The sequence below is a fragment of the Pseudomonas sp. genome (genome assembly GCF_030683065.1).
In the GTDB taxonomy this organism is placed as follows: Bacteria; Pseudomonadota; Gammaproteobacteria; order Pseudomonadales; family Pseudomonadaceae; genus Aquipseudomonas.
This window is the reverse complement of the sequence record NZ_JAUXMX010000063.1, coordinates 1-57,671: the sequence shown is the minus strand read 5'-3', so window position 1 is coordinate 57,671 and position 57,671 is coordinate 1. Positions and strand designations below refer to the sequence as shown.

Sequence of the window (57,671 nt, the reverse complement as noted above, 5' to 3'; positions counted from 1 at the left end):
GTAAACGTCAGCTGCTCCATCATCAGGTAGGTATCAAGGTGCGGATCGAGGATCAAACCGCTGTCGGTAGCCACCTGTTCGCGCAGCGCCATCAGTTGCAACAGGGTCCTTTGGTAACGCTCAAGGGCATCCGGTAGCGCCATCTTGCCCAGTACCGCCACACTCAACTCGGCACGTAGACCTTGCAGCACGGCCAATTGCTCACGCGCCTGAGCGCTTGAGCGCGCACTTGCCAACTGCGTGGCCGCCTGCTCCAGCGCTTGATCGAGACCGCTGGCGCGCTGCTCCAACAACGCTTGAGCTGATTTGTCGGTGCCCTTCCAGCGCGCCAGCAAGGTGCGCTGCTCGACCACCTCCCGCTGAACCGCACCCAGGGCCTGCACCCCGTGCATGCCTTCCAGCTCGTGATCTATCAGCGTCAGGCGGGCCAGATGATCCGTCGTGATTACCCACAGCGCATAGCCCAGCGGTAAGGCGAACAATACAAATAGCAGCTGAAATTTACGTGCGAAGCTGAAACGCTCCAAAACACGCACACCCGGCTTGAGTACTCCAGTCATAACGACACCTCAACGAGTTCAGCCACACCTGGCGACAGGTGTGGCAAAGAACATCATCTAGCAAGAATTACGCCGGGCTCTTCGAGTCAGGGCTTGTGCAAAATACTGCGCCGTAGCGGAGGGCGTCGCCAAGCACTTGGGGACGGCCGCAGCAGGCGCGTATCTTTCACCAGACCTCAGATTCAACAAGCAGCGCGGACGGCTGCTTGCAGCATAGGTCATTTACGTTTCAGCACTGCGGCTGGCTGGCGATGTAGCGCTGCGCCGGATTGATCGCCACATCAAACTCACGCAAGGCACTGGTGCCAATCAGCAACGGGTAATTGAAGCGACTGCGGTCGGTGAGATTGACCTCAACGGTGCGCAGTTGCTTACCCAGACAGAGCTGCATATCCACCACAGGACGCTTGGCAACCGCAGGACTGCTGGCTGAGCCCTGCTCTTCGGCGCGACTTTTGATTTCGCTGATGCGCACCAGGGGCTTTTCGAACAGCGTATCGTCAGCACTTGCGGTGGCCAGACGGAAACGCACCCAGTCCTGGCCATCACGCTGAAACTGCTCGATGTCCCTGGCCGACAACGAGGCCGTCACCGCGCCGGTGTCCATTTTGGCCTTGAGGGTTTGGCCGACTTGCGGCAGCTCAATGTATTCGTAGCGCCCGTAGAGCGTCGGTGTGCTGGCCATCGCTGGCAAAGCGATAAAGGCCAGTAGTGCGGCGGCAAGTCTCATATTCAGTCAGTACTCCGTAAAAACGTCACAGACTCCGACTGGTAATGCCACAGATGGTTCGAGCGGATTTAGTCAACGGCGTGGCGTTTGGGGAAATACAGCGCCGCCTCGGGCGCGCACAGCAAGCGAGTTTTCACACACGCTCTGCTATCTGGAGGGCAAGCCCGTCCATAACTCATCCAGGTTACGGAACCCCCAGTCAGCGGCGGATTCGCGGCTGACAATCTTGTCGCGATCGATCAGTTTGGCCAGGTCGATTATTTCCTGGGCAATGGGCGTTTTCGACTTGGCCGAGAAAAACACCTTGACCTTGGGCATGAGCAACGAGGTTGCGTGTTGGTCCAGCACCACACCGATGCGCCCGCTTTGCAGGCGCACCAAAGAGCCCGTCGGGTAAATGCCGACGGTTTTGACAAAGGCCTTGAACACGGCTTGATCGAAGTGCCCCGTCCACTCGGCCATCTTGCGGATTGACTCGGCCGGCTCCCAGCCAGCCTTGTAGGGCCGGTTGGATGTAACAGCGTCATACACGTCGCAGATCGCGCCCATTTTCGCCGGCAAACTGATTTGTTCGCCGGACAGTCGGTGAGGATAGCCGCTGCCATCGACCTTCTCGTGATGGTGCAAGCAAACATCCAGCACCACAGCACTAACCTGCTTGCCCGCCAGAAGAATTTTGCCGCCTGCCTGGGGGTGCTCACGCACCGTGACAAACTCGCTATCCGTCAACTTGCCAGGCTTATTGAGTATCTCGGCGGGCACCGCCATCTTGCCCACATCGTGCAGCATGCCCGCCAGACCGACTTCACGCACCTGAACAGGGTTCATCCCCAGTTGACGCGCAAGCGCAATCATCAGGGCGCAGACCGCCACCGAATGCATATAGGTGTACTCATCGGCACGCTTGAGTCGCGCCAGGCTGATCAGGGCATTGGGATGACGCATGACCGATTCGGAAATCTCCGCAACCAAGTCTTCGGCCTGCTCGAAATCCAGCGCCTTGCCCATGCGCGCATCGCCAAACATGTCCATAACCGCCTGCTTCGAGCGGTTACAGAGCTTGGCCGCGCGGTTCAACTCATCCTCTAGTGAACAGACCGGGCCAGTCGGCAGCGCCGCTGCCATCAGCAGCTCCTGCACCTCGACCTCAACCTCTGCCGGGGTAACGCTTACCCGGCCCGACTCGACATCCAGCCCCTTGCTGGCATCAATCCATAGCTCGCTGATACCGCAGGTCTGGATGCGCTGTAAATCCTTGTCTGTTTCTAGCAAGAACTTGGCCTTCCAGAACGGATGATCCATCCACGAGCCACAGAATTCCTGAATGTACATGCCGATACGTAAGTCGGACATGGCTATGCGTTTCAACATCGGCAGTACTCAGGTGAGGATAGGGATACGCAGCAGCCGTACTCGGCAAGATATGACGCCGATATAATAGTCGAATGATGTTCATCCGAGTCATGGATATAATTAATGATAGCGATACGCCTGCAGTTGCGCAGCCCCTGGGTTTGACCACCGGCCAGGCAAGCACACTTCACCCCGCGCGCCTGGCTGCAAGGCCTCAAGGTCAGGTGCAGCAGGAGCGCCCCCGGTCGCACCAGCAGTAGCGCCAGCGTCGCCGCCTGCTACACTGCGCGTCATTTCGATTTGCAGGCCTGAACCGTGACCAACACCGCTTTTTCCTCACTGCCGCTTTCCGCCGCCATGCTGGCGAACCTCGAGTCACTCGGTTACACCACGATGACCCCGATTCAAGCGCAGAGCCTGCCGGTGATGCTCAAGGGCATGGACCTGATCGCCCAGGCCAAGACCGGCAGCGGCAAGACCGCCGCCTTTGGTATCGGCCTGCTCAACCCGCTCAATCCGCGCTACTTCGGCTGTCAGGCGCTGGTCATGTGCCCGACCCGTGAGCTGGCTGACCAGGTGGCCAAGGAAATCCGCCGCCTGGCCCGTGGTGCCGACAACATCAAGGTGCTGACCCTGTGTGGCGGTGTGCCCTTCGGCCCGCAGATCGGCTCGCTTGAGCACGGCGCGCAGATCATCGTCGGCACCCCGGGGCGCATCCAGCAGCACCTGGCCAAGGGCACTCTAAAGCTCGACGGCCTCAACACCCTGGTACTCGACGAAGCCGACCGCATGCTCGACATGGGTTTCTACGACAGCATTGCCGACATCATTGGCCAGACCCCGAGCAAACGGCAGACCCTGCTGTTCTCCGCCACCTACCCGTCCGGCATCAAGCAATTGTCCGCAGCCTTCATGCGCAACCCGCAGCAGGTCAAGGCCGAGGCCATGCACGACGACGCGCAGATCGAACAGCGCTTCTACGAGATCGCTCCCGAGGAGCGCATGGACGCGGTGGTCAAGCTGCTCGCCAGCTTCCGTCCCGAATCCTGCGTGGCTTTCTGCTTCACCAAGCAGCAGTGCCAGGAAGTGGTCGACCACCTGAGCGCCAACGGCATTTCCGCCGCGGCGCTGAATGGCGACCTGGAGCAACGCGACCGTGACCAGGTGCTGGCGATGTTCGCCAACCGCAGCCTCTCGGTGCTGGTGGCCACCGATGTCGCGGCCCGCGGCCTGGACATCGACGCCCTGGACATGGTGATTAACGTCGAACTGGCGCGCGATTCGGAAATCCATATCCACCGCGTCGGCCGCACCGGCCGCGCCGGTGAGAAAGGTATGGCAATGAGCCTGGTCGCACCAGCCGAAGGCCATCGTGCCCAGGCCATCGAAACCCTGCAGAAAAGCCCGCTCAACTGGCACCCGCTGAACAGCCTCAAGGCCAAGGCCGGCGAACCTCTGCAACCACCAATGATCACCCTGTGCATCAGCGGCGGCCGCAAGGACAAGGTCCGCCCTGGCGATATCCTCGGCGCCCTCACCGGCGATGCCGGCATCCCCGGCAGCCAGGTCGGCAAGATCGCCATCTTCGACTTTCAGGCTTATGTCGCGGTCGAACGCAGCATGGCCAGCCAGGCCCTTAAACGCCTGAGCGAAGGCAAGATCAAAGGCCGCACACTGCGCGTCCGCTCACTGTAATTACTGAGTGGCATGAGCCAAACAGAAGAAGACCGCAATAATCCGCCCAGTGACAGTGGAGTGTCTCCTTGCGCAATATTCTGGTGATCGAAGACAGCCCGCTGGTGCTGAAGATCCTTGAGCATATGTTTCGCAAGGAGACCGGCTTCCAACCGATCTTCTGCGCCACCATGGACGAAGCTCAGGTGATGCTGGAAACCTCGGCGCAGCTGTTCTTCGCGGCGATCGTCGACCTCAACTTGCCAGATGCCCCCGACGGTGAAATCGTCGATGTGGTGATGAGCTATCACCTGCCCTGCATCGTCCTCAGCGGCACTTACAATGAACAGCGGCGCGACCAGATGCTGCTCAAGGGCGTGGTCGATTACGTGCTCAAGGAAAGCCAGCACTCCTACGAGTACGTCTTCCGCCTGCTGCACCGCCTGGAAAGCAACAGCACGGTGAAGATCCTGATCGCCGAGGACTCCGACGCCACCCGCCATTACATCCGCCACGTACTAACGCCGCAGCGCTTCCAGATTCTCGAAGCCTGTGACGGCGACGAAGCACTGCGCATTCTCAACGAACAGCCGGATATCGATCTGCTGCTGGTAGATCACAGCATGCCGGGCATCTGTGGCTTCGATTTGGTCAAGCTGTTGCGGCAGAAGCTGAAGCGCCACGAGCTGATCATTCTCGGCCTGTCCGCCGACACCAAGGGCTCACTCAGCGCCAAGTTTATCAAGCACGGCGCCGACGACTTTCTGCGCAAGCCCTTTTGCCCGGAGGAGCTCAACTGCCGGGTGATGTCGACTCTCGAACGCCGTGACCTGTTGCGCGCACTCAAAAAGGCCGCACAGTACGATGTCCTCACAGGCCTGAATAACCGCCGCTCATTCTATGAGCACAGCCAGCAACTCCTCCAGCAGGCGCGCTCAGACGGCAGAGCACTAAGCGTGGCGATGCTCGATCTGGACTTTTTCAAGCGGATCAACGATGAACACGGCCACGCCAGCGGCGACGCAGCACTGGCCGGGTTCTCCCGTGCGCTGTCCAGCGCCTTCCCGAGCGCCCTGCTCGGCCGCCTGGGCGGTGAAGAGTTCGCCATGCTCAGCCAGCAGGATGCCGCAACCCTGAGTGACACGCTCGACCAACTGCGCACGCACTGCGCCGGCCTTAAATACGCCATCGGCGCACCACCACTGTCATTCAGCGCGGGCATCTACCATGGCCCACCGGATGACCTGGAAAGTCTGTTGCACCACGCCGATCGGCGCCTGTATCAGGCTAAGTCCCAGGGCCGCGGGCGTAACTGCTGGCAGTAACTACAGCCCATGCCGTTTGAGAATCGCCGTATAGCTGCCGTCGGCGTGCATGGCAGCAATAGCCTGATTGAACGCCTCGGCAATTTTCTGGTGATCTGGATGGCTGCGACGGATCAAGATATGCAAACCGTTCTCGCTCAACGGGCGCGGCAAAAACTCCAGTTCATGGCTGATATCGCTAAGCTCGCGGGCCAGGTGATAGCGGGCTACGAACTCGTCCTCCAGAGTCAACTCGACCCGCCCGGCATGCAGCATGCGCGCGGCGCTGACGAAACTGCCGACTGCAACTTTGCGCAGCAGCGGGTCGCTAGTGAACTCGGAGGAATAGGCATAACCGCGCACCACCGCGATGCGCTGGGGATACAGATCGGCCAGCTGCTCAAACTCGATGGTGCTGCCCTTGCGCCGCAGAAAATGGATGCGATTGAGCAGAAAAGGCGCGGAGAAGTAACCGTAGCTGGCACGCTCATCGGCGTACCAGGCATTAATCAGCACATCGTAATCGCTGCGTTTTAAGCCCCGAACCGCTCGCTCCCAGGGTACCTGCGCATATGTCGTGGCATAGCCTGCACGATCCAACGCGCTACTCACCAGATCGGAAGCCACACCGTTATTGGGCAGCGCCTGGTCATTGAACGGCGGCCAGGGGTCAGCCACCAGACGCAAGGTCTGCGCCACGACGCCCAACGGCAGCAGCAACAGTGACAAACACAACACTCGTAATCCATTCATTACGGGCTGTCCATAAGGCAAAAATCTCAGACCGGTCAGCCACCACCCGAAAGTGCAGCCTTAGTGTTTATAGCAGCACTGAGCACCTGCTGTGGGTTGAGGAGCCATCAGGCTTGTACACCGCCACCAAAAGGTGCTTGGCATGCTCTTTCAAAGTAGCTGCGACTATATCTTGATACCGCGAGCCAATAGCGGGCCCGTGCAGCTAACGCACTATAAAAAATCGCCCTATAACAGCCTAGCCGTCTTATGACTAACCTGTTCCGAGCGCTAAACGCCTGGGTGAACGCAAGGGCGCAGACAGGTCATGAGCCGAGGATGGTAACGGCCCAGAGCGACGAGCCGAACAGATCAAACAGGCCACTTGTGCCTTCGGGTAAGATGCGCGCTGTTTGGCGCCGCGCTCGCGGCGCCTGTCGGGTTGCGGGGAAGTGGCTGTGCAAGTGAGTGACGTGGTGATTATCGGCGCCGGTGCCGCTGGCTTGATGTGTGCGTTGACTGCCGCCGGGCGCGGACGCAAGGTGCTGCTGCTCGACCATGCGAACAAGGCCGGCAAGAAGATCCTGATGTCCGGCGGCGGGCGCTGCAATTTCACCAACCTGTATTGCGAGCCGGACAACTTTCTCTCGCAGAACCCACACTTCTGCAAATCGGCCCTGGCGCGCTATACCCAGTGGGATTTCATCGGCCTGGTCGCCAAACATGGCGTGGCCTACCACGAGAAAAAACTCGGCCAGCTGTTCTGCGACCACAAGGCCAGCGACATCCTCGGCATGCTCCTCGACGAGTGCGCGCAGGCCGGTGTCGAGCTGCGTTTGGAGACCTCAGTCAGTGATATCGCCAAGCGGGAGGCTGGCTACCAGTTGCAGACCAGCGCCGGCCTGGTGCGCTGCGAGTCGCTGGTGATCGCCACCGGAGGCCTGTCGATTCCGACCCTCGGCGCCACGGGCTTCGGCTACCAAGTGGCCAGGCAGTTCGGTCATACCCTGCTGCCGACCCGCGCCGGGCTGGTGCCATTCACGATTACCGATCCGCAGCTGAAGACGCTGTGCACGGAGTTGTCCGGCACCTCGGTAGAGGATTGCCTGGTCAGCTGCAACGGCCATAGTTTCCGCGAGAACATCCTGTTTACTCACCGCGGCCTTTCCGGGCCGGCGATTTTGCAAATCTCCTCATTCTGGCAACCGGGCGACACCGTGCATATCGACCTGCTGCCGCACATCGACCTGCCCGAGTGGCTGACCGAGCAGCAGCGCGAACGGCCGAACAGCGAGCTGAAGACCCTGCTTGCCGAACTGTTCACCAAGAAGATGGCCGGGCTGCTGGTCGACAACTGGTTCGTTAACAAACCGCTGAAGCAGTACACCCCGGGCGAACTCAAGGCGATAGCCGAGCACCTGGGCGACTGGCAACTGGTGCCCGCCGGCACCGAGGGCTACCGCACCGCCGAGGTGACCCTGGGCGGCGTGGATACCTGCGAGGTGTCGTCGAAGACCATGGAATCGCTGAAAAGCCCGGGGCTTTACTTCATTGGCGAGGTGCTGGATGTCAGTGGCCATCTGGGCGGTTTCAACTTCCAGTGGGCCTGGGCTTCGGGCTACGCGGCGGCGCAATACGCCTGAGGCGCGCCCTTGTGGGAGGGGACGTGTCCGCGAGCGTGTGAACCACAGGCAATTGAACTGACGCGGCGGTCCGCGCTCTGCTACAAAGCTAGCAGGGACTAAACACGGCCATGCCCCAGGGGGTGCGCCGACCTTTCGCCCAAGGACCACTCGCCCGCATGACCCAAGACCAAGGCTTGATCTTCGCCATCCTCGTCGCCACCATCGGGCTGTTTATCTGGGGCCGCTGGCGCCACGACGTGGTCGCACTCGGCGCCTTGCTCGCCTGCGTGCTGGTCGGTTTGGTACCGGACGAGCAGGCCTTCGCCGGCTTCGGCCACCCTGCGGTGATCACTGTCGCCTGCGTGCTGGTGTTGAGCCACGGCCTGCAGATTACCGGCGTGGTCGATGCCCTGGCCCAGCGCGTGCTGCCCAGCAGTGCAGGACCGATGCTCTCGATTGCCGCACTGACCGGCCTTGGCGCGCTGCTCTCGGCCTTTATGAACAACGTCGGGGCGCTGGCCCTGTTGATGCCGATTGCCCTGCAGATCGCTGCCAAGCAGGGTCTGCCTCCGGGCCGAGTGCTGATGCCGCTGGCCTTCGGCACCATTCTTGGCGGCATGACCACGCTGATCGGCACGCCACCCAACCTGATCGTCTCCAGCTTTCGCGCGCAGAGCGGTGCTGGCCCCTTCGCCATGTTCGATTTCAGCCCGGTTGGCGTTGCGGTAGCGCTCAGCGGCGTGCTGTTTATCACCCTGTTCGGCTGGCGCCTGGTGCCCAAGCGCGAGGTGGCCAATGTGGCCAGCTTCGACACCGGCACCTACTTGACCGAGGTCCGGGTCAAGCAAGGCGCCAAGGTGGCCGGCAAGCGTTTGCGCGAAGTCGAGCAGTTGCTGGATGAGGCCGACGCCCAGGTGATAGGCATGGCGCGCAACGACCTGCACCTGTCAGCACCCGACCCGCGACGGATCTTGCGCGACGGTGACGTACTGGTGATCGAAGCCGAACCCGAGGCCCTCGGCACCATACTCGGCAAACTGGGCCTGCAACTGGAAGCTGAACGCACGCTGGAGGCGCCCGCCGACGAGGACAGCGCAGCCGAAACCCAAGACGCCCCGACAAGCCCTGAGCCAGACACCGACAAGAAAGACGGCAGCGGCAGTGACACCGTCCTGCAGGAACTGCTGGTACGACCCGATTCCCACCTGGTTGGGCGTTCGGCCAGCAGCATCCGCCTGCGTAGCCGCTATAGCATCAACCTGCTGGCGATCTCACGGGCGAATCATCGTTCGATCAAGCGCCTGCGCTCGACCCTGATCGGCCCAGGCGATGTTCTGCTGATGCAGGGTACGCCGGGCGATATTGCCGAGCTTGCCGGCGACTATGCCTGCATACCGCTGGCCGACCGCGCTATCAGTATTCCCAATCCCACCCACGCGGGCCTGGCTCTGGGGGTGATGCTGTTGGCCGTGCTGGTTTCCGCCACGGGGCTGCTCTCGGCCGCCGTGGCCTTCGCCGCTGGCGTGCTGGTATTCATGGTGATGCGCGTGGTGCCGTTGCGCGCGATTTACGAGTCCATCGACTGGCCGGTGATCGTCCTGCTCGGCGCTTTGATCCCGGTGGCCGGCGCCATGTCCAGCAGCGGTGCAGCAGATTTGCTGGCGCGCCTGCTGATGGAGCACGTCGCCCAGGGCAACCCGGTGGTCGTGCTCACCCTGTTGCTGGTGGTGAGCATGACCCTCTCGGATTTCATGAACAACGCCGCCACTGCAGCGGTGATGTGCCCGATCGCCCTGAGCGCAGCCAGCCAGCTTGGCGTCAGCCCCGACTCGCTGCTGATGGCGGTAGCCATTGGCGCCTCTTGCTCGTTCCTCACGCCCATCGGTCACCAGAACAACACCCTGATTCTCAGCCCAGGTGGCTTTCGCTTCGGCGATTACTGGCGCCTGGGCCTGCCGATGGAAATTCTCGTGGTGCTGGTCGGTGTGCCGCTGCTGCTAGTGGCCTGGCCGCTTTAAGGTCTCGGGAGGGAGCGCACCGAGGAAAAATCAAAGCGCGCCACCTGTCGAAGGGCACGACCAGGCGTTCGCGCAGATGCGCTAGCGCCACTCCGGCGGCGTTCCGTTCGGCGCGCAGCGACAGCCCGCCAGCTTTTGTGCCAAAAATCATGAACCACGGCGCACTGCCTGCGGGTCGCGGTCTGTGCTCAATCCTGGCCATCGCGAAATCGATGGATCTGTCGACGCTGCTTCTTGCTGGGCCGTCCGTCGGTCTGCACGCCCAGGGCACCGGTCTTGCGCTGTACGGCGGCCTGTTCACGGCGCTCTATACTCTCGGCGGTTTCGCTGTACAGAGCCTGCGCCTCGGGCGCACCACGGCGCACCGCGCACAGTGCCTGAATCACCACGGTGCGCTCGTCGAAGCCAACGCGAATCAGCAGTTCGTCGCCGATCCGCGGTTCCTTGCCAGGCTTGCAGCGCTCGCCACGGCAATGCACCTTGCCGCCCTCGATGGCGGCCTTGGCCAGGGCGCGAGTCTTGTAAAAACGTGCCGCCCATAGCCATTTATCCAGGCGTATCTTGTCGTCTTCTTTGTCGCTCATTGCGCTCTCGATCGAAACAGTCAGCCCACGTGAATTTTGCCTGATGCAGTTGTCATTAGGCCCAACTAGAATGCCCGCAACTATAGGCCAACCTGGCCTGACGGAACTCGCCCAATTTGAAGACCTTCGACCATCTCAGCGTGATCGGCCTGCGCGAATGGATCAACCTGCCCGACCTGGGCATGGTAGGTCTGCGCGCAAAAATCGACACCGGTGCCAGCACCTCCTGCCTGCACGCCAGCGACATCCAGCCGTTCCAGCGTGATGGCGAAGACTGGGTGCGCTTCACCGCGCATCTCGGCACGCTGGTGCAGCGCCGCCATCGCTGTGAAGCGCCACTGGTAACACTGAAGAACATCAAGAGTTCCACCGGCCACGTGCAGAGCCGCTACGTTATCAGCACCCACATGGCCCTGGGTGATCGCCTGTGGCCAGTGGAGTTCACCCTGACTTGCCGCAAGACCATGCGCTATCGCGTACTGCTCGGCTCCAAAGCACTGGTTGCTGGCCAACTGGTGGTCAATCCGGCGCTGACTTACGTTCAAGACAAACCCTCGCTTGCTGACCTCTCTGGTGCCCCATGAAAATCGCTGTACTGTCGCGCAATCCGCGCCTCTATTCCACTCGTCGCCTGGTCGAGGCCGGTCAGCTGCGCGGCCATGAGGTGGTGGTCATCGACACCCTGCGCGCCTATATGAATATCGCCAGCCACAAGCCGCAGATCCACTACCGCGGCCAACCGCTAGAGGGCTTCGATGCGGTGATCCCGCGGATCGGTGCCTCGGTGACCTTTTATGGCTGCGCAGTGCTGCGTCAGTTCGAGATGATGGGTGTGTTCCCGCTCAACGAGTCGGTGGCGATCGCCCGCTCGCGGGACAAGCTGCGCTCGCTGCAACTGCTGTCACGGCGCGGCATCGGCCTGCCAGTAACCGGTTTTGCCCACTCGCCGGACGACATCGACGACCTGATCCAGATGGTCAACGGCGCGCCGCTGGTGATCAAGGTGCTGGAAGGCACCCAAGGCATCGGCGTGGTGCTTTGCGAAACCGCTAAAGCCGCCGAGTCAGTGATCGAGGCCTTCATGGGCCTCAAGCAGAACATCATGGTGCAGGAATACATCAAGGAAGCTGGCGGCGCGGATATCCGCTGCTTCGTGGTCGGCGACAAGGTGATCGCCGCGATGAAGCGTCAGGCCAAGGCCGGCGAGTTCCGCTCCAACCTGCACCGGGGCGGCAGCGCCAGCCTGATCAAGATCACCCCGGAAGAACGCATGACGGCAATCCGCGCAGCCAAAGTGATGGGGTTGGGTGTCGCGGGCGTGGACATTCTGCGCTCCAACCACGGTCCGCTGGTGATGGAGGTGAACTCCTCGCCTGGCCTGGAAGGTATCGAGACCACCACCGGCAAGGATGTCGCCAGCCTGGTGATCCAGTACCTGGAGAAGAACAGCGCACCCCACCTGACCCGCACCAAAGGCAAAGGCTAGCGAAAAGCACCGCGAACCCAGCGGAGCGCGACGCTGAAATACCGTGGAAGGGGCTTTAGCCGCGGTGGGTCTTGAAGGCTGAAAGCATCGCTGCTGAAGCAGGCCCGTGGATGGGTTGGCCTCCTCAGCGCTTCGCTCAGGGCAGCGTTTTACGTGCGACGTTACCCGGCATCTGCAGCGTGCCGGCTGACGTCATGTTGGGTTACGCGGCGGTGCAAATCCGGACTTGATTCAAGACAGGCGCCGCCGCTAACCCAACCTACCAAGCCACGGTCGTCTCTTGCAGCGGCAGGTCAGACCGCGTCGCGCGGCAGCAGCAAGCCTAGCGGCAGGCAGACCCGCGCTTCCAGACCACCGCCTGAACGGTTGCGCAACTCGACACTGCCGCCATGCAAGGCGGCAATACGCTTGACGATGGCCAGACCTAGCCCCGCACCCTGGCCGCCACGGGCGCGATCGCCGCGAATAAATGGGTTGAAGATGCTGCCCAACTCGGCCGGATCGATACCGGCGCCACGGTCGAGCACGCTGAGCACGACGTAGGGGGCGCTGCAATTGCCCGACACCGACACGGCAACTTCTACCGCATTGCCGCCATAGCGCAGGGCGTTCTCGATCAGATTGACCAGCAGTCGCTTGATCGACACCCGTCGCAGCGGGAAGGCCGGCACCACCTCCAGGCACAAACGCACCTGCTCCCGCTGCTGGTTATAGGGCGCCACCACTTCGCGAATCAACTCAAGCAGGTCGAGTTCTTCCACCGGCTCGTCGCGGCCGTCGCGAATAAAGGCGAGAAACTGGTCGAGAATCGCGTCCATGTCTTCGATATCGCGAACCATGTCCTCGGTCAGCTCGGAATCGTGGTTCAGCAGTTCCAGAGACAATCGCAAGCGGGTCAACGGCGTGCGCAAGTCATGGGACACACCCGCCAGCATCAACTCGCGTTCGCGCCCGGCCTGCTCGACGTCTTCGGCCATCTGGTTAAAGGCGCGGTACACCTCGGCCATTTCACTCGGCGTTTCGCTCACTGGCAAACGCACACTGCGGCCCTTGCCGAGCTGGCGAGCGGCGAACACCAGACGCTTCAAGGGCGCACTGAGCTGGCGCACGAAAATCCAGGCGGCCGCTGTGGAGAGCAGACCGATGCCGAGAAACCAGCCCAGTACGCTCCAGATTCGCTGGCCGCGCAATGGGTGCGGGTACATCGGCACCCGCAGCCACTCATCGCCAAGCGCCGGGGCACGTACCCACAACGCTGGCGGGCTTTTCGCACGCACCCGCACCTCGGTTTCAGGCCCGAGTTCGACCTGCATCTGCCGCTCGAATATCTCGCTGTAGGGCCAGTGCTGCTCGCTGGCTGGCACCTCATCGAGCGGCGTACGCTGGAGGCCTGCCGCATTGGCGATCTTCGAGCGGTCTTCCGGATCAGCCGCCCAATAGGCGCGCAGGGTTAACGCAGCGCCATGGCTGTACTGGCGGTCGACCAACATATCCTCGTTCATCATCAGATAAACCAGGGTCAGCGCCTTGGAGAACAGCACCACGATCAACACCAACCAGAGGGTGCGAGCGAAGAAGCTTTGCGGGAACCACAGCGGCGTTTTCATCGAAAAGACAGGATCCGTAGGAGCCAGCTTGCTGGCGATCAGGGCGTCAGGATCGCCAGCAAGCTGGCTCCTACACGGGGTTTGCTGGGCGAGCCGTCACTTATTGCCGTCTGGCACAAACACATAGCCCACGCCCCAGACCGTCTGGATATAACGTGGCTTGGACGGGTCCGGCTCAATCAAGCGGCGCAGGCGTGAAATCTGCACGTCGATAGAACGCTCCAGGGCGTCCCACTCGCGACCACGGGCCAGATTCATCAGCTTGTCGCGGGTCAGTGGCTCGCGGGCATGCTGAACCAGCGCCTTGAGTACGGCGAACTCGCCGGTGGTGAGCATGTGTACTTCGTCACCCTTCTTCAGTTCGCGGGTGGCCAGCGACAGTTCGTATTCGCCGAAACTGACGCTTTCGTCCTCGGCACCCGGCGCGCCCGGCACCACCGGGGCCTGACGGCGCAGCACGGCCTTGATCCGCGCCAACAGTTCACGAGGATTGAAGGGCTTGGCCAGGTAGTCATCGGCGCCCAGTTCCAGGCCCTGGATACGGCTGGTTTCGTCACCCTTGGCGGTGAGCATGATGATTGGCACCTGATTGTTCGCCGCACGCAGCCGGCGGCATGCCGACAGGCCGTCCTCGCCCGGCAGCATCAGGTCGAGCACCACCAGATGAAACAGCTCGCGCGCCAACAGGCGATCCATCTGCTCGACGTTCTCCACCGTGCGCACGCGATAGCCCTGCTCCTCGAAGAAGCGCTCAAGCAGACGCCGCAAGCGGGCATCATCATCGACAACCAGAATTTTCTCGCCTTCAAGCGGAAGTGCAGTGCTGCTCATAGAAGCTCCTTGACCGAGAACCTGCGCCGCCCGTCGGGCGTGAACAGCTTCCAATGCCGGCATTATGGCTCAGCCACCACGATCACCGGTGCAGCCATTGTTAGCAGATTTTTCGCCGAGGGCCGGCAAACCACAATCTCTGGAGGATCAACCGCAGCCACAGGTCAGCTGGCATGCCCGCCTACGCCCTCGATTCACCTCCCCATCCCTGATGGCAGCTAATGGTTATAATGCGCCGCTCTATCGTCTGGCCCGTGGTTTTGCGCGGCCGGTTTTTCGTTTCAGAGGGTGTGAACATATCCAACGCCGTCGCCGAGACATCCGCAGTAGGCGCGCGTTTTTCACAGCCTCTCAGTGTGGGTAGCTTTTCATATGCTCAGCATCAATAACCGCATCGCCGAAGAACTGGGCGTGCGCCCGCAACAGGTTGCCGCCGCAGTGGCACTGCTCGATGAAGGCTCCACCGTGCCGTTCATCTCCCGTTACCGCAAGGAAGTCACCGGCAGCCTGGATGACACCCAACTGCGCCACCTTGAAGAGCGCCTGCGCTACCTGCGCGAGCTGGACGATCGGCGCGCCAGCATCCTCGCCAGCATCGAGGAGCAGGGCAAGCTGACTCCGGAGCTGACTCGCGAGATCAACCTGGCCGAGACCAAGACCCGCCTCGAAGACCTCTACCTGCCGTATAAACAGAAACGCCGCACCAAGGGCCAGATCGCCTTGGAAGCCGGCCTTGGCGAACTGGCCGACGCCCTGTTCAACGACCCAAGCCTGGCCCCGGAGAGTGAAGCCGCAGGTTTCGTCGATGCCGAAAAAGGCTTCTCCGACATCAAGGCCGTGCTCGAAGGCGCAAAGTACATCCTTATGGAACGCTTCGCCGAAGACGCCACCCTACTGGCCAACCTGCGCAGTTTCCTCAAGGACAACGCCACCCTCAGCGCTCGCCTGATAGCCGGCAAGGAGCAGGACGGCGCCAAGTTCCGCGATTACTTCGAACACGACGAGAAGCTGAAAAACGCCCCCTCGCACCGTGCCCTGGCGATTTTCCGCGGCCGCAACGAGGGCTTCCTCAGCGCCAGCCTGAAAATCGGCGAAGAGCTACCTGGCACCCTGCACCCTTGCGAAGGCATGGTTGCCGAGCGCTTCGGCATCAGCAACCAGGGCCGCGCCGCCGACAAATGGCTGGGCGAAGTGGTGCGCTGGACCTGGAAGGTCAAGCTCTACACTCACCTGGAAACCGACCTGCTCGGCGAACTGCGCGAAGGCGCCGAGGACGAGGCGATCGCGGTGTTCGCCCGCAACATGCACGACCTGTTGCTGGCCGCGCCAGCAGGCCCGCGTGCGACGCTGGGCTTCGACCCGGGCCTACGCACCGGCTGCAAGGTCGCGGTGGTCGACAGCACCGGCAAGCTGCTCGACACCGCCACCGTCTACCCGCACGCGCCGCGCAATGACTGGGACGGCACCATCAACACCCTGAGCAAGCTGTGCGCCAAGCACTCAGTCGACCTGGTGGCCATCGGCAACGGCACCGCCAGCCGCGAAAGCGATAAGCTGATCATCGAGCTGATCAAGAAGCACCCAGAGCTCAAGCTGACCAAGATCATGGTCAGCGAAGCTGGCGCCTCGGTGTATTCGGCATCGGAGCTGGCGTCCAAAGAATTTCCCGACCTCGACGTATCGATTCGCAGCGCCGTTTCCATCGCCCGCCGCCTGCAGGACCCGCTGGCCGAGCTGGTGAAGATCGACCCGAAATCCATCGGCGTCGGCCAGTACCAGCACGACGTATCCCAGCTCAAACTGGCGCGCAGCCTGGATGCGGTAGTGGAAGACTGCGTGAACGCCGTCGGCGTCGACGTCAACACCGCCTCGGTCGCTCTGCTCGCGCGGATCTCCGGGCTGAATACGACCCTGGCCCAGAACATCGTCGCGCACCGCGATGCCAACGGTGCGTTCAAGACCCGCGCCGCGCTGAAAAAGGTGTCGCGCCTGGGCGAGAAAACCTTCGAGCAGGCCGCCGGCTTCCTCCGTGTGATGAACGGTGACAACCCGCTGGACGCCTCGGCGGTGCACCCGGAAACCTACCCACTGGTGCAGCGCATCGCCGCGGATACCGGTCGCGACATCCGCTCGCTGGTCGGCGACGCGGCCTTCATCAAGCGCCTCGACCCGAAAAAATTTACCGACGAAACTTTTGGCCTGGTCACCGTCGGCGACATCCTCGCCGAGCTGGAAAAGCCTGGCCGCGATCCACGCCCGGAATTCAAGACCGCCGAATTCCAGGAGGGCGTCGAGACCCTCAAGGATCTCGAGCTGGGGATGATCCTCGAAGGCGTGGTGACCAACGTCACCAACTTTGGCGCGTTCGTCGACATCGGCGTGCATCAGGACGGCCTGGTGCACATCTCGGCGCTGTCGGAGAAGTTCATCAAGGACCCGCACGAAGCGGTCAAGGCCGGCGACGTGGTCAAGGTCAAGGTGATGGAAGTGGACATCCCGCGTAACCGCATTGCCCTGTCGATGCGCATGGGCGACACCCCGGGCGAGAAAATCGAGGGCGTGCGCAGCGGCACGCGCAACGGCTCCCGCGGCGATGGCAAGCGTGAAACCAGCCCTCGGCCACCGGCCAGCACGCCGCGTGCCGAACCGCAGCCCGCCAGCAACGCCGCCATGGCCGCGCTGTTCGCCAATGCCAAGCAGCGAAGGAAGTAAACCATGAGCAACACGTCTCCAGTCGGCCAGGACAGTGCATTCAGTACGCTGCTCGGCATGACCATCGAGAAAGCCGAGAACGGTGAGTCCCAGGTGCGCATGAGCATGCAGGACCACCTGCTCAATCTGCACGGACGCATGCACGGCGGCGCGCTGTTCTCGCTGATCGACACGGCGCTCGGCCAAGCCAGCCACAGCCTGTTCGATGGCCAGGCGGGCAGCATGACCCTGGAATGCAAGGTCAACTACATCCGCGCGGTCAGCGAGGGCGAAATCGTCTGCAACGCCCGCGTGCTGAATGCCGGGCGCAAGGTGCATGTGCTGGAGGCGCGGGTGCAGCAGGGTGACAAACTGGTGGCCACGGCCCAGGCCACCTTCATCTGCAAGTGACCCACCCGAGCCGGCGGTGCCTATAGCGACCGCCGGCATCAGGTGCAGGCGACAAGCGGGTCGCAAAGGCGTAGGCCGCCTTCGCCAGTGTGTAATCGCCTGCACCCAGACTGAGCTAGGGTAACCACGTCGTGCTGCGCCCAGGGCGAACAGCTACGCCGAATTCGCCGTTACCGGCCCCTTGTAGAGCAATCGATTCGCCCCCATATTGAGGCGACCGATGCGTAAAGGAATGCAATCTTGAGCGACCTGTTCTCCCGCCGCCTGGCCCTGCTCGGCGAGCGCGCCAACCTCTCCCTGCTTTCCCAGTGCTTGCACGGCATCGAGCGTGAATGCCTGCGCGTCAACGGTGATGGCCAACTGGCCCTGACCCCGCACCCGGCTGCGCTGGGCTCGGCGCTGACGCACCCACAGATCACTACGGACTATTCCGAGGCGCTGCTGGAGTTCATCACCCCAGCGGAGCCGGACCCGGCCATCACCCTGGCCGATCTCGAACAGATTCATCGCTTCGTCTACAGCAAGCTCGACGGCGAATACCTGTGGAGCCCGTCGATGCCCTGCCCCCTGCCGGACGAGCAGACCATTCCGATCGCCGCGTACGGCGACTCGCACATCGGCAAGCTCAAATACGTCTACCGCAGTGGTCTGGCGCTGCGTTACGGCAAGACCATGCAGTGCATTGCCGGCATTCACTACAACTTCTCCCTGCCGGACAACTTGTGGCCACTGCTGCAGCAGGCAGAGGGCAATACGCGGGACGCGCGCGACTACCAATCGGCGCGCTACATCGCCCTGATTCGCAACTTCCGCCGCTACAGCTGGCTGTTGATGTACCTGTTCGGCGCCTCGCCGGCCCTAGATGCCGGCTTCTTGCGTGGCCGCCCGCACCAACTGCAGCAACTTGACGAGCGCACCCTGTACCTGCCCTACGCCACCAGCCTGCGCATGAGCGACCTGGGTTATCAGAGTAACGCCCAGGCGGGCCTGACCCCCTGCTACAACGACCTGGCCAGCTACACCGACAGCCTGCGCAAGGCAGTCGCCACGCCCTACCCGCCCTACGTCGAGATCGGCGCGAAGAAAGATGGCGAATGGCTGCAACTCAACACCAACATCCTGCAGATCGAGAACGAGTACTACTCGAACATCCGCCCGAAGCGCGTGGCCCACAGTGGCGAACGGCCGATCCAGGCGCTGATGGCCCGTGGCGTGCAATACATCGAAGTGCGCTGCCTGGACATAAACCCCTTCCTGCCGCTGGGCATCGACTTGGTCGAAGCGCGCTTCCTCGACGCCTTCCTGCTGTTCTGTGCGCTGCAGGAAAGCCCGCCACTGGGCGGCGACGAATGTCACGCCTGCACCGACAACTTCCTCAATGTGGTCAAAGACGGTCGCCGCCCTGGACTGCACTTGCAGCTGCGGGGCCAACCCGTGGCGCTGCAGGACTGGGCCCACGAGCTACTCGACAGCATCCAGCAAACGGCCAGCTTGCTCGATCAGAGCCATGGCAACGAAGCACACAGCCATGCCCTGCAGCTGCAGCGCGCCAAGGTCGACGATACCAGCCTGACCCCTTCGGCCCAGGTGCTCGCGCACTTGCAACAGGGTGAAAGCTTCAGCCAGTTCTCCCTGCGCCAGAGCAAGCTGCACGCCGACTATTTCCGTAGCCAGCCACTGAGCGCAGAACAACAGGCCAGCTTCGAAGCCGCGAGCGCACGCTCATTGCGCGAGCAGGCCGAGCTGGAGGCTCAGGACGAAGGTGATTTCGACAGCTTTGCCGCGGCCTACCAGGCAAGCATCCTGGCCCCGGCGAGTTAGGCCGGAAAAATATCCACGGTCACGGGCGAGTGCAACGCAGTTGCAGCCGTCCGGCGACGGTCGCAATAGGCAACCGATTTTTTCTCAGCCTTTTAGTCGACCCGGTCACAAAAGCAACCCGCGGGGTAAAAGCCGAGACCCGCGGTGCGACCAAGGGGGGCCACGCACAACTAGCATAGGCACAGAGCAATCAACACGAGCCGTGCCCATGGAGTTCGATGCCAAGGATGACCGTAGCTGGAGCCTGGAAAGCCTGAACAAGGCTTACCAGCAAGGCTATATGGCGGGCCTCACCGGCCACCCCAATACCCGCCACGATCACAGCGCCGAGGTGCTTGCCGCTGCCTGGGAGGCCGGCTGGGACGACGGCCATGAGCAACTGCTGCGCCAGCAGAAAAGCGCCTGAAGGCTTGGCTACGCCTTTTTAGGCGCCCGCCTGCTGCCGTCCAGCGTCCCGGCGATCTTTGCAGGTCAAAAGCATCGCCAGCAAGCTGGCTCCTACACACTTCGCTGCGCAATTGGCGACTACAACGCCTTTTCGAACACCTTGGAGTTGCGCTGGAAGTTGTACAGCGAGGCGCGGGCTGCCGGCAGACGATCGACGTTGCTGGGCACGAAGCCGCGCTCGCGGAACCAGTGGGCGGTACGCGTGGTGAGGACGAACAGGTGCTTCAGGCCCTGGGCGCGGGCGCGTGCCTCGATGCGTTCGAGCAGTTCGTCGCCGCGGCCGCCGTGGCGATAGTCCGGGTTGACCGCCAGGCAGGCCAGTTCGCCGTAGTCCGAGTCGTCAATTCGGTACAGCGCGGCGCAGGCGATGATCAGGCCGTCGCGCTCGACGATACTGAACTGCTCGATCTCGCGCTCCAGCACCTCGCGCGAACGGCGCACCAGAATGCCCTGCTCTTCCAGCGGGCTGATCAGCTCGATCAAGCCGCCGACATCGCCGATATTCGCCTCGCGCAATGACTCGAACTGTTCCTGGTCGACCAGGGTGCCGCCGCCATCGCGGGTGAACAGTTCGGTCAGCAGCGAGCCGTCGTCCACATAGCTGACCAGGTGCGCGCGCTTGACCCCGGCGCGGCAGGCCTGGGCCGCGGCGTCGAGCAGTTCGCCCTGATAGCTGTTGCCCAGCCGCGCCAGGTAAGTCGGCACCTGCTGCGGGCGCAGTTCGCGCACCAGTTTGCCGTCTTCGTCGAGCAGGCCGCGCTCGGCACTGAACAGCAGCAGCTTGTCGGCGCCCAGGTCGATGGCGGCACGGGTAGCCACGTCTTCGCAGGCCAGGTTGAAGATTTCCCCGGTCGGCGAATAGCCCAGCGGCGACAGCAGTACGATGCTGCGCTCGTCGAGCAGACGACCAATACCCTTGCGATCGACCCGGCGCACTTCGCCGGTGTGGTGATAGTCGACGCCGTCGACCACGCCGATTGGCCGCGCGGTGACGAAGTTGCCGCCGGACACGCGCAGGCGCGCGCCCTGCATCGGCGAGGCAGCCATGTCCATCGACAGGCGCGCCTCAATGGCGATGCGCAGCTGGCCGACCGCATCGATCACGCATTCCAGGGTTGCGCCGTCGGTGACCCGCAGATCACGGTGAAAGTGCGGGGTTATCCCGCGTGCAGTCAGGCGCGCCTCGATCTGCGAGCGTGAGCCGTGCACCAGTACCAGGCGCACGCCGAGGCTGTGCAGGAGCACCAGATCGTGGACGATATTGCCGAAATTCGGGTGGGCGACACCCTCGCCCGGCAGCATCACGACGAAGGTACAGTCGCGGTGGGCATTGATATAGGGCGAAGCGTGGCGCAGCCAGTTAACGTAGTCGTGCATTGCAGAAAGAACCTGAGAGTCGGGTGAGGGAACGCATAAACAAGGCGCGCGAGCGCCGGACGAGGCAGCCATCGGTATCCGCTTTATCGTCGCAGTCGGGGCATCACGCGCGTTCTCCTCCAATTGACAAGGGCCGCATACAGGCTCATGGGGCCGGGGTCAGGCAGTAGTGTTGAATCAGTTCCCGTAACAGACGCACGGTCGGCTCGAGACGTGACATTTCCAGGTACTCGCCCGGTTGGTGGGCGCAGTCGATATCACCCGGGCCGAGTACCAGGGTCTCGCAGCCAAGCTGCTGAAGATAAGGCGCTTCAGTGGCAAACGCCACCGACGCCGCGCTGTGCCCGGTCAGGCGTTCGGCCAGGCGCACCAGCTCGCTGTCGGCGGCTTGCTCAAACGGTGGCACGCTGGGGAACAGCGGGGCGTAGTCGATCTTGACCTGATGCTGTTCGGCCAGCGGTTGCAGCTTCTGGCGGATCGCCGCACGCAGCAACTCCGGCTGCATGCCCGGCAATGGGCGCAGGTCGAACTCCAGGGAACACTGACCGCAGATGCGGTTAGGGTTGTCGCCACCGTGGATGCAGCCGAGGTTCAGGGTAGGTACTGGCACACTGAACTGTGGGTTGTTGAACTCGCGCTGCCATTGGCCGCGCAAACCGCGCAACTCGATGAGCACATCCTGCATTGCCTCTAGTGCGCTATGACCGAGACGCGGATCGGAGGAATGACCGCTCTGCCCAAGAATATCGATGCGCTCCATCATGATCCCCTTGTGCAAGCGGATCGGCTTCAACCCGGTTGGCTCGCCGATCACCGCGGCACGCCCCAGTGGCCGGCCAGCAGCGGCCAGAGCACGGGCGCCAGACATCGAGCTTTCCTCGTCACAGGTCGCCAGAATCAGCAGCGGCTGCTGGAAGCGCTGCTCCAGCAGGGGTTGTACCGCCTCTATAACCAAGGCGAAGAAGCCCTTCATGTCGCAACTGCCGAGACCAACCCAACGGCCATCGATCTCGGTCAGCTTGAGCGGGTCGCTCTGCCACAACGCCGCATCGAAGGGCACGGTGTCACTGTGCCCAGCCAGCACCAGGCCGCCAGGACCGCTGCCGTAACTGGCCAGCAGGTTGAATTTTCCCGGATTGACTTCCTGCACCTCGCAAGCAAAACCGAGGTCGCCGAGCCAGCTGGAGAGCAAGTCGATCACCGGGCGATTGGACTGATCCCAGTGCGCCTGGGTGCAACTCACCGAAGGCGCAGCAATCAGCGCAGCGAATTGCTCTTTGAAGGAAGGCAGGGGCATTGACGGTCTCCGCGGACGTTGCCGCCATCATAGGGGCAACGCCGGTACGGATGAAACCGCTAGCTCAGAGGAAGATGCCGCGCAGGATATAGAAGAACACGATGGCCAGGGCCGCACCGATCGGCAGGGTAATCAGCCAGGACATGAAGATCTTGCCGATCACGCCCAGGTTCAACGCACCGATACCGCGCGCCAGGCCGACGCCCAATACTGCGCCGACCAGGGTATGGGTGGTGGACACCGGCAAGCCGATGGCCGAGGCGCCGACCACGGTGGTGGCAGTGGCCAGTTCGGCGGCAAAACCACGGCTCGGGGTCAGTTCGGTGATTTGCTTGCCGATGGTGGCGATCACCTTGTAGCCATAGGTGGCCAGGCCGATGACGATACCCACAGCGCCGAGCAGCAGCACCCAGGCTGGCAGCGCCGCCTTGGCCCCGACTGCTTCGCCGCCGGACTGGATTACCCCAACGATGGCCGCCAGCGGACCGACGGCATTGGCCACGTCGTTGGAGCCGTGGGCGAAGGCCATGGAGCAGGCAGTGAAGATCATCAGTACGGCGAAGACCTTCTCCACGCTGGCGTAGTGGAAGTCCTTGTCCGCCTCGACGTCGATCTTGATCCGGCTGAGCAGGGCAATGCCGAGCAACATCACCATCACCCCGACACCCGTGGCGAGGAGGAAACCCTCAGTACTGGAGAGGTCCAGGCCGATGTGCTTGAGACCCTTGGTCAGGGTCATGATGCTGACCATAAAACCGGTGGCGAACATATACAGCGGCACGAAACGCTTGGCGTTGAGGAAGGGTTCATCAGTGTCGATGATCAACTTCTGCACGCTGACGAACAGACCGAAGGCGATGGTGCCGGAGAGTACCGGCGATACCACCCAGCTTGCGACAATCGGGCCAACGCCGCTCCAGTTGACCGCATCCATGGACACGCCGACCGCAGCGAAGCCAATCACCGCACCGACAATCGAGTGGGTGGTGGACACCGGCCAGCCGCGGGTCGAGGCGATCAACAGCCAGGTACCGGCCGCCAGCAGCGCCGACATCATGCCCAGCACCATCAGCTCCGGTGGAATCAGGTCGGCATCGACGATGCCGCTCTTGATCGTTTCGGTGACCTGGCCGCCGGCCAGATAAGCGCCGGCAAACTCGAAGACCATGGCGATCAGGATCGCCTGCTTGATGGTCAGCGCGCGCGAGCCAACCGAGGTGCCCATGGCATTAGCCACATCATTGGCGCCTACGCCCCAGGCCATGAAAAAGCCGAAGAGACAGGCGAGCAGCAGGAGTACGAGGCCGTAGTCCGCAATCATAGACATAAATAATTAATCCGTAGATTCCAGAAAGGAAACTGGCGCTTAGCGCGCCAGCAGTTGTTCCAGTCGGTTGCCGACGCGTTCGGCACGGTCGGCGACATCGCCGATCCATTCGATGATCTGGTAGAGGAACATCACGTTGACCGGGGGAAGGTCCTTTTCCAGTTTGAACAGGACGCGGCGCACCTCGATCTGCATGACGTCGGTGTCGCGCTCAATCTGCTCAAGCTCCACCACCATGGACTCGACCAGCGCCGCTTCGCGACCACCAAAGCCGGTTTCCAGCAACTCGTCCAGCTCGTTCATTGCCTTGAGCGCCTGGGCGCTGGCATCCACGGTGCGCTGAACGAAAGCGCGCATCAGTGCCTGCAGGGGCTGGGGGATAGCCATTTCGCGACCCAGCATCAGGCCGGCGATGTCCTTGGCGCGGTTGGCGACTTTGTCCTGTACACTCAACAACTCAAGCAAATCCGAACGCGGCACTGGCAAAAACAAGCTCTTGGGCAAATGCAGACGCACGCTTTTCTTGAGTTTGTCGGCTTCGTCCTCTAGCCGCGCCATATCCTGCTGCACCTGCGCGACCTTGACCCAATCCTCAGCCATCACGGCGTCGAAAAAAGGTACCAGGTGCGCTGCGCACTCATGGGCTTTGGCGAAGTGCTTCTGCATCGGCCCAATGGGCGAGCGGCCGAACAGACTGGCGAATGGATTGAGTGGCATTGGGTGAACCCAGGCGTTAGAGAAGGCGGCAAGTATACGGACCGCTCGAAAAGCTCGCCAGCACGCATCATCAGACTGTCACAATTTCACTGTAGGCGCTTAGCTCACCATCATGGTCAAAGAAACCGAAATCAAATTGCGGGTCAGCCGCGACACCCTGGCAGCCCTGCGCGAGCACCCGCTGCTGAAGAAGCGCAACAAGAGCGGCTGGGAGCAGCGCGAGCTGTTTAATCAATATTACGACACGCCCGCCCGTGATCTGGCCCAGGCAAAAGTCGCATTGCGCATCCGCCGCGATGGCGACGCCTTTATCCAGACCCTGAAAAGTCGTGGCCAGAGCATTGCCGGCCTGTCCGAGCGCAACGAATTCGACTGGTACCTGGAACAGGCCGAACTGGACCTGAGCAAGCTCGACGACAGCTGTTGGCCAGTTGCCTTGGCCGACCTGGACAAGACCCTGCTGCAGCCGATCTTCAGTACCGACTTCATCCGCGAGCGCGCCGACATCGCCTGGGGTCGCGGCAAGGCCAAGGTGGTCATCGAGGCAGCCCTGGACCTTGGCAAAGTCATCGCCGGAGAAGGCGAGGAAGAAATCTGCGAGCTGGAGCTGGAGCTGCGTCAGGGTGAACCTGAAGCCTTGCTGGAGTTGGCTGCCGAACTCGCCGCCGATCTGCCGCTAATGCCGTGCGACATCAGCAAGGCCGAGCGCGGCTACCGCCTGTTCGACGCCAGCAGTTATAGCCTCAGCTTGCCAGCTCCCGAACTGAACGCCGAGATGAGCCTGGATGACGGCTTTGCCGCCATCACCTGGCATCTGCTCGGCAGCAGCCAGCGCCTGGCCGAGCAATACCGCTTCAATGGCCACTGGCGACTGCTGGTCGACTGGTTGGAACAACTGGTCGGCATACGTGCATTGATTGGCAGCCTCGGCCAAGCCGCTCCACGCAGCAGCAGCAGCGAGCTGCGCCTGACCCTCGACGCCCTGCTCAACGACTGGCGCCCGAGAGTGCAAGCGGGTCAACTCGACGACGCCGTGCGCAAGGCAGCACCCGCGCAGTTCGCCGCAGAACTTGAGGGCACGCGCTGGGGCCAGTTCTCCCTGAACAGCTCACGCTGGCTGCTGGCCAAAGGCTGGACGACCGAGCGCAACAGCCGCGGTAATCGTCAGGGCGCTGCACCGCTGGGCAACTGGCTGCCAACCTTGCTGGCCGAGGAAGGCCGTGACCTGCAATTGAACCGCTACCAGAAGCAGCCGGAAGACCTGGCTGAGCAACTGCCGCGCATTGAGCGCTTGCTAGCCTGGCTGCGCATGGCTCGCAGCGTACTCGAGGTGCCGGAAGTCGATCGCCTGTATGGCGAACTGAGCAAACTGAGCGAGCAGGCCAACCGCGCCATCGACCCCGAGTCGCTGGCCGCACGCCAAGCCCAGGCCCATATTGTGGCATCGCTCAAGTCCTGGAGAATGTTGGTGAAGTAAGCTGCAAGCGATCCGTCTATCGCTTCAGCGCTTCTCATAGGAGCCAGGGGGACGCCCAGTCCCCCTGCACGTTGCGACGTGCAGCCAAGAGCCAAGACTTTAGGGAGCCCCATGTCCGCCATCACCTCGCCCACCGCCGACCGCACCCTCGACCTCGGCGACCTGCTGCGCGAACTGGTCGCCCGGGGCCGGGTCGATCAGGACAGCGCCGAACAATGCCTGGCCATTCGTCGTAGTGCGGTGAACAACCAGCAGCATCCGCTGGAGTTTCTCGCCGCGCAGCAGGTCGACGACCTCAGCCATCCGGGCAAAAAACTCGACCTGGAAAGTCTCACCGTCTGGCTGGCGGAGTTCGCCGGCCAACCCTATCTGCGCATCGATCCGCTAAAGATCGATGTCGCCGCCATTACCCCGCTGATGTCCTACGCCTTTGCCCAACGGCACAAGATCCTCGCCGTAGCGGTGGCCCCGGATGCGGTGACCATCGCCAGTGCGCAGCCGCTGATGCGCAGCTGGGAAGCCAACCTGACCCACGTACTCAAGCGCCCGATCAAGCGGGTAGTCGCCAATCCGGCGGATATCCAGCGCTTTACTGTGGAGTTCTATCGCCTCGCCAAGTCGGTTAGCGGCGCCAGCGCCGGCGATAGCAAGATCAGCGGCGTCGGCAACTTCGAGCAACTGCTCAACCTCGGCGCCCAGGATCAAGAGCCGGACGCCAACGATGCGCACATCGTCAACATTGTCGACTGGCTGTTCCAGTACGCCTTCCAGCAACGCGCCAGCGATATCCACATCGAACCGCGGCGCGAGCAGGGCAGCGTGCGCTTTCGCATCGATGGCGTGCTGCACACCGTCTACCAGTTCCCGCCGCAGGTCACCATGGCGGTGGTCAGCCGCCTGAAAAGCCTTGGCCGGATGAACGTCGCCGAGAAACGCAAACCCCAGGACGGCAGGGTCAAGACCAAAACCCCGGAGGGCGGCGAGATCGAACTACGCCTGTCGACCCTGCCCACCGCCTTTGGTGAAAAGCTGGTGATGCGCATCTTCGACCCTGAGGTGCTGCTGAAAAGCTTCGACCAACTGGGCTTCTCACCGGACGACATGAAGCGCTGGGCCAGCATGACCAGCCAGCCCAACGGCATCATCCTGGTCACCGGCCCCACCGGCTCGGGCAAAACCACCACGATCTCCACCACGCTCAAGCAACTGGCCACGCCCCAGGTCAATGTCTGCACCATCGAAGACCCGATCGAGATGATCGAGGGTGCGTTCAACCAGATGCAGGTGCAGCACAACATCGACCTGAGCTTCGCCAGCGGGGTGCGCGCGCTGATGCGCCAGGACCCGGACATCATCATGATCGGCGAGATCCGCGACCTGGAAACCGCCGAGATGGCAATCCAGGCCGCGCTGACCGGCCATCTGGTGCTCTCGACCCTGCACACCAATGACGCCCCCAGCGCCATCACCCGCCTGCTCGAACTGGGCGTGCCGCATTATCTGCTCAAGGCCACCCTGCTCGGGGTCATGGCCCAGCGCCTGGTGCGCACCCTGTGCCCGCACTGCAAGGCACCGCACGAACTCAGCGAAGACGACTGGCAGAGCCTGACCAAACCCTGGAACGCGCCGTTGCCAACCGGCGCGCACAAGGCCGTGGGTTGCCTGGAGTGCCGCGATACCGGCTACCGCGGGCGTGCCGGAGTCTACGAAATCATGCAGCTCAACGATGCCGTCAAATCGCTGATCAACGCCGACACCGACCTCAGCGCCCTGCGCCGGCATGCATTTAAAGAAGGTATGCGCAGCCTGCGCCTGTCCGGCGCGCAAAAAGTCGCCGCCGGCCTGACCACCATCGAAGAAGTGCTAAGGGTCACACCGCAGAGCGAACAGAAGTAGCGACCGCCGCCGCGGCTCAACCGAAGGATGGGTCAGCCGCTCGAGCGATATTTGATCGAGCTGCATTCTCTGCGCGGCGTAACCCATCATCGCCCAGAACCTGCTGACGCCGTGTCGGGTTACGCGGCGTTCAGCAGCAATGTTGCGGCCGAGATGGCGACAGTCGCCGCCAACCCGACCTACGGGCCCTGTGCTTAGCTGCTCAGCGCTGGGCGACGACCGTCTCGCCCTTGCGTGGCGGGCAGTTGAGGTAAGCGGAGCTCTGCAACCAGTCCTGATCCGGGTACCAGGCGAAGATGAACTGGCCGCCCTTGAGCTGGTCGACCACCATCCGCGCCACTTCGGGGCGCACCGCCGGGCAACCGAGGCTGCGGCCAATCCGGCCCTGAGTCTTGGCCAGGCGCGGATCGACGTAACTGGCAGCGTGAATAACGATGGCGCGCGCGCGGGCACGGTCGTTTACCCCGGCCTCTAGCCCATCCATGCGCAACGAATAGCCGTGCTTGCCGCTGTAGCTCTCCGCAGCGCGGAACAAGCCCAGACTCGACTGATAGCTGTCCTGGGTGTTGGAAAAGCGCGTGGCAAAATTCTCACCGGAATGACGACCATGGGCAACCAGATCGCTCAACAGCAGGCTTTGTTTCTGCAGGTCGAAGATCCACAAGCGGCGGGCAGTGGACGGCTGGGCATAGTCGATTACCGCCAGGCGCTGCGCCGGCTCTGCGCCATGTTTGAGCGCGCACTGCATGGCCACCAGTGCCTGCTCAAGTACTTGGCGATCGAGTCCGGGCGCGGCACGCGACAGGCCGTCGAACAATGGTTGCGCAGCGGATGCCGTCGCCAGCCAGGGCGACGCCAGCAGGCACAGCCCGGTCAGCGTGAGGCCAAGCCGGCGAAGTGAGTTGGTCATGTGCAGGGATCTCCTGTGTACACTGCGGCGAACAGTCCGCGAGCACTTGCAAGCGCCTTTTTCAATCGCCCCGGCGATGAACCGAACTGCGATCACCTAATCAGACGACATAGCGTCATCACAGAACTGGCGAATCATGGACTGCAACTCGCGATTGTACAAAAAAACCGCACATTGCCTGACCACCGGCTGTCTGCTCGCGCTCACCGCCCAGGCCTACGCCGTCGATGACAGCGCGAGTCAGGCGATCCGCCAGAGCTTCGCCGCACAACCAAGTGTCTGTGCGCCACAGCTCGCGAGCACAGCGCTGCACGTGCCTGGCCTGCTGCACGAGCTGTATGCGCGCCAAGCGTTCGCCCCACTCTGGCAGGAGCCTAGCCGGCGGGCGGCGTTGCGGCACGAACTGGAGCAACTGGCCGACGACGGCCTCGATCCGGGCGAGTATCGGCTCGACAGCCTGCGCGCCCCACCGCCGACGGATCCCCAGCAGCGCGCCTGCGCCGACGTGCTGATCAGCCACAATTACCTGCAAGCCCTGCAGCACCTGGCGCGCGGCCGGGTGGCGCAAGAATCGATTGAACCCTTCTGGCGCGCGCCCAACAGCCTCAACCCGACACCGCCCACCAGCCTGCTCAGCCTGGCCTGGCAGGGCCTCGACGACCTGCCGGCGGCCTTCGCCACGGCGCGACCGGCTTTGCATCAGTACCAAGAGCTGCGCCGGGCCTACGCCGAGCGTCGCCGCCTGCCACGCAGCGAGTGGATGCCGATTCCCAGCGGCCGCCTGCTACGCCCGGACATGCGCGATCCGCGCGTTCCGCTGCTAGCGGCGCGACTGGCCGCCGAAGGCTATATAGATGAACGCCCCGCCAGCGACCACTATGACGCGCCCCTGGTCGCTGCCGTGGAGCGCTTCCAGGCTCGCCATGGTCTGCAAGCCGACGCACTGATCGGCCCGGCTAGCCTGACCGCCCTGAATACCAGTGCCATCGAACGCCTCGAACAGCTGCGGGTCAACCTTGAGCGCTGGCGCTGGCTGGCCGGTGACATCGAGGCCGAAACCATGCTGGTGGATATTGCCGGCGGCCGACTCAGTTATTACCGCGATCATCAGCTGCTGTGGCAGGGCCGCGCTCAGGTCGGACGGCCGGCACGCCAGACGCCGCAGTTGAAGTCGCTGGTCAGCCACCTGACCCTCAACCCGACATGGACCGTGCCGCCGACCATCCTGCGCGAGGACAAGCTGCCGGAGATCCGCCGCGACCTCGGTTATCTACAGCGCCAGCAGTTGCGCGTGCTCGACCGCAACGGCAACCTGCTCGATCCGGCCACGGTCGACTGGTACAACCCTGGGGCGATCATGCTGCGCCAGGATGCCGGACCGAAAAACCCCCTTGGGCAACTGGTCATCCGCTTCACCAACCCGTTCTCCGTGTACCTGCACGACACCCCCAGCCAGCACCTGTTCAGCAAGTCACCGCGCGCCTTCAGCTCCGGTTGTGTGCGCATCGAAGGCATCGTCAAACTGCTCGACAGCCTGCTGCCGGCCGATGACTGTGCAGAGATCGCACATCTGCTGGCCAGCGGCAAAACCACGGAATTCCCAATGCGCGAGCGTCTGCCGATCGTCCTCGCCTACTGGACTGCCGAGGTCAACGCCGACGGCGAACTGATCCTGCGCAATGACCTTTACGCGCGGGATCGAAAATTGCTGGCTGCCCTGCAACGCCACACATACTGACTCATAAGTTTGCCCTGGCGCCGGGCAAAAGCGCGGCCATAGGCTTACAATCGGCCGCAACCTTACAAGCTACCCAAAAGGAAATACGCCTCATGGAAATCGGCAGCGTGATCTTTCTCTTCGTCGGCCTGGCCGTCGCAGTGGTCTTTATGGGCTTCAAAGTGGTGCCCCAGGGTTCGCAGTGGACGGTCGAGCGCTTCGGCCGCTACACCAACACCCTGACCCCGGGTCTGAACATCATCGTGCCGGTGATGGACCGCATCGGCCACAAGCTCAGCGTGATGGAAACCGTACTGGATATTCCGCCACAGGAAGTGATCACCGCCGACAACGCCGCCGTGCAGATCGATGCGGTGTGCTTCTTCCAAGTAATCAACGCAGCCCAGGCCGCCTATGAGGTGAACAACCTCACCCACGCAATCCGCAACCTGCTGCAGACCAACATCCGTACCGTACTCGGCTCGATGGAACTGGACGCCATGCTCAGCCAGCGCGACGCGATCAACGAGAAACTGTTGCGCACCGTGGATGAGGCGACCGCTCCCTGGGGGATCAAGATCACCCGCATCGAGATCAAGGACATCAGCCCGCCCGCCGACCTGATGGCAGCCATGTCCGGACAGATGAAGGCCGAGCGCATCAAGCGTGCACAGATCCTTGAAGCCGAAGGCCTGCGCGCCGCTGCCATTCTTACTGCCGAAGGCAAGAAGCAGGCACAAATCCTCGAGGCCGAAGGCCAACGCCAGGCTGCCTTCCTCGAAGCAGAAGCCCGCGAACGCGCTGCCGGCGCCGAAGCCGAAGCCACCCGGGTGGTCTCCGACGCCATCGCCAGCGGCAACGTGCAGGCGATCAACTACTTCGTCGCGCAGAAATACATCGACACCCTGGGCCAACTGGCCAGCGCCAACAACAGCAAGGTGATCCTGATGCCACTGGAAGCCAGCCAGGTAATCGGCGCGGTCAGCGGTATCGGTGAAATCGTCAAAGCCACCTTCGGTGACAAGAAGTAGGGTTAAGAAATGTGGGACTACTTGCAGCACCTGTCGTATTGGAACTGGCTCGCGGCTGGCACTCTGCTGCTGATCCTCGAAGTATTCGGTGCGGGCGGTTATCTGCTGTGGATCGGCATCGCCGCCGCCTGCGTCGGCGTGCTGACCTACCTGTTTCCGGAGTTGCCCTGGGCCATACAGTTCATTCTGTTTGGCTTACTCTCGGTACTCACCGCGGTGTACTGGTGGCGGCGCCAACGCACTGCGGCCAAGCCCTCCGACCAGCCGGGACTGAACCGTCGCGGCAGCGAGCTGCTGGGCCGCCAGTTCGCTCTCTATGAAGCCATCAGCAACGGCCACGGCAAGATCAAGGCCGGCGATACCCTGTGGCTGGTCAGCGGCCCGGATCTACCGGCCGGCAGCCAGGTCAGGGTGATTGGCCAGGACGGCGTGCTGCTGAAAGTCGAAGCCTGCGGGTGAATGCCCGCCATCTCGCGCCGCTAACGGCGGCGCAGGATGACCCAGCCTATCCGAACCAGGCATGCCTGCCCTTGGTCGGTCTAATTGAACCCTCGACAGCAAACTGGACTCCTACTGCATAGGCAAACCTATCGGAGTCACCCGTATGCGTCGTTTAAATTCATTGATTTTTACCGTACTCGTCGCCTTCACGGCCCCGACATTCGCGGACGGAACGGTGCGCGACATCCTCTCGTCCGGGGCAACCACGGCATCGACCTACCTGACCTTCAAGGACAAGAAGCTGGTCGTGCCGGCACGTGACGATGCCAGCAGCTATGTCGCTAGTGACGGACAGATACGCGGGCCTTATCTGGAAGCCGCGCTGAACCGATTGCGCGTCGAGCACCCCGACCTGCAGGCCAGTGACATGGAGCTGGCCAGCGCCATCCTCGCCGCAGAACAGTAGTAGTGTCGGGTCAAATGTCGTCGGCAAGGTTGGGTTAGCGGCGCAAACCGGGTGTTGGCCAACGCAGCGTTTGCCGAGCGCCGTGTAACCCAACACAACGTCCGCACGCGCACTGCCATTGTTGGGTTACGTAGCGGCAAAGCTGCGGCGGCAGTTAAGTCAACCTATGGGAATGCGCTCAGCACCAGCTTAGCCAAGCGCACACGGTGCACACACCCATTGCATGCAACACCTGACGCCGTCGCCTTTTTCACAGCCACTCAAGCCATGCCCAACTCACGAATACTTTCGCGCAGGTGCTCGAAATCGTGATCGGACAATCCGACATACTCCAGCACCAACTGCTCGATGCTCTGCCACTCGAGGTCCTCGGCCTGATTGCCCAGTACCCGATGGCTTTGACAGATGTGTTCGGCCATTTTCAGGATTGCCAACAGGGTCTTCAGCTGCGCGTCGCGGCCTGAGTCATCGCTGAAGATCGCCAATGCATCATGGTGACTGGCGATGGCCTCACACAGGTGCTGCGGCAGGTTCCACGACTTCGCAGTGAAATAACCAACCACCGCATGGTTGGTATTGAGCAGTCGATTCTCGGTATCGACCACCCGCAACTCGCTGCCGGCACTGTAATAGGCCTCTTCCAGTACCGTCATGAAACTGGGGAACCGCTTGACCATCAGCGGAATGCCACAGTTATGGAACAGCCCAAGAGTGTAGGCCTCATCGGGTGAGTGGTAACCGATACGCTTGGCCAGAGTCAGGCAGGTCATGGCCACGTCCTGGGCGGTATCCCAGAAACGGTTGAGGGTGACGATTGTTTCGTCGCTCAGCTCGCCCTTGATCGACTGGGCATTGATCAGGTTGATAACCGAATCGCAACCGAGCAGGTTGACCGCCTGCTGGATCGAGGCGATACGGTTGGCCAAACCGAAAAACGGCGAGTTGACGATCTTCAACAACGCACCAGACAAACCCGGATCCTGGCTAATCAGCTTGGCAATAGCCCTCAGGTCTGGATCAGGCATAGCCTGCTCCATCTGCAGGTCGACCATGATCTGTGGTTGCGGCGGCACACTGATGCCTTGCAGGACCTTTTGAATCTGTTCGGCGGATAGGGCGTGAGCCATGGCGAGTCAACAATAATGGCAGAAGGCCAAAGTGTAGCCGGGTTGCCCCCCTACCGGGCAAGCGGGAAACACTTTCGTGCACACGGAAAACCCACCAGGCCTGCGCCGGCCCTTGGCGAAACAGCTATAATCGCGCTCTTTTTCTGGAGAACACCCCATGTCCCTGCCCAGCTTGCGGCTCAAAGCCAACGCCGATCGACGCCTGCGGGCTGGTCACTTGTGGGTGTACAGCAACGAAATCGATGTTGCCGCAACGCCCTTGCACGGCTTTGCCGCGGGCGACCAGGCTATCCTCGAAGCGGCCGGCGGCAAAGCCCTGGGCGTGGTAGCGATGAGCCCGAACAACCTGATCTGCGCCCGCCTGCTGTCGCGCGACGTCAAGCATGTGCTGGACAAGTCCCTGCTGGTGCATCGCATCAATGTCGCCCTGTCCTTGCGCGAGCGACTGTTCGAGCAACCCTGCTACCGCCTGGTGTTCGGCGACTCCGACCTGCTGCCGGGGCTAGTGGTCGATCGTTTCTTCGACATCCTTGTAGTGCAACTGGCCTCCGCCACCATGGAACGGCACAAGGATGAGGTGCTCGCCGCGCTGATCCAGGTGATCAAGCCGAGCGGCATCCTGCTCAAGAACGACTCCGCCGCGCGCGACGCCGAAGGCCTGGAGCGTTATGTCGACACGGTCTTCGGCGTGGTGCCGGAATGGGTGGCGCTGGAAGAGAACGGGGTGAAATTCGAAGCCCCGGTGATCGAAGGACAAAAGACCGGCTGGTTCTTCGACCACCGCATGAACCGTGCGCGCCTGGCACCTTACGTCAAGGGCAAGCGGGTACTCGACCTGTTCAGCTACATCGGCGGCTGGGGTGTACAGGCAGCCGCCTTCGGTGCCAGTGAAGTCATGTGCGTGGACGCCTCCTCCTTCGCCCTCGACGGCGTTGAGCGCAACGCCGCCCTCAATGGCCTGTCCGCACAGGTTGCCTGCATCGAAGGCGACGTGTTTGCCGCGCTCAAGGAACTGAAAAACTCCGAGGAGCGCTTCGACGTGGTGATTGCCGATCCACCCGCCTTCATCAAGCGCAAGAAGGATCTGAAAAACGGCGAGGCTGCCTATCGCCGCCTCAACGAAGCCGCCATGCGCCTGCTCAACAAGGACGGCATCCTGGTCAGCGCCTCCTGCTCCATGCACCTGCCGGAAGACGATCTGCAGAATATTCTGCTGACCAGCGCCCGCCACCTGGATCGCAACATCCAACTGCTCGAACGCGGCGCCCAGGGTCCCGACCATCCGGTACACCCGGCCATCGCCGAAACTCGCTACATCAAGAGCCTGACCTGCCGCCTGCTGCCCAACAGCTAACAGGCCACTGAGCGTTCTGCTGAGCAGAAGAAAATCTGGGTGGTACCCGGCGACCACTGCGTTTCTCGACATGGCAACGCTGCACAGTCGAGACGCGCAATGGTCTCCCAAGGCATACATCCCAGTAGCGTGTTGCGTTCAGGCCTCGGCGCTTAAGTGCGGAGGCTCTGACCCTGTAGGGTGCTGCGTGCGCGCCAGCACTGGCTGCAGACTCTTGGTGCGCACGGCGCACCCTACCGATTGCGGCCGTTGCAAGCGCCCAAAATCCCCCATGCAACACCTATCGGGCACATAGCCTTTCTCAACAGGTTGCCAGCCCCCGCGCGCACCAACCGAGTGCGTTTCGGCAGGTATCCCTTTCCCGTACGTTGTTACCACTTCCCCCACTCCGCTAGCACAACCCCCACGCTGGACTAGTCTTAGAGGCACCGGAGGCGCAGCCGTACGTGGTTATCGTTGGCTGGCGTGCTTATTGCTTTTGGTTATTTCCATAACAGCTGCTCGTACCAACAAAAGAACGAGACAGTTGACTGATGTGGTCGGGCGAGCGCCAAGCGTACTCACCTGTTCTGATGGGGAGCTGGGGAGGATTATGGCTGAGCAAGCTGGGGACAAAGCGTTCCTACAATTCACCAATGTGAAGAAGACCTACGACCACAAAACCTTGGTGGTCAAGGATTTCAACCTGGATGTGGCCAAGGGCGAATTCATCACCCTGCTTGGTCCCTCCGGCTCCGGCAAGACCACCTGCCTGATGATGCTCGCCGGGTTCGAGGACGTGACCAGCGGCGAAATTCTGATCAACGGCCGCTCGGTCACCAGCATCGCCCCCTACGCCCGCAACATCGGCATGGTGTTCCAGCAGTACGCCCTGTTCCCGCACATGACCTTGCGCGAAAACCTCGCCTACCCGCTGAAAATCCGCAAAAGACCCAAAGACGAAATCAAGGACAAGGTCGACGAGTACCTGTCGCTGGTCGAGCTACTGGAGTTCGGCAATCGCTTCCCCGGACAACTGTCAGGCGGCCAGCGCCAGCGTGTAGCCCTGGCCCGCGCCCTGATCTTTGCCCCGGATATCGTCTTGATGGACGAGCCGCTCGGCGCCCTCGACAAGAAGCTGCGCGAGCAGATGCAGTTCGAGATCAAGCGCCTGCACGAACAGCTCGGTTTCACGGTGATCTACGTCACCCATGACCAGACCGAGGCCCTGACCATGAGCGACCGTATCGCCGTGTTCAACAACGGCATCGTCCAGCAATGCGCAGCACCTCACGTGCTTTACGAGCGTCCGGCCAACCTGTTTGTGGCCGACTTCATCGGCGAGAGCAACAAGCTCAAGGGCACCATTGCCTCGGTCGGCACCGACACCGTCGAGGTGCGCCTGGAGGACGGCGGCCTGATCAGCAGCCTGAAGGCCAACTGTTGCGAGGTCGGCCTGCCGACGACTGTCTCGATCCGCCCGGAAAAACTCACCTTCACCGACCGCCTCGGCAGTGCCGGCAACCAGGTCAAGGCGCGCTTTGTGACTCGCCACTATGTCGGCGAATACATCCGCTATCACTTCGCGACTGCCGACGGCACAGAACTGGTAGTGAAAAATCTCAACGACAGCTCGGCCCCGCAGTTCAGCAACAAAGATGAAGTCGCACTGGCCTGGCTGCCACAGGACAGTCAAGCGCTGGACCGCCCAGTCGCCGCGACTACGCTTTAACCACATAACTAAAAGCAATGGAGCACAGCAATGGCTAGATTACTGACTACCCGCTTTTCCACATTCGCTTTGGCTGCAGCGTTAGGCACGGCGACTTTCGCCGCTAGCGCTCAGGACAGTCTGACCGTGGTTTCATGGGGCGGCGCCTACGGCGCAGCACAGAAAAAACACGTCATCGACCCTTACCAGAAAGACAGCGGCGTAAAAGTGCTGTTCGAGGACTACTCCGGCGGCGTGGCCGAGATCAAGGCCCAAGTCGAATCCGGCAATATCCAGTGGGATGTGGTCGACTTCGAAGTGATCGACCTTGAGCGTGCCTGCTCCGAGGGCCTGCTGGAAATCATCGACCACAGCATCCTGCCCGCTGGCATCGACGGCACCGCAGCCGCAGCAGATTTCATCCCCGAAGCCCTGGCCAGCGAGTGCGCGGTCGGCAATATCGTCTGGTCGGTGGTGTTCGCCTACAACGAACAGACCATTGGCGGCACCAAGGCGGCGAGCATCGAGGACTTCTTCGACACCGCGAAAATCCCCGGCAAGCGCGCCTTGCGCAAACGCCCGCAAGTGAACATGGAGTGGGCCCTGCTGGCTGATGGTGTAGAGCCCAAGGACGTTTACGAAGTGCTGGCCACGCCAGAAGGCCAGGCCCGCGCCTTCACCAAGCTGGACAGCCTGAAGAAGGACATCGTCTGGTTCGACTCCTGGTCCCAGGCCCCGCAGCTGCTCAATGATGGCGGCGCAGTACTGGTGCAGTCAGCCAACGGTCGCTTCTATGACGCTATCCGCCAGGAGAACAAGCCATTTGTGATCGTCTGGGACGGTCACGTCTACGACCTCGATGCCTGGGCCATCGTCAAAGGCTCGCCGAAAAAGGACCTGGCACTGAAGTTCATCTCCTTCGCCACAGGGTCCACGCCGCTGGCCGGCATGCCGGACGTGGCCTATGGTCCGACCCGCAAGTCCTCCATGCCGCTGGCCGACCCGACCGCCTCGCCACACCTGCCCACAGCTCACCTGGATAAAGGCATACAGGCCGGTTCAGAGTTCTGGGCAGACTACGGTGAGTCGCTCGGCGAGAAATTCAACGAGTGGCTGCTGAAGTAAAGCCTGCAATAACCCCTCTCCCGTAGGGAGGGGGGTTGGGGTGAGGGTATCGGCCTCACCAGGATTTTCGGAGTAACGCCTTGTCATCCCTTACCACTACCGAAGCAGGTCAAGCCGCTAGCGCCCGCAACAAGAAACGCCTGACCGCCTTTCTTTTCGTGGCACCACTGCTGGCCTTCATTCTCCTGACCTTTGTCGCGCCCATCGGCAGCATGCTCTGGCGCAGCGTGCATCACCCCGCCGTGGCCGAACTGATCCCGCTGACCCTGGCAGAGCTGCAACGCTGGGACGGCAAAGCAGTACCTGATGACACCACCCTGAACGTATTCGCCCGAGAGCTGCATGGCCTGGCCCAGGAGCGGCTTTCCGGCAAACTGTCCGAGGAGTTCAACCGCGCCTATACGGGCATGTCCAGCGTGGTCAAAGCCACGGCCCGTCAGGTCGGCCGACTCGACGCCGAACAGCTTGAAAGCCAAGGCGCCGAGACCTTACTGAAGGCGCACCGCAACTGGAGCAAAACCGAGGTCTGGTATGCCATCCAGCGAGCGGGCAAGGTTTACACCTACGACTATTACCTGACTGCCCTCGACCTGGAGATGCACCCGGAACAAGGCATCCAGGTACGCGAAGACACGCAGATCTACCTGCAGCTGTACGGCAAGACTCTAAATATGGCGCTGGTCATCACCTTGTGCTGCGCCCTGCTCGGCTACCCGCTGGCCTATTACCTGGCGAGCCTGCCGCCAAACCGCGCCAACCTGCTATTGGTACTGGTCCTGCTGCCGTTCTGGACCTCTTTGCTGGTTCGCACCACCGCCTGGATCGCGCTCCTGCAGACCAACGGCGTGATCAATTCATTCCTGCTCAGCACCGGCCTGATCGGTAAGCCATTCGAGATGCTCTACACCTCGTTCGCGACCGTCATCGCCATGACCCATATCCTCCTGCCATTCATGATCCTGCCGCTGTACAGCGTGATGCGCGGCATTGACCCCAGCTACCTGCGGGCAGCCATGTCGCTCGGCGCCAAGCCGATTCCGGCCTTCGCCCGCATCTACTTCCCCATGACGTTGCCGGGCCTGAGTGCCGGCGCGCTGCTGGTATTCATCATCTCCGTGGGCTACTACATCACCCCGGCGCTGGTTGGCGGCACCGATGGACAAATGATCAGCAACATCATCGCCTTCCACATGCAGCGCTCGAACAACTGGGAACTGGCCGCCGCGCTGGGTTCCTTGCTGCTGGGCCTGATTCTGCTCCTGTACTGGGTATACGACCGCTTCGTCGGTGCCAGCAATATCAAACTGGGATAAAGGGAGCAGACAATGAAAATCCCCAGCTACTTTGGCTTCTGGCACCACCTCGGCGCCTGGCTGTTGAAAACCAGCTCCTGGCTGGTGCTGCTGTTCCTGATCATGCCGATCCTGGTGATCATTCCACTGTCATTCAACGTCGAGCCGTTCTTCAGTTTTACCGAAGGCATGCTCACCCTGCAGCCGGAAGCCTATTCACTGCGCTGGTACCGGGAAATCTTCAACGACCCGAAATGGATCCTGGCGATCCAGAACAGCTTCATGATCGGCATCTTCGCCACCCTGCTCGCCACCATATTGGGCACCTGCGCGGCGGTCGGTCTGGCCCGCGACGACATGCCCTACCGGCGCTTCATCACCGCCCTGCTGCTGTCGCCGATGATCGTGCCACTGATCATCACTGCGGCAGGGATGTTCTTCTTCTACTCCAACATGGGTCTGGCCGGCAGCTACCTAGGGGTAATTCTGGCCCACGCCGCCCTCGGCACACCTTTCGTGATCATCACGGTGACCGCCACCCTGACCGGTTTCGACTATTCCCTGGCACGCGCCGCGATCAACCTCGGCGCCACGCCGTTGCGGGTATTCTTCGACATCATCATGCCGCTGATCCGTCCCGGGGTGATTTCTGGCGCGCTGTTCGCGTTTATCACCTCGTTCGACGAGGTGGTGGTGATCCTGTTCATGGCCGGCCCGCAGCAACGCACCATTCCCAGACAAATGTTCTCGGGCCTGCGCGAGCAGATCAACCCGAGCATCCTGGCCATCGCCACCCTGCTGATCCTGGTGTCCATCGCCCTGCTGGTGACCCTCGAACTGCTGCGCCGGCGTTCCGAACGCCTGCGCGGCGTCGAACTGATCGAATAACCCGCTCAGATGTTATGAACAGATCAGCGCAATGTCAGCATCAGAGGCTTGGGCGCGGCCGCAGTAGGCGAGTTTTTCACAGCCGCTCATGCGTTAACTATGGCTATGGCTATGCCTAAGTTAGCTGTTGTAGGGAGTCGAAGCTCTTCGTAGGAGCCAGCTTGCTGGCTCCTACAGGGCATCGCTGCATGCCCCGCATAACCGATACATGGCCTTACTTAACTAAACGCTCTGCGCTTTCGCCGCCACACCGCCTGGGCTTAGAATCAACCTTATCCTGCCGCACCCAGGCAGACGCATCACCGGCCGAGCCCGCGCAGACCCCGCGCCAAGCCCGGCCCCGCAAATGGTCACTTCCGTTTGCCTTGAGCCTGAACCAGGCTCAACATACGCACCACAACGTCCTATACAGCCCGTTGCGCACGCAGTGCCGTCGCCCACGCGATAGTCATTGCAGGCGTAACCTGAACAGCCTTTGCAGGATTTATTGCCATGCCTGATTACCGCTCGAAAACCTCCACCCACGGCCGCAACATGGCCGGCGCCCGCGCCCTGTGGCGCGCCACCGGGATGAAAGACGAGGACTTCAAGAAGCCGATCATCGCCATCGCCAACTCCTTCACCCAGTTCGTGCCCGGCCACGTGCACCTGAAGGACATGGGCCAACTGGTTGCCCGCGAGATCGAACGCGCCGGCGGCGTGGCCAAAGAATTCAACACCATCGCCGTGGACGACGGCATCGCCATGGGCCACGACGGCATGCTCTATTCGCTGCCGAGCCGCGAGATCATCGCCGACTCCGTCGAGTACATGGTCAACGCCCACTGTGCCGACGCCATCGTCTGCATCAGCAACTGCGACAAAATCACCCCTGGCATGCTGATGGCCGCCCTGCGCCTGAACATCCCGGTAATCTTCGTCTCTGGCGGGCCGATGGAAGCCGGCAAAACCAAACTGGCCAGCCACGGCCTGGACCTGGTCGACGCGATGGTGATTGCCGCCGACGATACCGCCAGCGACGAGACGGTTGCCGAATACGAGCGCAGCGCCTGTCCGACCTGCGGCAGCTGCTCCGGTATGTTCACCGCCAACTCGATGAATTGCCTGATGGAAGCTTTAGGCCTGGCCTTGCCAGGCAACGGCTCGACCCTGGCCACCCACAGCGATCGCGAACAGCTGTTCCTGCAGGCCGGGCGCACAGCGGTCGAGCTGTGCAAACGCTATTACCAGGACAACGACGACTCGGTGCTGCCGCGCAACGTGGCCAACTTCAAGGCATTCGAAAACGCCATGACCCTGGACATCGCCATGGGCGGTTCGACCAACACCATCCTGCACCTGCTGGCTGCCGCCCAGGAAGCCGAGATCGACTTCGACCTGCGCGATATCGACCGTCTGTCGCGCAAGGTGCCGCAGCTGTGCAAGGTTGCACCGAACATCCAGAAGTACCACATGGAAGACGTGCACCGCGCTGGCGGCATCTTCAGCATCCTCGGCTCCCTCGCCCGCGGCGGCTTGCTGCACACCGACCTGCCGACCGTACACAGCAAGACCATGACAGATGCCATCGCCAAGTGGGATATCACCCAGACCGACGATGAAGCCGTACATACCTTTTTCCGTGCTGGCCCTGCCGGCATTCCGACCCAGACCGCGTTCAGTCAGAGCACGCGCTGGGATACCGTGGATGACGACCGGGAAAACGGCTGCATCCGCAGTGTCGAGCATGCCTACTCGCAAGAAGGCGGCCTCGCCGTACTGTACGGCAACATCGCCGTCGACGGCTGCGTGGTAAAAACCGCTGGGGTGGACGAGTCCATCCATATCTTCGAAGGCAACGCGAAGATCTTCGAGAGCCAGGACAGCGCGGTACGCGGCATCCTCGCCGACGAAGTACAGGCAGGCGATATCGTCATCATTCGCTACGAAGGCCCGAAAGGCGGCCCGGGCATGCAGGAAATGCTCTACCCGACTTCCTACCTGAAATCCAAAGGCCTGGGCAAAGCCTGCGCCCTGCTCACCGACGGTCGTTTCTCCGGCGGCACCTCGGGCCTGTCGATCGGCCACGCCTCGCCAGAAGCCGCTGCCGGCGGCGCCATCGGCCTGGTGCGTGAAGGTGACAAAGTGCTGATCAACATCCACGAGCGCTCGATCAACCTGCTGGTCAGCGATGAGGAAATGGCCAGCCGTCGCGTCGAGCAAGATGCCAAAGGCTGGAAACCCGTGGAGAAGCGTCCGCGCAAAGTGACCACCGCGCTCAAGGCCTATGCCCTGCTCGCCACTAGCGCCGACAAGGGCGCAGTGCGCGACAAGGCACTGCTGGACAAGCTGGTGCCCTGATCCCCCACGCACACCCAGAAACCCGGCCTGGTGCCGGGTTTTTGCGTTTTACCGGTCAAACCAGAGGGCGCCGCGCGCACCGGGCAATCCATGCACAACAGGTCGAACACGACTGTCAGCTCACGCCCATATAACGCCCGGCGCGGTGGTTGATCGCCAGCACCATGTTCAACGCCACTGCACCAAGGATCGACAATACAACCTTGTCCAGCGGCACGATGAACACCGCCGCCAGCACGATTACCACGTCGATACCCATCTGCACCTTGCCAGCGCGCAGGCCGAAGCGTTCTTGCAGGAACAGCGCAAGGATATTCACCCCGCCCAAGCTGGCGCGATGGCGGAACAGCATGAGCAGGCCCAAGCCCATGGCAAAGCCGCCGAACAGGGCCGCATAGAGCACATTCAGCTGGGCGAAACCAATCCACTGTGGGGTCAGCTCGGCCAACAGCGACACCAGACCGACCGCGCAGAAGGTACGCAGGGTGAACTGCCAGCCCATCTGCCAGATGGCCAACGCATAAAAGGGCAGATTAATCAGGAAGAATGACCAGCCGAACGACCAGCCGAGCAGGTACTTGAGCAGAAAAGCCACGCCCACAGTGCCGCCAGTCAACAGCCCCGCATGGGCATAGAGAGTGATGCCCAGCGCGACCATGGTGGTGCCCATCAACAGGGCCAAGGCATCTTCCCACAGCGGATGGCGCAAGATCGCCGCGAGCGTGTCGATCTGCTGACTATCGGATTTGACTTCAGCCATGCTGCCAACCTGCAGGGGCAATGAGCGAATCAGCAAAGCTAGACCAATAGCCACTCAGGCGAATTGGTCTAGATCAAGAAAGCGGCGATCAGCCGCGCGACCAGGTCTCGAAGGAGTAGGCCGGCGTCTGCGCCGTGGCCGGGTGCGCTTCAACGGCATGCCGCCGCCAGTCGGCCTCACTGAACGCGGGAAACCAGGCGTCGCCCTCGGGGTTGAGCTCGACACGGGTCAGGTACAAACGCGCGGCCAAGGGCAGCGCCTGCTCGTAGAGCTGCGCGCCGCCGATCAGCATCAGCTCGCCAGCGCCCTGCTGCCGCGCCCACTGATCGGCGCGGACGATGGCCGCCTCAAGCGAGGTGAAGACTTCGGCGCCGTCGAGCTGCAGGCCGGGCTGGCGACTGACCACCAGATTGAGCCGCCCCGGCAGCGGCCGACCAAGCGAATCCCAAGTCTTGCGACCCATGATGATCGGCTTACCCAGGGTCAGCGCCTTGAAATGTTTGAGGTCGGCCGGCAGATGCCAGGGCAGTTGATTGTCGCAGCCGATTACGCGGTTTTGCGCGATGGCGGCGATCAGACAGAGGGGCAGAGAATTTTTCATGACGGCGAGCATAGCAGAGCTCTCCCCTTCGACGCAGCCCGTCAGGTTTGCTGACAAACCATATCGCCTGCCATCGACCCAGTGGCGGTGAACCTATCGCGGGTCGTCTCCGGGAACGCCACGCCGCAACGGATGTTAAGCCGCGTGTGCAGTCGGCGTGCGTTGTTCACCAGCGGAGGCAAACAGGCCGGCAGTTCGACCCTGCGTTGGACGCGGAGCGAATGCCCGGAGGTTTGGCCGAAGGCATCGTGCACGAGACCAATACCGCCAGCAGCGCCGCGCTGTCCGGGTCGCAAACCCCAATGCGGGGCGCGGACCGGCTAACGCTTGCTCTTGAGTTCGGCCATGCCCTGAAGCAATTCGATCGGCAGCGGAAAAACGATGGTCGAGCTTTTGTCGCCGGCGATATTGCTCAGGGTCTGCATGTAGCGCAGTTGCATGGCGCCGGGCTGGCGGCCAAGCATTTCGGCGGCCTGCATGAGTTTTTCCGAGGCCTGCAACTCGCCTTCGGCATGAATGACCTTGGCTCGCCGTTCGCGCTCGGCCTCGGCCTGCTTGGCGATGGCACGCACCATCGATTCGTCGAGGTCGACATGTTTGATCTCGACATTGGCCACTTTGATGCCCCAGGCATCGGTCTGCGCGTCCAGCACCTGCTGGATGTCGATATTCAGGCGCTCGCGCTCGGCGAGCATTTCATCCAGTTCGTGTTTACCGAGCACCGCACGCAGCGTGGTCTGGGCTAACTGGCTGGTGGCGACGTGATAGTCCTCGACCTGAATGATCGCCTTCTGCGGGTCGAGAACACGGAAGTAGACCACCGCATTGACCTTGACCGAGACGTTGTCGCGAGAGATCACGTCCTGGGTCGGCACATCGAGCACGATGGTGCGCAAGTCGACGCGGACCATCTGCTGGATGCCCGGGATGATGATCACCAGACCCGGCCCCTTGACCTTCCAGAAGCGCCCCAACTGAAACACTACGCCGCGCTCGTATTCGCGCAGGATACGAAACGCCGAAACCAGCAGCGCCATCAGCAGCACCGCCAGCGTGGCAAAACTCAGTTCAAAACCCATGATCAATCTCCTCGTGACGGTGTCTCTTCAGTGGTGGCAACGTCCAGCATCGAGCCCTTGCGTGCCAGCACCCGCACCTGCTGGCCCGGCTGCAGCGGCACTTGGCTGAACACCTGCCAGTTCTCCCCTTGCAGTTGCACCCAGCCACCCAGCGGGTTGCTCGGCTGTACCGTATGAACCCGTGCCAGGCTGCCGATCAGCTCGCTGTCGCCGCCGACCAACGCGCGCTGCCTGGCGCGCAAGGCCATGCTCAGGATGGCGAAAATCACTACGCCACTGGTCACGGCCAACGTCACGATCAACGCCAGGGGGATGCCGAAACCGGGCACATCGGTGTCAATCAGAATCAGGGCACCGAAGACGAAGGCGACCAGGCTGCCAATCCCGAGCACGCCGAAACTGGGAATAAAGGCCTCGGCGGCGATAAAGGCGATGCCGAGCAGAATCAAGGCCACCCCGGCGTAGTTGACCGGCAGCAACTGCAGGGCATACATCGCCAGAATCAGACAGATACCGCCGAGCACGCCGCCAACACCGCTACCCGGGTTGGAGAATTCGAAGAACAGGCCGTAAACGCCGACCATCATCAACAACAGCGCCACGCTGGGGTTGGTGATCACTGCCAGCAAGCGCGTGCGCCAATCCGGCGCATGGCTGACCACCATGGTATCGGCGGTGTGCAGCTGCACCTCGACGCCAGCGGCGGTGAACCGCTTGCCATCCAGTTGTTTGAGCAAATCGGGCAGGTCGCGGGCGACATAGTCGATCACCTTGAGTGTGAGCGCCTCTTCGGCAGCCAAACTCACCGCCTCGCGCACCGCCTGCTCGGCCCATTCGGCATTGCGCCCACGCATCTGTGCCAGGCCACGGATATAGGCGGCGGCGTCGTTGATCTGCTTCTTGCTCAGCGCATCGGTCGGCGCCTGCTCGGCCTTACCCTCGCCCGCCTTGTCGGGCTTATCCCCTGCAGGTTGCTGCGGCGGTGAGCCGGGCATGCCGCCGATGGCCACCGGCGTGGCCGCGCCGAGGTTGGTGCCCGGCGCCATCGCCGCGATATGGCTGGCATAGAGAATATAGGTGCCGGCACTGGCGGCCCGCGCACCGCTGGGCGCAACGAAGCTGGCCACCGGGATAGGGCTGGCAATAATCGCCTTGATGATCGAGCGCATCGAGGTGTCCAGGCCGCCGGGGGTGTCGATGCTCAACACCACCAGTTGCGCGCCATCGTCCACCGCACGGGCCAGGCCGCGCGCCACATAGTCGGCGCTGGCCGGGCCAATCGCGCCCTCGACGCGCAACTCGACCACCAGCGCAGGCGCGGCCCATAGTCCCGTTGGCAATAGCAGTAAGGCCAGGACAACGAGTAAGCGATATAGCGGGAAAACCTTCACAGTCCTCTCCACGACAGGCGTTATGGGTGGCAAAGACATAGCAAAACACGACTGTCTGCTTACAGCGTAGTCCATGGGTTTTGGCACATCGCCGACGCTTTTACCCTGAACGGACGGACACGCAACAAAAGGTGTCGCCAAAGGAGTGCCAGACGTCCGCATACTCCGTTAGTCTGCTCACTGTTAGCGCCGCACAAGGTCATCCGGATGCCCCCCTCCTCGCTTCGCCATTCCCTGCGCCGCCTTTGGGCGCTGGATAAATTCAGCTACAGCCTGCGGGTGTTTATCGCCCTCAGCGGCAGCCTGTTGTTGTGCTGGGCGCAGGACTGGATGCAGGCGCTGATTCCGCTGTTTCTCGGGGTAATCGCCAGCGCTCTGGCCGAGACCGACGACAGCTGGCAAGGTCGCCTGACTGCGCTGCTGGTCACGCTCGGCTGCTTCAGCGCAGCGGCCTATACGGTCGAGTTTCTGTTTGCCTACCCCTGGCTGTTCGTCAGCGCCCTGGCCCTGGCCAGCTTCGCCCTGACCATGCTTGGCGCCCTTGGTGAGCGTTACGCCACGCTAGGCTCGGCGACCCTGATCCTGGCGATCTACAGCATGATCGGCGTGGAGCAGCGCGGTGGGGTCGCCGGCCTGTGGCTGGAACCGCTGCTACTAGTAGCGGGCGCGGCCTGGTACGGGGTGCTGTCGGTGATCTGGAATGCACTGTTCGCCAATCAGCCGGTACAGCACAGCCTGGCCCGCTTATTCCGCGAGTTGGGCCAATACCTCAAGCTCAAGGCCGCGCTGTTCGAGCCACTGCGTCAACTCGATGTGGAAGAGCGCCGGCTGGCCCTGGCCAAGCAGAACGGGCGGGTGGTGGCGGCGCTGAATGCCGCCAAGGAAATCATCCTGCACCGCGTCGGCAATGACCGGCCGGGGAGCAAGGTTAGTCGTTACCTCAAGCTGTACTTCCTCGCACAGGACATCCACGAGCGCGCCAGCTCTTCGCATTACCCCTACAACGAACTGGCCGAAGCGTTCTTTCACAGCGATGTGCTGTTCCGTTGCCAACGCCTGTTGCGCCTGCATGGTGAGGCCTGTCAGCGCTTGGCCGAAGCCATTGAGTTGCGCCAGCCGTTCGAGTACCACGAACAATGCAGCCAGGCGCTGGACGACTTGCATGCCTCGCTGCAGCACTTGCACCTGCAAAGCAATCCGGCCTGGCGTCATCTGCTGCGTTCGTTGGGCGCGCTGGCGGGCAACCTCGCCGCCCTCGACCAGCTGCTCGGCCACGCCAGCAACCCCGACGCCCTGGCCGAGCAACAGGATGTAAGCCTGCTGGATCGCGAGCCACACTCGCTCAAGGAAGTCGTGGCGCGCCTGCGCCAGCAACTGACCCCGACTTCGCTATTGTTCCGCCACGCCCTGCGCCTGGCCATCGCCCTGGCCGCGGGTTACGGCGTGCTGCACTGGATTCACCCGACTCAGGGCTACTGGATCCTGCTGACCACGGTATTCGTCTGCCAACCGAACTACGGCGCCACCCGCATCAAGCTGGTGCAGCGGATCGCCGGCACGGTAATCGGCCTACTGATCGGCTGGGCGCTATTCGACCTGTTCCCCAATCCGCTGGTACAGGCCTTCTTCGCCGTCGCCGCCGGTGTAGCCTTCTTCGCCACGCGTAGCAGCCGCTATACCCTGGCCACCGCGGCGATCACCCTGCTGGTGCTGTTCTGTTTCAACCAGGTTGGCGACGGCTACGGCTTGATTCTGCCGCGCCTGGTCGACACCCTGATCGGCAGCCTGATCGCCGGCCTCGCGGTGTTCCTGATCCTGCCGGACTGGCAAGGTCGGCGGCTCAACCATATGCTGGCCAACACCCTCAGTTGCAACAGCATCTATCTGCGCCAGATCATCCAGCAGTATGTCAGCGGCAAGCGCGACGACCTGGCCTACCGCCTGGCTCGGCGCAATGCGCACAACGCCGAAGCCGCGCTGTCCACCACGCTCGGCAATATGCTCATGGAACCCGGACACTTTCGCAAGGAAGCGGATATCGGCTTCCGCTTTCTGGTGTTGTCGCACACCTTGCTCAACTACCTTTCGGGCCTTGGCGCGCACCGCGGTGAAATCATTCTTGGCGACAGCACCCTGCCGGAGAGCGCCGAACGCCTGGCCGCCAGCCTGGATGAAATCGCCAAGCGCCTGAGCGAAGGGCGTGCAGTGGCGATTCAAAGCGATGCCGAAGAGCAACTGGCCGCCGACCTGGAGCAGCGCGCAGAAACGCTAGATGATCAACGGCGCCTGGTGCAGACCCAACTGGCGTTGATCTGTCGGCAACTCGGCCCGCTGCGCACCTTAGTCGCGCACCTGCTCAAAGACCGCAGCAAACCCTAGCCAGCGCTACTGCGCAGGCAGGCTAGCCGCTAACGCAACACCGCGGCCAGCGCATGGATCTCGTCCCAGTGCTGGCTGACTAACGCCAGGCTGCCATCCGCCGCCACTTGATTGTGCTCGCTATTGAGCTTGGTATAGGCAGCCAGACTGGTCAACGCCGGCAAACTCACGGCGCTGTTGGTGTGCCGAATGACGTGGAACAGGCTGAGATTAACCAGGTCAAGTAGCTCGACCTGCCGCTGGCGCTGCAGCGCCCAATTCCCCGCCTCGCGCACAATGTCGATATAAGCGTCATCCACTGCCCACTTTTTCAGCAGCATTACCCCCAGCGACTTGCTATAGGCTTGGCACAGGCTGTAGTAACGCGCCGGCGTCGGCAGCAGATCACCACCCTTGAATGCCGAGAGCACCGCGAGCGAGCCTACCTCGCTGAGCAGGCTGGCCAACACCGCATGATCGGCTGGCACCTGGCCCACCTTGCGCGCCAGAAAGCCGCAAATGCTCGCCTTCAGCGTCAGGCGCTGCCAGGCGTCCATGAACAGCGACTTGTGCCCGGCACTGTGCAGCACAAACAGGCTCTTGACGCTGTGCAGCATCACCACCCGGTCTACCTGCTGCATGCCCAACACACGCAACACGTCCTGCAGGGTTTTCGGCACCACGCGGGTACGCAGTAAGGCGCTGGAGGCGTACTTCATCAACAAGGCACTCAGCGCCGGGTCCCTGCTGATCAGACTGACCAGCAAGGCCATGCTGACCTCGGGCCTGGCCAGCGCCCGGCGAATCTCCAGGGTCAACATCGGCAGGCTGGGCAGTTGCTCCTGGTCATTCATCAGTTGAGTGACCAGTTGGCGGTAAATCGAATAGTCCGACTGAGTCGCGTCCATCATGGCCTCCCGCCGCAGAAGGCCGACAGTTTAACCAAGGCCGTGGGCTAATGCGCCAGCTGGCTGGCATTTTCCAGCGGCTCCGGCAATCGGCCCGGTGCCGCTGGCCGGGGGCACCAGCCGAAGCAGCAACAAATATCCTCGCGACCGCATCATGCTTACCCTCACTTTTGCTGGCAACCCGTGCACAATGCCGCACGGCGACACTCGAGCGGAGTGCCTGTACCGAGACTTTTCCTGCCGCCTGACCTGCGAGTGACCGTTGAACAAAACCCTGCTCCAGCAACTGATTCTCGACAAGCTGAAAACCGATCTGGCACTGGCCCAGCAAGCGGCGCTGACTGCCTATGAAGCAGCCACCCATGAAGAGAATATTGCCGAGAACAAGTACGACACTCTAGGCTTGGAGGCGTCCTACCTGGCTGCCGGCCAGGCGCGCCGGGTCGAGGAGATTCGCCTGGCCCTGAGCGCCTGGGAAAAACTCCGGCTGCGGCCCTTCGATGCGCAACTGGGCATTCAGCTCAGCGCCTTGGTGTGGCTGGCCGATCCCCAGGGCGCGGAACAATGCCTGTTCCTCGGCCCGGATGGCGCCGGCCTGAAGCTGCTATTGGACGGCCAGGAAGTACGTGTGATCAGCCCAAGGGCACCGCTCGGGCAACGCCTGATCGGCTGCGGCGAAGGCGATCAGGTGGAGCTGCGCATGGGTAGCAGCATTCAGCTGTTCGAGGTGCTGCGGGCCTGTTGAGCACCTTTTCTCAAGGCGTTTCCACCTGCCACTGGGCCGCTAGCCGGGCCAGCTGCCCACGCGCGCTCAACTGCCGAAAGCCCTCGTCGAACGCCTCGCGCAGGCGTGCGTGACTGCTGTGCAACGGGAAGGCGAAGTAGCCGTCCTGGATATCAATCGACGGCTCGAGTTGACTGACCTCATCAGTCAAACCCAGTGCCTGCAACACCGGCAGGGTGTTGCGCTGATTGCTGGCGAGCATCTCGAGGCGTCCAATACTGAGCATTTTCAGGCCGTTTTCGACGCCCTCCACGGTAATCAGATCAAGCCTTTCGCGTGCGGCGTCGAAACCTTCACCATAGGCCCAGGCACGCACTACGCCGATGCGCTGCCCGCCCAACTGGCGGTAGTCGCCAGACCACTGGCACGATGTGCCGCTGCGACAATAAAAGGCGATCCTGTCGCGATAAAAGGCCGGCCCGACAAACGCGAAACGGGCCTCGCGCGCCGAACTGCGGTAGGGACCAATAAGGATGTCGGCCTGGCCCAACTCGACCATACGCTGCGCGCGGGCCCAGGGGTAAGACGCGAAGCGCAGGGTGTAGCCATGCGGTTCAAGCACTTGGCGCAAGATATCAGGGCCGAGCCCCGAGTATTCGTCCGCAGCCGTGCGCTCGAAAATCCGCGGAAAATCAGTGCCTACAGCCAGTAACTCGCGCGCCAGCGCCAGCGGGGGAGCCAGCAACATCAGGCCGAGCCCAACCACGCACAACCTGTACAGAAATCCTGAATGCATACCGTGACCACCTCGAATCCCTGAAGAGCTCTGTCTACATGCAGTCTTGAGCCCGATTCTTGCGCAATACGCCAGCAGCCTGTCGGGCTTGCCCTCGCCATCGACGGTCAGGCCCGACAGGCTGCTAGGCTATATGAACTCACTCTCTCACCAGAGGAATACATCATGCAAAATCCTACTCACGACCTCCCGTCACTGTTTGAACAGCTCGGCTTGCCGGCCGAACAAACCAGCATCGAGCGCTTCATCAGCACTCATTCGCCCTTGCCGCCGACGTGCAGGTTAGCCGACGCGCCTTTCTGGACCTCGGCCCAGTCCAGTTTCCTGCGCGAAGAGATCCTTGAAGACGCCGACTGGGCGGAAGTGGTCGATCAACTCAACCTGATGCTGCGCGGCTGAGGGGTACACGCCCCCAACCCACAGTCTTAGGCCGGGCTACGCCCCTGCAACTCGCGCCAGGTCAGGTAAACACGCAGGTCGAACTCGACCTGATGATAGTCGGCCAGCATGTATTCGCAGAGTTTATAGAACGCCTTGTTGTGCTCCGCCTCTTTCAGGTGGGCCAATTCGTGCACCACGATCATCTGCAGAAACTCCGGCGCGGCCTCCTTGAACAGGGCGGCCACGCGAATTTCCTTCTTCGCCTTGAGCTTGCCGCCCTGCACGCGGGAAATCGCCGTGTGCAGGCCGAGGGCGCGATGGGTCAAGTCGAGACGATTGTCGAACAGCACCTTATCGATGGACGGTGCGTTTTTCAGGTGCTCCTGCTTGAGCGCCTGGATATAGGCATACAACGCCTTGTCGCTTTGCACGCCATGCTTGCCGCTGTAACGCTGCGCCAGGTAGTCGCCCAGGCGATCCTGGGCAATCAGCTGGCGGATCTGCTCCTGCAACTGCAGCGGGTAGCCCTGGAGAAATTTCAGTGGGTTCATGGTAACGAGACAATGCGCTGAAGGTTGAGACTCGCAGTATGCCGCAGCCACGGGGCTGCGCTCCATCACTGGCTCAGACGCTCGATATTTTGAAAACTCCGGCACCAATTCCAACGCCCAAAAACGCCAAAGCCCCGCATTACCATTCGATAAGCGGGGCCTTGCTGGAACCAGGTGCTTTAGTTGACCTTGGCGGCCAACTCACCACTGGCATAACGCTGGAACATGCCTTCCAGGGAGATCGGCTTGATCTTCGAGGCATTGCCGGCGGTGCCAAAGGCTTCATAGCGGGCGATGCAGATATCACGCATGGCGGTGACGGTGGCGCCGAAGAACTTGCGCGGGTCGAACTCACCCGGATTGGTGGCCATCAGGCGGCGCATGGCACCGGTGGACGCCAGACGCAGGTCGGTGTCGATATTGACCTTGCGCACGCCGAACTTGATGCCTTCGACGATTTCTTCAACCGGTACGCCGTAGGTTTCTTTGATGTCGCCGCCGTACTGATTGATGATCGCCAGCCACTCCTGCGGCACCGAACTGGAGCCGTGCATCACCAGGTGGGTATTGGGGATGCGCGCATGAATAGCCTTGATGCGGTCGATGGCGAGGATGTCACCGGTCGGCGGCTTGGTGAACTTGTACGCGCCGTGGCTGGTGCCGATGGCGATCGCCAGGGCATCGACCTGGGTGCGCTTGACGAAGTCGGCGGCTTCTTCCGGGTCGGTGAGCATCTGGCTGTGATCGAGCACGCCCGCAGCACCGACGCCGTCTTCTTCGCCAGCCATGCCGGTTTCCAGGCTGCCCAGGCAACCCAGTTCACCCTCTACCGACACGCCACAGGCGTGGGCGAAGGACACGGTCTGCTGGGTCACGGCGACGTTGTAATCGTAATCGGCCGGCGTTTTGCCATCAGCCATCAGCGAGCCGTCCATCATCACCGAGCTGAAGCCCAGTTGGATCGAGCGCTGGCAGACGTCCGGGCTGGTGCCGTGGTCCTGGTGCATGCACACCGGGATATGCGGGAATTCTTCGATGGCCGCCAGGATCAGGTGGCGCAGGAACGGCGCACCCGCGTATTTACGCGCACCGGCAGACGCCTGGACGATCACCGGGGAGTCGGTCTTGTCGGCCGCTTCCATGATCGCGCGCATCTGCTCGAGGTTGTTGACGTTGAAAGCCGGCACGCCGTAGCCGAATTCGGCGGCGTGGTCGAGCATCTGGCGCATGCTGATAAGTGCCATGGTGTTCTTTCTCCCGGAGGAACTCGTTAATCGTAGCAGCCCGCCATGGCGGCGCTGTTGAATAGTGGGCATAACCTGCCCGCGGCCGGTTTCTCAGCCCTTGGCGCGCTGCTCCAGCACGGCCACGGCAGGCAACACCTTACCCTCGACGAACTCGAGGAAGGCGCCGCCACCGGTGGATATATAGGAAATCTTGTCGGCCACGGCGTATTTGTCGATGGCCGCCAGGGTGTCGCCACCCCCGGCAATCGAGAACGCCGGGCTGGCGGCGATGGCTTCGGCCAGCACCTTGGTGCCATTGCCGAACTGGTCGAACTCGAACACCCCGACCGGGCCGTTCCACAGAATGGTCTTCGACGACTTCAGCAGCTCGGCGAATTGCAGCGCGGTTTGCGGACCGATATCGAGGATCATGTCGTCATCGGCCACATCGGCGACCAGCTTGACGGTCGCGGAGGCAGACTCGGCAAAGGCCTTGGCCACCACCACATCCACCGGCAGCGGCACGCTGACCTTGGCGGCGATGGCTCTGGCGGTATCCAGCAGATCAGCCTCGTACAGCGACTTGCCGACCGGGTAGCCGGCGGCAGCGAGGAAGGTGTTGGCAATGCCGCCACCGACGATCAGTTGGTCGCAGATCTGGCTCAGGCTGTTCAGCACATCGAGCTTGGTTGATACCTTGGAGCCGGCAACGATGGCCGCCATCGGCTGGGCCGGACTGCCCAGCGCCTTGCCCAACGCATCCAGCTCGGCCGCCAGCAACGGGCCGGCACAGGCGATTTTGGCGAACTTGGCCACGCCATGGGTCGAACCCTGGGCGCGGTGGGCGGTGCCGAAGGCATCCATGACGAACACGTCGCAGAGCGCGGCGTACTGTTGCGCCAGTTCATCGGTATTGCTCTTCTCGCCGTTGTTGAAGCGCACGTTTTCCAGCAGCACCAACTGGCCGGGCTGAACCTCGACGCCGTCGAGGTAATCACGCAGCAGCGGTACTTCACGGCCGAGCGCCTGGCTCAGGTAGTCGGCCACCGGTTTGAGGCTGTCCTCTTCGCTGTACTGACCTTCCGTCGGGCGGCCCAGGTGCGAGCAGACCATTACCGCAGCGCCTTTTTCCAGGGCCAGTTTGATGGTCGGCAGGGCGGCAAGGATGCGCGCGTCGCTCGTCACCACGCCGGCTTTTACCGGCACGTTGAGGTCTTCACGAATCAGGACGCGCTTACCGTGGAGGTCGAGGTCGATCATCTTCGCTATTTTTACGAACGGCGTGGTCATGAAATCAGTCCTTCATGGGGGCTGGATGAACAGAAGTGGTGGATACGGTCAGAAAGTGTTCGGCCACGTCGAGCATGCGATTGGCAAAGCCCCACTCGTTGTCGAACCAGGCCAGCAGATTGACCAGGCGCGGCCCGGAAACCCGGGTCTGACTGCCATCGACGATGGCCGAGTGCGGATCGTGGTTGAAATCGCAACTGGCGTGAGGCAGTTCGGTGTAAGCGATCAAGCCCTGCAGCGGGCCGCTTTCGGCGGCCTGGCGCAGCACCCGATTGATTTCTTCGGTGCTGGTGTCGCGTGCAGTCTGCAGGGTGATATCCAGACACGACACGTTGACCGTCGGCACCCGTATGGCTTTGGCCTGAATCCGCCCGCTTAGTTCCGGCAACAAGCGCTCGATGCCACGCGCCAGGCCGGTAGACACCGGAATTACCGACTGGAAGGCCGAGCGCGTGCGGCGCAGGTCTTCGTGGTGGTAGGCGTCGATCACCGGCTGATCATTCATCGCCGAGTGGATGGTGGTGATGGAAACATACTCCAGCCCCACCGCCTCGTTGAGCAACTTGAGCAACGGCACGCCGCAGTTAGTCGTGCAGGAAGCGTTTGATACCAGTCGTTCGGCACCGCTCAGGCAAGCCTGATTGACCCCGAAAACCACGGTGGCATCGATATCCGCTTCGCTGGCCATCGGCTGGGAAAACAATACCCGTGGCGCGCCGGCTGCCAGGAAACGCTGGCCATCGGCACGGGTGTGGTAAGCGCCGGAACACTCGAGTAACAGGTCGATATCCAGCGCCGCCCAGTCGATGTCTTCCGGCGTCGCGTGGCGCAGCACCTTCACGCACCCGCCGTTGATATGCAGACAGTCACCGTCGACCTTCACCTCACCGGGAAAACGCCCGTGGGTGGAGTCGAAGCGGGTCAGGTATTCGATGCTGGCCTGGTCGGCCAGGTCGTTCAGCGCGACTATTTCCAGGCGCGCCTTAGGACCGCGCTCATGCAGCGCACGCAGCACGCAACGGCCGATGCGGCCGTAGCCGTTGAGGGCGATTCTGTAGGGGCGATTGGACATGGCAATCTCGAATGGATAGCGACCGTAGGATGGCGTTGAGCGAAGCGATACCCATCAATCGGCAGCGATGGGTATCGCAAGCTCAACCCATCCTACACGGGGTCAGTCTTCCAGCAGTTCAGCGGCGGTTTCCAGCAGGTTCTCGACGGTGAAGCCGAAGTGTTCGAACAGCGCTGGGGCGGGTGCCGACTCACCGAAGGTGGTCATGCCGATAACGCGGCCTTCCAGGCCGACGTACTTGTACCAGTAGTCCGCATGGGCGGCTTCGATGGCAATCCGCGCAGCAACCTGGACCGGCAGCACCTGCTGCTTGTAGCCGGCATCCTGAGCATCGAACACGCTGGTCGATGGCATCGATACCACGCGCACCTTATGGCCCTGCTCGCTCAACTTGTCGTAAGCGGCGACGGCCAGGCCGATTTCCGAACCGGTGGCGATCAGGATCAGTTCCGGCTCGCCACTGCAGTCTTTCAGCACATAACCGCCACGGGCGACGTCCGCCAGTTGCTGGGCATCACGGGACTGGTGCGGCAGGTTCTGCCGGCTGAAGATCAGCGCGCTCGGGCCGTCGTTGCGCTCGATTGCGTACTTCCAGGCCACCGCCGATTCCACGGCATCGCATGGCCGCCAGGTGTCGAGGTTGGGCGTGCAGCGCAGGCTGGCCAACTGTTCGATTGGCTGATGCGTCGGGCCGTCTTCGCCGAGACCGATCGAGTCATGGGTCATCACATAGATGACGCGTTGACCCATCAGCGCCGACAGGCGGATCGCCGGACGGCAATAATCGGTGAAGACGAGAAAGGTACCTGAATAGGGGATGAGGCCTTTATGCAGGGCCATGCCGTTCATCGCGGCGGCCATGCCGTGTTCGCGAATGCCGTAATGGATGAAGGAGCCCGAGAAATCCTCAGCCGTCACAACTTTCTGTTCTTTCGAGCGCGTATTGTTGGAGCCGGTCAGATCGGCGGAGCCGCCGATCGTTTCGGGCAGCACTGCGTTGATGACGTTCAGTGCTTCCTCCGAAGATTTGCGTGTCGCCCATTTCGGTTTGTCGGCGACCAGTTTCTCCTTGAAGGCCGAAATCGCCTTGCCGAGCTCTGCCGGCAGATCGCCGGCGAGGCGCCGTTCAAAGTCAATGCGGGTCGGTGCGTCGAGCGCGGCGAGGCGTTCTTCCCATGCCTTGCGCGTCTTTACATTGCGCAGTCCGGCAATGCGCCAGGCATCGAGTGTCTCGCTGGGGATAGCGAAAGGCTCTGCCGACCAGCCGAGTTCCTTGCGCGCCAGGCCAATCTCGTCGGCGCCGAGCGGCGAGCCATGGGATGAAGACTTGCCCTGCTTGTTCGGCGAGCCGTACCCGATCACCGTGCGGCATGCGATCAAGGTTGGGCGATCGGATTTCTGCGCTTTCTCGATGGCGGCGGCGATTTCGTCGGGATTGTGGCCGTCGATACGGGTCGCATTCCAGCCAGCGGCTTCGAAGCGTTTCAGTGCGTCGCCCGACTCAGACAGCGACAGCGCGCCGTCGATGGTGATGCCGTTGTCGTCGTACAGGACGATCAGCTTCGACAGTTTGAGGTGGCCGGCAAGGCCGATCGCTTCGTGGCTGACGCCTTCCATCAGGTCGCCGTCGGAGGCCAGCACGTAGGTGTAGTGGTCGACGATCTTGTCGCCAAAGCGCGCGGCCTGCAGGCGCTCGGCGAGCGCCATACCAACCGCCGTCGCGATGCCCTGGCCGAGCGGGCCGGTGGTGGTTTCGATGCCCGCCGCGTGGCCATATTCCGGGTGCCCGGCTGTGATGGAACCGAGCTGGCGGAAATTCCGAATTTGCTCGATGGTCATATCTTCGTAGCCGAGCAGATAGTTCACGGCATAAAGCAGCATTGAGCCATGGCCGGCCGACAGCACGAAACGATCCCGGTCGGGCCATTCGGGCGCGCGCGGATCGATCTTCAGGAAACGGGTGAAAAGGACCGTGGCGATGTCGGCGGTGCCCATGGGCATGCCCGGATGCCCGGAATTCGCCTGTTGCACCGCATCCATCGCCAGTGCGCGAATGGCATTGGCGAGGGACTGATGGGAAGCTGCCGGTGTCTTTCCGGCTGAGGCTTCCGCCTTCCTGGCGAGGGCGGATTTTTCAGTTGGTGTCATTTGTCACTCTGTAGCCCAGGCGGGCCTGAGCGGGCATGGA

49 protein-coding genes (1 of these 49 running past the window's edge) are annotated in these 57,671 nt (G+C 62.2%); 25 read left to right on the top strand and 24 right to left on the bottom strand.

Annotated features, from left to right (window positions below; all coding sequences use genetic code 11):
* The 3 genes from Q8K09_RS20395 to Q8K09_RS20385 form a co-directional block, all read right to left on the bottom strand.
* Nucleotides 1-560, bottom strand: partial view of a methyl-accepting chemotaxis protein gene (locus Q8K09_RS20395; protein ID WP_305256832.1) — the start only. 1,471 nt of this gene lie to the left of the window's left edge; 560 of the gene's 2,031 nt are visible here — the first part of the coding sequence; it begins with the start codon at nt 558-560; its stop codon lies off the left edge, out of view.
* A 229-nt stretch (nt 561-789) separates the two neighbouring features.
* Entirely contained in the window at nt 790-1,290 is a 501-nt protein-coding gene (locus Q8K09_RS20390) for an ATP-dependent zinc protease (RefSeq protein WP_305256831.1), read from the bottom strand.
* 147 nt (nt 1,291-1,437) lie between these two features.
* A complete protein-coding gene (locus tag Q8K09_RS20385) occupies nt 1,438-2,661 on the bottom strand; it encodes an HD-GYP domain-containing protein (protein WP_305256830.1) in 1,224 nt (407 codons plus the stop codon).
* Between the two features lie 297 nt (nt 2,662-2,958).
* Here Q8K09_RS20385 and dbpA point away from each other — a divergent pair, with 297 nt between their 5' ends.
* Nucleotides 2,959-4,338 (top strand): ATP-dependent RNA helicase DbpA, encoded by a 1,380-nt coding sequence (gene dbpA, locus Q8K09_RS20380; RefSeq protein ID WP_305256829.1) that lies wholly within the window; start codon nt 2,959-2,961, stop codon nt 4,336-4,338.
* Between the two features lie 68 nt (nt 4,339-4,406).
* A complete protein-coding gene (locus Q8K09_RS20375; protein ID WP_305256828.1) occupies nt 4,407-5,642 on the top strand; it encodes a diguanylate cyclase domain-containing protein in 1,236 nt (411 codons plus the stop codon).
* On the opposite strand, the gene Q8K09_RS20370 is transcribed toward Q8K09_RS20375, so the two are convergent.
* Entirely contained in the window at nt 5,643-6,374 is a 732-nt protein-coding gene (locus Q8K09_RS20370) for an ABC transporter substrate-binding protein (protein WP_305256827.1), read from the bottom strand.
* 437 nt (nt 6,375-6,811) lie between these two features.
* Here Q8K09_RS20370 and Q8K09_RS20365 point away from each other — a divergent pair, with 437 nt between their 5' ends.
* Both Q8K09_RS20365 and Q8K09_RS20360 read left to right on the top strand, forming a co-directional pair.
* Entirely contained in the window at nt 6,812-7,996 is a 1,185-nt protein-coding gene (locus tag Q8K09_RS20365) for an NAD(P)/FAD-dependent oxidoreductase (RefSeq protein ID WP_305256826.1), read from the top strand.
* Nucleotides 7,997-8,154: 158 nt separating this feature from the next.
* Nucleotides 8,155-9,996 (top strand): SLC13 family permease, encoded by a 1,842-nt coding sequence (locus Q8K09_RS20360; RefSeq protein WP_305256825.1) that lies wholly within the window; start codon nt 8,155-8,157, stop codon nt 9,994-9,996.
* A gap of 188 nt (nt 9,997-10,184) precedes the next feature.
* Here the strand turns inward: Q8K09_RS20360 and Q8K09_RS20355 are convergent, their stop codons facing one another.
* Entirely contained in the window at nt 10,185-10,580 is a 396-nt protein-coding gene (locus tag Q8K09_RS20355) for an RNA-binding S4 domain-containing protein (protein WP_305256824.1), read from the bottom strand.
* A gap of 149 nt (nt 10,581-10,729) precedes the next feature.
* Here Q8K09_RS20355 and Q8K09_RS20350 point away from each other — a divergent pair, with 149 nt between their 5' ends.
* Nucleotides 10,730-11,164 carry an ATP-dependent zinc protease gene (locus Q8K09_RS20350; protein ID WP_305256905.1) on the top strand — a complete coding sequence of 145 codons (435 nt, stop codon included), beginning with the start codon at nt 10,730-10,732 and terminating at the stop codon, nt 11,162-11,164.
* Complete coding sequence (gene rimK / locus Q8K09_RS20345; RefSeq protein WP_305256823.1) at nt 11,161-12,066, top strand: 30S ribosomal protein S6--L-glutamate ligase; 906 nt, start codon at nt 11,161-11,163, stop codon at nt 12,064-12,066. The genes Q8K09_RS20350 and rimK overlap by 4 nt, the downstream gene beginning before the upstream one ends.
* Nucleotides 12,067-12,359: 293 nt before the next feature.
* Here rimK and Q8K09_RS20340 read toward each other — a convergent pair whose 3' ends face one another.
* Both Q8K09_RS20340 and ompR read right to left on the bottom strand, forming a co-directional pair.
* Nucleotides 12,360-13,673 (bottom strand): ATP-binding protein, encoded by a 1,314-nt coding sequence (locus tag Q8K09_RS20340; RefSeq protein WP_305256822.1) that lies wholly within the window; start codon nt 13,671-13,673, stop codon nt 12,360-12,362.
* Nucleotides 13,674-13,769: 96 nt separating this feature from the next.
* A complete protein-coding gene (ompR, locus tag Q8K09_RS20335; RefSeq protein WP_172148882.1) occupies nt 13,770-14,504 on the bottom strand; it encodes a two-component system response regulator OmpR in 735 nt (244 codons plus the stop codon).
* Between the two features lie 372 nt (nt 14,505-14,876).
* Here ompR and Q8K09_RS20330 point away from each other — a divergent pair, with 372 nt between their 5' ends.
* The 4 genes from Q8K09_RS20330 (at nt 14,877) to rmf (ending at nt 19,833) form a co-directional block, all read left to right on the top strand.
* Nucleotides 14,877-17,216, top strand: a complete 2,340-nt coding sequence (locus tag Q8K09_RS20330; RefSeq protein WP_305256821.1) for a Tex family protein — start codon at nt 14,877-14,879, stop codon at nt 17,214-17,216.
* A gap of 3 nt (nt 17,217-17,219) precedes the next feature.
* Nucleotides 17,220-17,606, top strand: a complete 387-nt coding sequence (locus tag Q8K09_RS20325) for a PaaI family thioesterase (protein ID WP_305256820.1) — start codon at nt 17,220-17,222, stop codon at nt 17,604-17,606.
* A 240-nt stretch (nt 17,607-17,846) separates the two neighbouring features.
* A complete protein-coding gene (gene gshA, locus Q8K09_RS20320) occupies nt 17,847-19,427 on the top strand; it encodes a glutamate--cysteine ligase (RefSeq protein ID WP_305256819.1) in 1,581 nt (526 codons plus the stop codon).
* Nucleotides 19,428-19,635: 208 nt separating this feature from the next.
* Nucleotides 19,636-19,833, top strand: coding sequence for a ribosome modulation factor (rmf, locus tag Q8K09_RS20315; protein ID WP_305256818.1), 198 nt, complete (start codon nt 19,636-19,638; stop codon nt 19,831-19,833).
* A gap of 119 nt (nt 19,834-19,952) precedes the next feature.
* On the opposite strand, the gene argA is transcribed toward rmf, so the two are convergent.
* The 4 genes from argA to Q8K09_RS20295 all read right to left on the bottom strand — a co-directional run bounded on the left by argA (nt 19,953) and on the right by Q8K09_RS20295 (nt 24,592).
* The gene (gene argA / locus Q8K09_RS20310) at nt 19,953-21,251 is read right to left on the bottom strand and encodes an amino-acid N-acetyltransferase (RefSeq protein WP_305256817.1); all 1,299 of its coding nucleotides are present in this window, start codon (nt 21,249-21,251) and stop codon (nt 19,953-19,955) included.
* Between the two features lie 145 nt (nt 21,252-21,396).
* On the bottom strand, nt 21,397-22,548 hold the full coding sequence (gene argE, locus Q8K09_RS20305) for an acetylornithine deacetylase (protein WP_305256816.1): 1,152 nt from the start codon (nt 22,546-22,548) through the stop codon (nt 21,397-21,399).
* Nucleotides 22,549-22,612: 64 nt separating this feature from the next.
* Nucleotides 22,613-23,875, bottom strand: a complete 1,263-nt coding sequence (locus Q8K09_RS20300; RefSeq protein WP_305256815.1) for an inorganic phosphate transporter — start codon at nt 23,873-23,875, stop codon at nt 22,613-22,615.
* Between the two features lie 39 nt (nt 23,876-23,914).
* Nucleotides 23,915-24,592 (bottom strand): TIGR00153 family protein, encoded by a 678-nt coding sequence (locus Q8K09_RS20295; protein ID WP_305256814.1) that lies wholly within the window; start codon nt 24,590-24,592, stop codon nt 23,915-23,917.
* Between the two features lie 112 nt (nt 24,593-24,704).
* Here Q8K09_RS20295 and Q8K09_RS20290 point away from each other — a divergent pair, with 112 nt between their 5' ends.
* Together Q8K09_RS20290 and Q8K09_RS20285 are read left to right on the top strand one after the other, a co-directional pair.
* Nucleotides 24,705-26,069 carry an inorganic triphosphatase gene (locus Q8K09_RS20290; RefSeq protein ID WP_305256813.1) on the top strand — a complete coding sequence of 455 codons (1,365 nt, stop codon included), beginning with the start codon at nt 24,705-24,707 and terminating at the stop codon, nt 26,067-26,069.
* A 111-nt stretch (nt 26,070-26,180) separates the two neighbouring features.
* A complete protein-coding gene (locus Q8K09_RS20285; RefSeq protein ID WP_305256812.1) occupies nt 26,181-27,965 on the top strand; it encodes a GspE/PulE family protein in 1,785 nt (594 codons plus the stop codon).
* 202 nt (nt 27,966-28,167) lie between these two features.
* On the opposite strand, the gene Q8K09_RS20280 is transcribed toward Q8K09_RS20285, so the two are convergent.
* The gene (locus Q8K09_RS20280; RefSeq protein WP_305256811.1) at nt 28,168-28,875 is read right to left on the bottom strand and encodes a murein L,D-transpeptidase catalytic domain family protein; all 708 of its coding nucleotides are present in this window, start codon (nt 28,873-28,875) and stop codon (nt 28,168-28,170) included.
* Nucleotides 28,876-29,029: 154 nt separating this feature from the next.
* Here Q8K09_RS20280 and Q8K09_RS20275 point away from each other — a divergent pair, with 154 nt between their 5' ends.
* From Q8K09_RS20275 to Q8K09_RS20260, 4 genes are all read left to right on the top strand, one after another.
* On the top strand, nt 29,030-30,613 hold the full coding sequence (locus tag Q8K09_RS20275) for a murein L,D-transpeptidase (RefSeq protein ID WP_305256810.1): 1,584 nt from the start codon (nt 29,030-29,032) through the stop codon (nt 30,611-30,613).
* A 92-nt stretch (nt 30,614-30,705) separates the two neighbouring features.
* Nucleotides 30,706-31,623: an SPFH domain-containing protein gene (locus tag Q8K09_RS20270; RefSeq protein ID WP_305256809.1), complete on the top strand. Its 918-nt coding sequence runs from the start codon at nt 30,706-30,708 to the stop codon at nt 31,621-31,623.
* 9 nt (nt 31,624-31,632) lie between these two features.
* On the top strand, nt 31,633-32,082 hold the full coding sequence (locus tag Q8K09_RS20265) for an NfeD family protein (RefSeq protein ID WP_305256808.1): 450 nt from the start codon (nt 31,633-31,635) through the stop codon (nt 32,080-32,082).
* 145 nt (nt 32,083-32,227) lie between these two features.
* Nucleotides 32,228-32,530, top strand: a complete 303-nt coding sequence (locus tag Q8K09_RS20260; protein ID WP_305256807.1) for a DUF2388 domain-containing protein — start codon at nt 32,228-32,230, stop codon at nt 32,528-32,530.
* 260 nt (nt 32,531-32,790) lie between these two features.
* Here Q8K09_RS20260 and Q8K09_RS20255 read toward each other — a convergent pair whose 3' ends face one another.
* Entirely contained in the window at nt 32,791-33,603 is an 813-nt protein-coding gene (locus Q8K09_RS20255; protein ID WP_305256904.1) for an HDOD domain-containing protein, read from the bottom strand.
* Nucleotides 33,604-33,814: 211 nt separating this feature from the next.
* On the opposite strand from Q8K09_RS20255, the gene Q8K09_RS20250 reads away from it, so the two are divergent.
* From Q8K09_RS20250 to ilvD, 6 genes are all read left to right on the top strand, one after another.
* Nucleotides 33,815-35,011: a class I SAM-dependent rRNA methyltransferase gene (locus tag Q8K09_RS20250; RefSeq protein ID WP_305256806.1), complete on the top strand. Its 1,197-nt coding sequence runs from the start codon at nt 33,815-33,817 to the stop codon at nt 35,009-35,011.
* Nucleotides 35,012-35,603: 592 nt separating this feature from the next.
* Nucleotides 35,604-36,722, top strand: coding sequence for an ABC transporter ATP-binding protein (locus Q8K09_RS20245; RefSeq protein ID WP_305256805.1), 1,119 nt, complete (start codon nt 35,604-35,606; stop codon nt 36,720-36,722).
* A 30-nt stretch (nt 36,723-36,752) separates the two neighbouring features.
* Entirely contained in the window at nt 36,753-37,826 is a 1,074-nt protein-coding gene (locus Q8K09_RS20240; RefSeq protein WP_305256804.1) for an ABC transporter substrate-binding protein, read from the top strand.
* Nucleotides 37,827-37,906: 80 nt separating this feature from the next.
* Nucleotides 37,907-39,139: an ABC transporter permease gene (locus tag Q8K09_RS20235; protein ID WP_305256803.1), complete on the top strand. Its 1,233-nt coding sequence runs from the start codon at nt 37,907-37,909 to the stop codon at nt 39,137-39,139.
* 12 nt (nt 39,140-39,151) lie between these two features.
* A complete protein-coding gene (locus Q8K09_RS20230) occupies nt 39,152-40,006 on the top strand; it encodes an ABC transporter permease (protein ID WP_305256802.1) in 855 nt (284 codons plus the stop codon).
* A gap of 492 nt (nt 40,007-40,498) precedes the next feature.
* A complete protein-coding gene (ilvD, locus tag Q8K09_RS20225) occupies nt 40,499-42,346 on the top strand; it encodes a dihydroxy-acid dehydratase (RefSeq protein ID WP_305256801.1) in 1,848 nt (615 codons plus the stop codon).
* A gap of 115 nt (nt 42,347-42,461) precedes the next feature.
* Here ilvD and Q8K09_RS20220 read toward each other — a convergent pair whose 3' ends face one another.
* From Q8K09_RS20220 to Q8K09_RS20205, 4 genes are all read right to left on the bottom strand, one after another.
* Nucleotides 42,462-43,106, bottom strand: a complete 645-nt coding sequence (locus Q8K09_RS20220; protein ID WP_305256800.1) for a YitT family protein — start codon at nt 43,104-43,106, stop codon at nt 42,462-42,464.
* A gap of 88 nt (nt 43,107-43,194) precedes the next feature.
* Nucleotides 43,195-43,719, bottom strand: coding sequence for a dihydrofolate reductase (locus Q8K09_RS20215; RefSeq protein WP_305256798.1), 525 nt, complete (start codon nt 43,717-43,719; stop codon nt 43,195-43,197).
* A 308-nt stretch (nt 43,720-44,027) separates the two neighbouring features.
* Nucleotides 44,028-44,786 (bottom strand): slipin family protein, encoded by a 759-nt coding sequence (locus tag Q8K09_RS20210; RefSeq protein WP_305256797.1) that lies wholly within the window; start codon nt 44,784-44,786, stop codon nt 44,028-44,030.
* Nucleotides 44,787-44,788: 2 nt separating this feature from the next.
* Nucleotides 44,789-46,216: a nodulation protein NfeD gene (locus Q8K09_RS20205; RefSeq protein WP_305256796.1), complete on the bottom strand. Its 1,428-nt coding sequence runs from the start codon at nt 46,214-46,216 to the stop codon at nt 44,789-44,791.
* 168 nt (nt 46,217-46,384) lie between these two features.
* On the opposite strand from Q8K09_RS20205, the gene yccS reads away from it, so the two are divergent.
* On the top strand, nt 46,385-48,556 hold the full coding sequence (gene yccS, locus Q8K09_RS20200; RefSeq protein ID WP_305256795.1) for a YccS family putative transporter: 2,172 nt from the start codon (nt 46,385-46,387) through the stop codon (nt 48,554-48,556).
* Between the two features lie 29 nt (nt 48,557-48,585).
* On the opposite strand, the gene Q8K09_RS20195 is transcribed toward yccS, so the two are convergent.
* Complete coding sequence (locus Q8K09_RS20195) at nt 48,586-49,443, bottom strand: HDOD domain-containing protein (RefSeq protein WP_305256794.1); 858 nt, start codon at nt 49,441-49,443, stop codon at nt 48,586-48,588.
* Between the two features lie 262 nt (nt 49,444-49,705).
* On the opposite strand from Q8K09_RS20195, the gene Q8K09_RS20190 reads away from it, so the two are divergent.
* Nucleotides 49,706-50,188 carry a transcription elongation factor GreAB gene (locus Q8K09_RS20190; RefSeq protein WP_305256793.1) on the top strand — a complete coding sequence of 161 codons (483 nt, stop codon included), beginning with the start codon at nt 49,706-49,708 and terminating at the stop codon, nt 50,186-50,188.
* Between the two features lie 10 nt (nt 50,189-50,198).
* On the opposite strand, the gene Q8K09_RS20185 is transcribed toward Q8K09_RS20190, so the two are convergent.
* Nucleotides 50,199-50,963 (bottom strand): ABC transporter substrate-binding protein, encoded by a 765-nt coding sequence (locus tag Q8K09_RS20185; RefSeq protein ID WP_305256792.1) that lies wholly within the window; start codon nt 50,961-50,963, stop codon nt 50,199-50,201.
* A gap of 165 nt (nt 50,964-51,128) precedes the next feature.
* Here Q8K09_RS20185 and Q8K09_RS20180 point away from each other — a divergent pair, with 165 nt between their 5' ends.
* Nucleotides 51,129-51,362, top strand: a complete 234-nt coding sequence (locus Q8K09_RS20180) for a DUF2789 domain-containing protein (RefSeq protein WP_305256791.1) — start codon at nt 51,129-51,131, stop codon at nt 51,360-51,362.
* A 26-nt stretch (nt 51,363-51,388) separates the two neighbouring features.
* Here the strand turns inward: Q8K09_RS20180 and Q8K09_RS20175 are convergent, their stop codons facing one another.
* The 5 genes from Q8K09_RS20175 to tkt form a co-directional block, all read right to left on the bottom strand.
* On the bottom strand, nt 51,389-51,895 hold the full coding sequence (locus tag Q8K09_RS20175; protein ID WP_305256790.1) for a YgjP-like metallopeptidase domain-containing protein: 507 nt from the start codon (nt 51,893-51,895) through the stop codon (nt 51,389-51,391).
* Between the two features lie 179 nt (nt 51,896-52,074).
* Nucleotides 52,075-53,139 carry a class II fructose-bisphosphate aldolase gene (fba, locus tag Q8K09_RS20170; RefSeq protein WP_305256789.1) on the bottom strand — a complete coding sequence of 355 codons (1,065 nt, stop codon included), beginning with the start codon at nt 53,137-53,139 and terminating at the stop codon, nt 52,075-52,077.
* Nucleotides 53,140-53,232: 93 nt separating this feature from the next.
* Nucleotides 53,233-54,411 (bottom strand): phosphoglycerate kinase, encoded by a 1,179-nt coding sequence (locus tag Q8K09_RS20165; RefSeq protein WP_305256788.1) that lies wholly within the window; start codon nt 54,409-54,411, stop codon nt 53,233-53,235.
* A gap of 4 nt (nt 54,412-54,415) precedes the next feature.
* Nucleotides 54,416-55,483, bottom strand: a complete 1,068-nt coding sequence (epd, locus tag Q8K09_RS20160) for an erythrose-4-phosphate dehydrogenase (RefSeq protein ID WP_305256787.1) — start codon at nt 55,481-55,483, stop codon at nt 54,416-54,418.
* A 102-nt stretch (nt 55,484-55,585) separates the two neighbouring features.
* Nucleotides 55,586-57,631, bottom strand: coding sequence for a transketolase (gene tkt / locus Q8K09_RS20155; RefSeq protein WP_305256786.1), 2,046 nt, complete (start codon nt 57,629-57,631; stop codon nt 55,586-55,588).
* Nucleotides 57,632-57,671: the final 40 nt, after the last annotated feature.

Bases quoted from the DNA above. Each gene is read 5' to 3' on its own strand.
- Q8K09_RS20390 (WP_305256831.1), bottom strand. From the start codon at position 1,290: ATGAGACTTGCCGCCGCACTACTGGCCTTTATCGCTTTGCCAGCGATG.
- Q8K09_RS20385 (WP_305256830.1), bottom strand. From the start codon at position 2,661: ATGTTGAAACGCATAGCCATGTCCGACTTACGTATCGGCATGTACATT.
- Q8K09_RS20370 (WP_305256827.1), bottom strand. From the start codon at position 6,374: ATGAATGGATTACGAGTGTTGTGTTTGTCACTGTTGCTGCTGCCGTTG.
- Q8K09_RS20360 (WP_305256825.1), top strand. From the start codon at position 8,155: ATGACCCAAGACCAAGGCTTGATCTTCGCCATCCTCGTCGCCACCATC.
- Q8K09_RS20355 (WP_305256824.1), bottom strand. From the start codon at position 10,580: ATGAGCGACAAAGAAGACGACAAGATACGCCTGGATAAATGGCTATGG.
- rimK (WP_305256823.1), top strand. From the start codon at position 11,161: ATGAAAATCGCTGTACTGTCGCGCAATCCGCGCCTCTATTCCACTCGT.
- Q8K09_RS20340 (WP_305256822.1), bottom strand. From the start codon at position 13,673: ATGAAAACGCCGCTGTGGTTCCCGCAAAGCTTCTTCGCTCGCACCCTC.
- ompR (WP_172148882.1), bottom strand. From the start codon at position 14,504: ATGAGCAGCACTGCACTTCCGCTTGAAGGCGAGAAAATTCTGGTTGTC.
- Q8K09_RS20330 (WP_305256821.1), top strand. From the start codon at position 14,877: ATGCTCAGCATCAATAACCGCATCGCCGAAGAACTGGGCGTGCGCCCG.
- Q8K09_RS20325 (WP_305256820.1), top strand. From the start codon at position 17,220: ATGAGCAACACGTCTCCAGTCGGCCAGGACAGTGCATTCAGTACGCTG.
- rmf (WP_305256818.1), top strand. From the start codon at position 19,636: ATGGAGTTCGATGCCAAGGATGACCGTAGCTGGAGCCTGGAAAGCCTG.
- argA (WP_305256817.1), bottom strand. From the start codon at position 21,251: ATGCACGACTACGTTAACTGGCTGCGCCACGCTTCGCCCTATATCAAT.
- argE (WP_305256816.1), bottom strand. From the start codon at position 22,548: ATGCCCCTGCCTTCCTTCAAAGAGCAATTCGCTGCGCTGATTGCTGCG.
- Q8K09_RS20300 (WP_305256815.1), bottom strand. From the start codon at position 23,875: ATGTCTATGATTGCGGACTACGGCCTCGTACTCCTGCTGCTCGCCTGT.
- Q8K09_RS20295 (WP_305256814.1), bottom strand. From the start codon at position 24,592: ATGCCACTCAATCCATTCGCCAGTCTGTTCGGCCGCTCGCCCATTGGG.
- Q8K09_RS20290 (WP_305256813.1), top strand. From the start codon at position 24,705: ATGGTCAAAGAAACCGAAATCAAATTGCGGGTCAGCCGCGACACCCTG.
- Q8K09_RS20285 (WP_305256812.1), top strand. From the start codon at position 26,181: ATGTCCGCCATCACCTCGCCCACCGCCGACCGCACCCTCGACCTCGGC.
- Q8K09_RS20280 (WP_305256811.1), bottom strand. From the start codon at position 28,875: ATGACCAACTCACTTCGCCGGCTTGGCCTCACGCTGACCGGGCTGTGC.
- Q8K09_RS20270 (WP_305256809.1), top strand. From the start codon at position 30,706: ATGGAAATCGGCAGCGTGATCTTTCTCTTCGTCGGCCTGGCCGTCGCA.
- Q8K09_RS20265 (WP_305256808.1), top strand. From the start codon at position 31,633: ATGTGGGACTACTTGCAGCACCTGTCGTATTGGAACTGGCTCGCGGCT.
- Q8K09_RS20260 (WP_305256807.1), top strand. From the start codon at position 32,228: ATGCGTCGTTTAAATTCATTGATTTTTACCGTACTCGTCGCCTTCACG.
- Q8K09_RS20250 (WP_305256806.1), top strand. From the start codon at position 33,815: ATGTCCCTGCCCAGCTTGCGGCTCAAAGCCAACGCCGATCGACGCCTG.
- Q8K09_RS20245 (WP_305256805.1), top strand. From the start codon at position 35,604: ATGGCTGAGCAAGCTGGGGACAAAGCGTTCCTACAATTCACCAATGTG.
- Q8K09_RS20240 (WP_305256804.1), top strand. From the start codon at position 36,753: ATGGCTAGATTACTGACTACCCGCTTTTCCACATTCGCTTTGGCTGCA.
- Q8K09_RS20230 (WP_305256802.1), top strand. From the start codon at position 39,152: ATGAAAATCCCCAGCTACTTTGGCTTCTGGCACCACCTCGGCGCCTGG.
- ilvD (WP_305256801.1), top strand. From the start codon at position 40,499: ATGCCTGATTACCGCTCGAAAACCTCCACCCACGGCCGCAACATGGCC.
- Q8K09_RS20220 (WP_305256800.1), bottom strand. From the start codon at position 43,106: ATGGCTGAAGTCAAATCCGATAGTCAGCAGATCGACACGCTCGCGGCG.
- Q8K09_RS20215 (WP_305256798.1), bottom strand. From the start codon at position 43,719: ATGCTCGCCGTCATGAAAAATTCTCTGCCCCTCTGTCTGATCGCCGCC.
- Q8K09_RS20210 (WP_305256797.1), bottom strand. From the start codon at position 44,786: ATGGGTTTTGAACTGAGTTTTGCCACGCTGGCGGTGCTGCTGATGGCG.
- Q8K09_RS20205 (WP_305256796.1), bottom strand. From the start codon at position 46,216: ATGTCTTTGCCACCCATAACGCCTGTCGTGGAGAGGACTGTGAAGGTT.
- yccS (WP_305256795.1), top strand. From the start codon at position 46,385: ATGCCCCCCTCCTCGCTTCGCCATTCCCTGCGCCGCCTTTGGGCGCTG.
- Q8K09_RS20195 (WP_305256794.1), bottom strand. From the start codon at position 49,443: ATGGACGCGACTCAGTCGGACTATTCGATTTACCGCCAACTGGTCACT.
- Q8K09_RS20185 (WP_305256792.1), bottom strand. From the start codon at position 50,963: ATGCATTCAGGATTTCTGTACAGGTTGTGCGTGGTTGGGCTCGGCCTG.
- Q8K09_RS20180 (WP_305256791.1), top strand. From the start codon at position 51,129: ATGCAAAATCCTACTCACGACCTCCCGTCACTGTTTGAACAGCTCGGC.
- Q8K09_RS20175 (WP_305256790.1), bottom strand. From the start codon at position 51,895: ATGAACCCACTGAAATTTCTCCAGGGCTACCCGCTGCAGTTGCAGGAG.
- fba (WP_305256789.1), bottom strand. From the start codon at position 53,139: ATGGCACTTATCAGCATGCGCCAGATGCTCGACCACGCCGCCGAATTC.
- Q8K09_RS20165 (WP_305256788.1), bottom strand. From the start codon at position 54,411: ATGACCACGCCGTTCGTAAAAATAGCGAAGATGATCGACCTCGACCTC.
- epd (WP_305256787.1), bottom strand. From the start codon at position 55,483: ATGTCCAATCGCCCCTACAGAATCGCCCTCAACGGCTACGGCCGCATC.
- tkt (WP_305256786.1), bottom strand. From the start codon at position 57,631: ATGACACCAACTGAAAAATCCGCCCTCGCCAGGAAGGCGGAAGCCTCA.